The organism is Henriciella mobilis, assembly GCF_003576285.1.
Taxonomy (GTDB): domain Bacteria; phylum Pseudomonadota; class Alphaproteobacteria; order Caulobacterales; family Hyphomonadaceae; genus Henriciella; species Henriciella mobilis.
Genome location: NZ_QWFX01000016.1, coordinates 292,137 through 347,118 on the forward strand (window position 1 = coordinate 292,137; position 54,982 = coordinate 347,118).

Annotated in this window: 58 protein-coding genes (2 of these 58 only partly in view); 34 read left to right on the top strand and 24 right to left on the bottom strand. The window is 62.7% G+C overall.

Annotated features, from left to right (window positions below; all coding sequences use genetic code 11):
- On the bottom strand, positions 1-710 hold the 5' portion of the coding sequence (locus D1223_RS16775; RefSeq protein WP_119377506.1) for a cytochrome ubiquinol oxidase subunit I. It extends 706 nt beyond the left edge of the window; only the first 710 of its 1,416 coding nucleotides appear in the window; it begins with the start codon at positions 708-710; the stop codon falls past the left edge of the window.
- A 144-nt stretch (positions 711-854) separates the two neighbouring features.
- On the opposite strand from D1223_RS16775, the gene D1223_RS16780 reads away from it, so the two are divergent.
- The 11 genes from D1223_RS16780 to ctrA all read left to right on the top strand — a co-directional run bounded on the left by D1223_RS16780 (position 855) and on the right by ctrA (position 9,400).
- The gene (locus D1223_RS16780) at positions 855-1,481 is read left to right on the top strand and encodes an HAD-IA family hydrolase (protein ID WP_233353214.1); all 627 of its coding nucleotides are present in this window, start codon (positions 855-857) and stop codon (positions 1,479-1,481) included.
- Positions 1,482-1,629: 148 nt separating this feature from the next.
- On the top strand, positions 1,630-2,310 hold the full coding sequence (locus D1223_RS16785) for a LuxR family transcriptional regulator (RefSeq protein ID WP_119377508.1): 681 nt from the start codon (positions 1,630-1,632) through the stop codon (positions 2,308-2,310).
- A gap of 126 nt (positions 2,311-2,436) precedes the next feature.
- Positions 2,437-3,615 (top strand): tRNA 2-thiouridine(34) synthase MnmA, encoded by a 1,179-nt coding sequence (mnmA, locus tag D1223_RS16790; protein WP_119377509.1) that lies wholly within the window; start codon positions 2,437-2,439, stop codon positions 3,613-3,615.
- A gap of 208 nt (positions 3,616-3,823) precedes the next feature.
- Entirely contained in the window at positions 3,824-4,099 is a 276-nt protein-coding gene (gene sciP, locus D1223_RS16795; RefSeq protein WP_119377861.1) for a CtrA inhibitor SciP, read from the top strand.
- Positions 4,100-4,233: 134 nt separating this feature from the next.
- A complete protein-coding gene (locus tag D1223_RS16800; RefSeq protein ID WP_119377510.1) occupies positions 4,234-4,920 on the top strand; it encodes a hypothetical protein in 687 nt (228 codons plus the stop codon).
- Entirely contained in the window at positions 4,917-5,852 is a 936-nt protein-coding gene (locus tag D1223_RS16805; RefSeq protein ID WP_119377511.1) for a flagellar motor switch protein FliG, read from the top strand. Before D1223_RS16800 ends, D1223_RS16805 begins: the two co-directional genes overlap by 4 nt.
- A complete protein-coding gene (locus D1223_RS16810; RefSeq protein ID WP_119377512.1) occupies positions 5,849-6,202 on the top strand; it encodes a hypothetical protein in 354 nt (117 codons plus the stop codon). Before D1223_RS16805 ends, D1223_RS16810 begins: the two co-directional genes overlap by 4 nt.
- A gap of 92 nt (positions 6,203-6,294) precedes the next feature.
- Entirely contained in the window at positions 6,295-6,555 is a 261-nt protein-coding gene (gene fliN, locus D1223_RS16815) for a flagellar motor switch protein FliN (protein ID WP_119377862.1), read from the top strand.
- Between the two features lie 141 nt (positions 6,556-6,696).
- Complete coding sequence (locus D1223_RS16820) at positions 6,697-7,704, top strand: flagellar biosynthesis protein FlhF (RefSeq protein WP_233350055.1); 1,008 nt, start codon at positions 6,697-6,699, stop codon at positions 7,702-7,704.
- 1 nt (position 7,705) lies between these two features.
- Positions 7,706-8,557, top strand: a complete 852-nt coding sequence (locus tag D1223_RS16825) for a nucleotide-binding protein (RefSeq protein ID WP_199288227.1) — start codon at positions 7,706-7,708, stop codon at positions 8,555-8,557.
- Between the two features lie 123 nt (positions 8,558-8,680).
- Positions 8,681-9,400 (top strand): response regulator transcription factor CtrA, encoded by a 720-nt coding sequence (gene ctrA, locus D1223_RS16830; RefSeq protein WP_119377513.1) that lies wholly within the window; start codon positions 8,681-8,683, stop codon positions 9,398-9,400.
- A gap of 23 nt (positions 9,401-9,423) precedes the next feature.
- Here ctrA and D1223_RS16835 read toward each other — a convergent pair whose 3' ends face one another.
- The 3 genes from D1223_RS16835 to dnaK all read right to left on the bottom strand — a co-directional run bounded on the left by D1223_RS16835 (position 9,424) and on the right by dnaK (position 13,381).
- A complete protein-coding gene (locus D1223_RS16835) occupies positions 9,424-9,969 on the bottom strand; it encodes a hypothetical protein (RefSeq protein WP_119377514.1) in 546 nt (181 codons plus the stop codon).
- A gap of 54 nt (positions 9,970-10,023) precedes the next feature.
- A complete protein-coding gene (locus tag D1223_RS16840) occupies positions 10,024-11,361 on the bottom strand; it encodes a mechanosensitive ion channel family protein (RefSeq protein ID WP_119377515.1) in 1,338 nt (445 codons plus the stop codon).
- Positions 11,362-11,467: 106 nt separating this feature from the next.
- Positions 11,468-13,381, bottom strand: a complete 1,914-nt coding sequence (dnaK, locus tag D1223_RS16845) for a molecular chaperone DnaK (RefSeq protein ID WP_119377516.1) — start codon at positions 13,379-13,381, stop codon at positions 11,468-11,470.
- Positions 13,382-13,736: 355 nt separating this feature from the next.
- On the opposite strand from dnaK, the gene D1223_RS16850 reads away from it, so the two are divergent.
- Together D1223_RS16850 and D1223_RS16855 are read left to right on the top strand one after the other, a co-directional pair.
- Complete coding sequence (locus D1223_RS16850) at positions 13,737-14,030, top strand: DUF2061 domain-containing protein (protein ID WP_119377517.1); 294 nt, start codon at positions 13,737-13,739, stop codon at positions 14,028-14,030.
- 132 nt (positions 14,031-14,162) lie between these two features.
- On the top strand, positions 14,163-15,149 hold the full coding sequence (locus tag D1223_RS16855) for an OmpA family protein (protein WP_119377518.1): 987 nt from the start codon (positions 14,163-14,165) through the stop codon (positions 15,147-15,149).
- Between the two features lie 8 nt (positions 15,150-15,157).
- Here the strand turns inward: D1223_RS16855 and D1223_RS16860 are convergent, their stop codons facing one another.
- Both D1223_RS16860 and hrcA read right to left on the bottom strand, forming a co-directional pair.
- Entirely contained in the window at positions 15,158-15,757 is a 600-nt protein-coding gene (locus D1223_RS16860; RefSeq protein WP_119377519.1) for a nucleotide exchange factor GrpE, read from the bottom strand.
- 13 nt (positions 15,758-15,770) lie between these two features.
- Entirely contained in the window at positions 15,771-16,850 is a 1,080-nt protein-coding gene (gene hrcA, locus D1223_RS16865) for a heat-inducible transcriptional repressor HrcA (RefSeq protein ID WP_119377520.1), read from the bottom strand.
- A gap of 87 nt (positions 16,851-16,937) precedes the next feature.
- On the opposite strand from hrcA, the gene D1223_RS16870 reads away from it, so the two are divergent.
- Together D1223_RS16870 and rph are read left to right on the top strand one after the other, a co-directional pair.
- The gene (locus D1223_RS16870; RefSeq protein ID WP_158588522.1) at positions 16,938-18,338 is read left to right on the top strand and encodes an MFS transporter; all 1,401 of its coding nucleotides are present in this window, start codon (positions 16,938-16,940) and stop codon (positions 18,336-18,338) included.
- The gene (gene rph, locus D1223_RS16875) at positions 18,335-19,060 is read left to right on the top strand and encodes a ribonuclease PH (RefSeq protein ID WP_119377522.1); all 726 of its coding nucleotides are present in this window, start codon (positions 18,335-18,337) and stop codon (positions 19,058-19,060) included. The genes D1223_RS16870 and rph overlap by 4 nt, the downstream gene beginning before the upstream one ends.
- On the opposite strand, the gene D1223_RS16880 is transcribed toward rph, so the two are convergent.
- From D1223_RS16880 to D1223_RS16890, 3 genes are all read right to left on the bottom strand, one after another.
- On the bottom strand, positions 19,061-19,498 hold the full coding sequence (locus D1223_RS16880; RefSeq protein ID WP_119377523.1) for a group III truncated hemoglobin: 438 nt from the start codon (positions 19,496-19,498) through the stop codon (positions 19,061-19,063).
- A gap of 212 nt (positions 19,499-19,710) precedes the next feature.
- Positions 19,711-19,956 (bottom strand): helix-turn-helix domain-containing protein, encoded by a 246-nt coding sequence (locus D1223_RS16885; RefSeq protein WP_119377524.1) that lies wholly within the window; start codon positions 19,954-19,956, stop codon positions 19,711-19,713.
- Positions 19,957-19,970: 14 nt separating this feature from the next.
- Entirely contained in the window at positions 19,971-20,477 is a 507-nt protein-coding gene (locus D1223_RS16890; RefSeq protein WP_233353216.1) for a DUF2975 domain-containing protein, read from the bottom strand.
- 139 nt (positions 20,478-20,616) lie between these two features.
- Between D1223_RS16890 and rdgB the strand changes: the two genes are divergently transcribed.
- Positions 20,617-21,216 carry an RdgB/HAM1 family non-canonical purine NTP pyrophosphatase gene (gene rdgB, locus D1223_RS16895; protein ID WP_119377526.1) on the top strand — a complete coding sequence of 200 codons (600 nt, stop codon included), beginning with the start codon at positions 20,617-20,619 and terminating at the stop codon, positions 21,214-21,216.
- On the top strand, positions 21,216-22,382 hold the full coding sequence (hemW, locus tag D1223_RS16900; RefSeq protein ID WP_119377527.1) for a radical SAM family heme chaperone HemW: 1,167 nt from the start codon (positions 21,216-21,218) through the stop codon (positions 22,380-22,382). Before rdgB ends, hemW begins: the two co-directional genes overlap by 1 nt.
- A gap of 17 nt (positions 22,383-22,399) precedes the next feature.
- On the opposite strand, the gene D1223_RS16905 is transcribed toward hemW, so the two are convergent.
- Positions 22,400-23,215: an SDR family NAD(P)-dependent oxidoreductase gene (locus tag D1223_RS16905; protein WP_119377528.1), complete on the bottom strand. Its 816-nt coding sequence runs from the start codon at positions 23,213-23,215 to the stop codon at positions 22,400-22,402.
- Positions 23,216-23,390: 175 nt separating this feature from the next.
- Here D1223_RS16905 and D1223_RS16910 point away from each other — a divergent pair, with 175 nt between their 5' ends.
- Positions 23,391-25,838: a TonB-dependent receptor plug domain-containing protein gene (locus D1223_RS16910; RefSeq protein ID WP_119377529.1), complete on the top strand. Its 2,448-nt coding sequence runs from the start codon at positions 23,391-23,393 to the stop codon at positions 25,836-25,838.
- A 63-nt stretch (positions 25,839-25,901) separates the two neighbouring features.
- Here the strand turns inward: D1223_RS16910 and D1223_RS16915 are convergent, their stop codons facing one another.
- Positions 25,902-26,966: a class I SAM-dependent methyltransferase gene (locus D1223_RS16915; protein ID WP_119377530.1), complete on the bottom strand. Its 1,065-nt coding sequence runs from the start codon at positions 26,964-26,966 to the stop codon at positions 25,902-25,904.
- 164 nt (positions 26,967-27,130) lie between these two features.
- Here D1223_RS16915 and D1223_RS18965 point away from each other — a divergent pair, with 164 nt between their 5' ends.
- Entirely contained in the window at positions 27,131-27,928 is a 798-nt protein-coding gene (locus D1223_RS18965) for a hypothetical protein (RefSeq protein WP_199288228.1), read from the top strand.
- Between the two features lie 224 nt (positions 27,929-28,152).
- On the opposite strand, the gene D1223_RS16925 is transcribed toward D1223_RS18965, so the two are convergent.
- The 3 genes from D1223_RS16925 to D1223_RS16935 form a co-directional block, all read right to left on the bottom strand.
- Complete coding sequence (locus D1223_RS16925) at positions 28,153-29,697, bottom strand: acetolactate synthase large subunit (protein WP_119377865.1); 1,545 nt, start codon at positions 29,695-29,697, stop codon at positions 28,153-28,155.
- Between the two features lie 65 nt (positions 29,698-29,762).
- Positions 29,763-31,628 (bottom strand): feruloyl-CoA synthase, encoded by a 1,866-nt coding sequence (locus D1223_RS16930; RefSeq protein WP_119377531.1) that lies wholly within the window; start codon positions 31,626-31,628, stop codon positions 29,763-29,765.
- A complete protein-coding gene (locus tag D1223_RS16935; protein WP_119377532.1) occupies positions 31,625-32,407 on the bottom strand; it encodes an ion transporter in 783 nt (260 codons plus the stop codon). Before D1223_RS16935 ends, D1223_RS16930 begins: the two co-directional genes overlap by 4 nt.
- Before the next feature lie 177 nt (positions 32,408-32,584).
- Here D1223_RS16935 and D1223_RS16940 point away from each other — a divergent pair, with 177 nt between their 5' ends.
- Together D1223_RS16940 and D1223_RS16945 are read left to right on the top strand one after the other, a co-directional pair.
- On the top strand, positions 32,585-34,249 hold the full coding sequence (locus D1223_RS16940) for a S41 family peptidase (protein WP_119377533.1): 1,665 nt from the start codon (positions 32,585-32,587) through the stop codon (positions 34,247-34,249).
- On the top strand, positions 34,246-34,614 hold the full coding sequence (locus tag D1223_RS16945; protein ID WP_119377534.1) for a hypothetical protein: 369 nt from the start codon (positions 34,246-34,248) through the stop codon (positions 34,612-34,614). Before D1223_RS16940 ends, D1223_RS16945 begins: the two co-directional genes overlap by 4 nt.
- On the opposite strand, the gene D1223_RS16950 is transcribed toward D1223_RS16945, so the two are convergent.
- The 5 genes from D1223_RS16950 to D1223_RS16970 all read right to left on the bottom strand — a co-directional run bounded on the left by D1223_RS16950 (position 34,611) and on the right by D1223_RS16970 (position 39,901).
- Positions 34,611-36,035, bottom strand: a complete 1,425-nt coding sequence (locus D1223_RS16950; protein WP_119377535.1) for a M20/M25/M40 family metallo-hydrolase — start codon at positions 36,033-36,035, stop codon at positions 34,611-34,613. The genes D1223_RS16945 and D1223_RS16950 overlap by 4 nt on opposite strands.
- Positions 36,036-36,197: 162 nt before the next feature.
- The gene (locus D1223_RS16955) at positions 36,198-37,409 is read right to left on the bottom strand and encodes a tetratricopeptide repeat protein (RefSeq protein ID WP_119377536.1); all 1,212 of its coding nucleotides are present in this window, start codon (positions 37,407-37,409) and stop codon (positions 36,198-36,200) included.
- A 106-nt stretch (positions 37,410-37,515) separates the two neighbouring features.
- Entirely contained in the window at positions 37,516-38,004 is a 489-nt protein-coding gene (locus tag D1223_RS16960) for a hypothetical protein (protein ID WP_119377537.1), read from the bottom strand.
- Positions 38,001-38,492: a hypothetical protein gene (locus tag D1223_RS16965; RefSeq protein WP_119377538.1), complete on the bottom strand. Its 492-nt coding sequence runs from the start codon at positions 38,490-38,492 to the stop codon at positions 38,001-38,003. Before D1223_RS16965 ends, D1223_RS16960 begins: the two co-directional genes overlap by 4 nt.
- 65 nt (positions 38,493-38,557) lie before the next feature.
- A complete protein-coding gene (locus D1223_RS16970; protein ID WP_119377539.1) occupies positions 38,558-39,901 on the bottom strand; it encodes a dihydroorotase in 1,344 nt (447 codons plus the stop codon).
- Positions 39,902-40,083: 182 nt separating this feature from the next.
- Between D1223_RS16970 and D1223_RS16975 the strand changes: the two genes are divergently transcribed.
- A complete protein-coding gene (locus tag D1223_RS16975; protein WP_119377540.1) occupies positions 40,084-40,827 on the top strand; it encodes an outer membrane protein in 744 nt (247 codons plus the stop codon).
- A 7-nt stretch (positions 40,828-40,834) separates the two neighbouring features.
- On the opposite strand, the gene D1223_RS16980 is transcribed toward D1223_RS16975, so the two are convergent.
- A complete protein-coding gene (locus tag D1223_RS16980) occupies positions 40,835-41,284 on the bottom strand; it encodes a hypothetical protein (protein ID WP_119377541.1) in 450 nt (149 codons plus the stop codon).
- Between the two features lie 244 nt (positions 41,285-41,528).
- Here D1223_RS16980 and ygfZ point away from each other — a divergent pair, with 244 nt between their 5' ends.
- From ygfZ to D1223_RS17005, 5 genes are all read left to right on the top strand, one after another.
- Entirely contained in the window at positions 41,529-42,353 is an 825-nt protein-coding gene (gene ygfZ, locus D1223_RS16985; protein WP_119377542.1) for a CAF17-like 4Fe-4S cluster assembly/insertion protein YgfZ, read from the top strand.
- The gene (locus tag D1223_RS16990) at positions 42,331-42,933 is read left to right on the top strand and encodes a DNA-3-methyladenine glycosylase I (protein WP_119377543.1); all 603 of its coding nucleotides are present in this window, start codon (positions 42,331-42,333) and stop codon (positions 42,931-42,933) included. The genes ygfZ and D1223_RS16990 overlap by 23 nt, the downstream gene beginning before the upstream one ends.
- Positions 42,930-43,151 (top strand): hypothetical protein, encoded by a 222-nt coding sequence (locus D1223_RS16995; protein WP_119377544.1) that lies wholly within the window; start codon positions 42,930-42,932, stop codon positions 43,149-43,151. Before D1223_RS16990 ends, D1223_RS16995 begins: the two co-directional genes overlap by 4 nt.
- A 108-nt stretch (positions 43,152-43,259) precedes the next feature.
- Positions 43,260-44,378, top strand: coding sequence for a beta-ketoacyl-ACP synthase III (locus D1223_RS17000; protein ID WP_119377545.1), 1,119 nt, complete (start codon positions 43,260-43,262; stop codon positions 44,376-44,378).
- Between the two features lie 19 nt (positions 44,379-44,397).
- Positions 44,398-45,261 carry a pirin family protein gene (locus D1223_RS17005; protein ID WP_119377546.1) on the top strand — a complete coding sequence of 288 codons (864 nt, stop codon included), beginning with the start codon at positions 44,398-44,400 and terminating at the stop codon, positions 45,259-45,261.
- 6 nt (positions 45,262-45,267) lie between these two features.
- Here D1223_RS17005 and D1223_RS17010 read toward each other — a convergent pair whose 3' ends face one another.
- Positions 45,268-47,502: a TonB-dependent receptor domain-containing protein gene (locus D1223_RS17010; RefSeq protein ID WP_233353218.1), complete on the bottom strand. Its 2,235-nt coding sequence runs from the start codon at positions 47,500-47,502 to the stop codon at positions 45,268-45,270.
- A gap of 130 nt (positions 47,503-47,632) precedes the next feature.
- Here D1223_RS17010 and D1223_RS17015 point away from each other — a divergent pair, with 130 nt between their 5' ends.
- Entirely contained in the window at positions 47,633-48,643 is a 1,011-nt protein-coding gene (locus D1223_RS17015) for a DUF6607 family protein (RefSeq protein WP_119377547.1), read from the top strand.
- 52 nt (positions 48,644-48,695) lie between these two features.
- On the opposite strand, the gene D1223_RS19185 is transcribed toward D1223_RS17015, so the two are convergent.
- Entirely contained in the window at positions 48,696-48,830 is a 135-nt protein-coding gene (locus D1223_RS19185; protein ID WP_267896325.1) for a hypothetical protein, read from the bottom strand.
- Positions 48,831-49,001: 171 nt separating this feature from the next.
- Here D1223_RS19185 and D1223_RS17020 point away from each other — a divergent pair, with 171 nt between their 5' ends.
- Positions 49,002-49,628: an HD family hydrolase gene (locus D1223_RS17020; RefSeq protein ID WP_233353219.1), complete on the top strand. Its 627-nt coding sequence runs from the start codon at positions 49,002-49,004 to the stop codon at positions 49,626-49,628.
- Positions 49,625-50,572, top strand: a complete 948-nt coding sequence (locus tag D1223_RS17025) for an NUDIX hydrolase (RefSeq protein WP_119377549.1) — start codon at positions 49,625-49,627, stop codon at positions 50,570-50,572. Before D1223_RS17020 ends, D1223_RS17025 begins: the two co-directional genes overlap by 4 nt.
- On the opposite strand, the gene D1223_RS17030 is transcribed toward D1223_RS17025, so the two are convergent.
- Positions 50,569-51,288, bottom strand: a complete 720-nt coding sequence (locus tag D1223_RS17030; RefSeq protein ID WP_158588523.1) for a rhomboid family intramembrane serine protease — start codon at positions 51,286-51,288, stop codon at positions 50,569-50,571. The genes D1223_RS17025 and D1223_RS17030 overlap by 4 nt on opposite strands.
- Before the next feature lie 74 nt (positions 51,289-51,362).
- On the opposite strand from D1223_RS17030, the gene D1223_RS17035 reads away from it, so the two are divergent.
- The gene (locus D1223_RS17035; protein ID WP_119377551.1) at positions 51,363-52,544 is read left to right on the top strand and encodes an acyl-CoA dehydrogenase family protein; all 1,182 of its coding nucleotides are present in this window, start codon (positions 51,363-51,365) and stop codon (positions 52,542-52,544) included.
- Positions 52,545-52,664: 120 nt separating this feature from the next.
- On the opposite strand, the gene D1223_RS17040 is transcribed toward D1223_RS17035, so the two are convergent.
- A complete protein-coding gene (locus D1223_RS17040; protein ID WP_119377552.1) occupies positions 52,665-53,363 on the bottom strand; it encodes an OmpW/AlkL family protein in 699 nt (232 codons plus the stop codon).
- A gap of 243 nt (positions 53,364-53,606) precedes the next feature.
- On the opposite strand from D1223_RS17040, the gene D1223_RS17045 reads away from it, so the two are divergent.
- From D1223_RS17045 to D1223_RS17055, 3 genes are all read left to right on the top strand, one after another.
- Complete coding sequence (locus D1223_RS17045) at positions 53,607-54,092, top strand: transcriptional repressor (RefSeq protein WP_119377553.1); 486 nt, start codon at positions 53,607-53,609, stop codon at positions 54,090-54,092.
- Complete coding sequence (locus D1223_RS17050; RefSeq protein WP_119377554.1) at positions 54,089-54,514, top strand: hypothetical protein; 426 nt, start codon at positions 54,089-54,091, stop codon at positions 54,512-54,514. The genes D1223_RS17045 and D1223_RS17050 overlap by 4 nt, the downstream gene beginning before the upstream one ends.
- 129 nt (positions 54,515-54,643) lie before the next feature.
- A protein-coding gene (locus tag D1223_RS17055) for a thioesterase family protein (RefSeq protein WP_119377555.1) crosses the window boundary here: on the top strand, positions 54,644-54,982 show its 5' end (the start). The gene runs 585 nt beyond the window's last position; the window shows 339 of its 924 coding nt (coding positions 1-339); the start codon lies at positions 54,644-54,646; its stop codon lies beyond the right edge, outside the window.

A 54,982-nucleotide genomic window follows, 5' to 3' on the forward strand; every position in this document is an offset into this window, starting at 1 on the left:
CAGATCTGCAACGGCATGAGAACCGCCAGCGTGCCCGCCGCCATCCGGATCTGGAACCGGGTCGGCTCGGAGGAATGGCCGCGAATGACCTGCCAGGCGCCGGCCGCCATGATCACCGCTGCGGTGGTGATGAAGGCCGCCAGCATCATGTGGACATAGCGCGACGGGAAGCTCGGATTGAAGATCACGGCCAGCCAGTCGGTCGCATAGAAATTGCCGGTTTCAGGATCGGTGGCAAAGCCCGCCGGGGTCTGCATCCAGCTGTTTGCCGAGAGGATCCAGAAGGCCGAGATGGTCGTGCCAACAGCGACAGCGCAGGTTGCAATGAAGTGCAGGCGGTTGCCGACCCGCTTCCAGCCGAACAGCATCACGCCCAGGAAGGTCGCTTCCAGGAAGAAGGCGGTCAGCACTTCGTAGCCCAGCAACGGCCCGATCACACTGCCGGCCTTGTCGGAAAAGACAGACCAGTTGGTGCCGAACTGGTAGGACATGACGACGCCGGAGACGACGCCCATGGCGAAGGCCAGCGCGAAGATCTTCACCCAGTGAAGGTAGAGCCGCTTGAAGACATCCCGCTTTGTCCACAGCCACAGCCCTTCGCACACCGCAAGGAAGGCGGCGAGACCGATGGTAAAGGCGGGAAACAGGATGTGGAACGCGACCACAAACGCGAATTGCAGGCGGGACAAGATGAGGGCGTCAAGTTCCATCAGCCAAGCTCCAGATTTTCTAAGATCAGCTTATAGATTCTCTGCGAAACATTCAAAACCGCACTTTGCGCCGCGCGTCAGATTAGCGCGGACTGGATTTGCGCTGGCGCGCGCAATAGGTCAGATGCGCAAATGGAGAGCACATTGAGCACGCTGAAACACAAAGTCATCGCCTGGGATTTCGATGGGGTCCTCAATGCAAATGTCCAGAATGGCATCTTCCTCTGGATGACCACCTTCGAGCAGGATACCGGCCTGTCGATCCGCTCGCTCGCTTCCTACCTTTTCTCCGGGCGCTTTCAGCAGGCCATGGTCGGCCAGGCCGACCTGCACGAACTGGTTGGCGACTGGGCCGAGCAGGAAGGCGTGCCGCATCGCGCCTCGGAAGTCATCGATTACTGGTTCGACAAGGACCATATCCCGGATGAGAAGACGCTGGACCTCGTCCGCCGGGCCCGCGCCGCCGGTGCCGTCAACGTCATTGCGACCAACAATGAAGTCTACCGTGCCGACTGGATCGAGGAGATGGGTTTTGGCGAGCATATGCACGATGTCTTCGCCGCCGGCCGGATGCGCCTCGCCAAGCCGGACCTTGCCTATTTCAAGCATATCGAGGACGCGCTGGGCTATACGGGCAAGGACGTCATCCTGATCGATGACATGGAAGAGAATGTCGAAGCGGCGCGTCGGCATGGCTGGGACGCACACCTCTTTGCGCCAGACAATCACGCCGAGGTCGCCGCCGCCATCGGCCTGCCGGAAAAAGACTGAAAACCGTTTGCGCTCCCGCGCGCTCGCCGACCTGCCGTTAGGTCACCGTCCTTGCCAATTCAGACAGCATCGGCCTAACTAAATTTTTTGGCGTGGAAGAGGTGGGGCCAGCTTGCGAGGGGTGGATTTTGTTTGCGCGACTTACTCCATGTCGTCATTCGCGGAGCTGAGAGACGCCTGCGTGGCGCAGTACCAGTCACTTGGCGTCACGATGATCAGCTACCACCATCTGCCGCCCATAGGAGCTACCGATTTCCGCGAGACCCTTGACGTGTTGACAATCGGATTTCCAGACGACTGGGTTAGGAACTATCTCAAGAAGGAATACTACAAGTGCGATCCGATAACGCGCCTTGTCTATTCCAGGGCGAATCCGCTGCGCTGGTCGGATGTCTACGACATGCCTGGCCTTTCGGCGGAGGAGCGTGACTATCTGAATGTCCTCAGAGCAGCCGATTTCGGCGACGGCCTCGCCATTCCGCTTTACGGTCCCATGGGACGTAACGGCTATAATGGCTTTGGGTTCGGCAAGGGCGCGCCGCACTGCGATGATCACACCATGGCCGAATTGTGGATCAGCGCCCAGGCTGCGCATCTGCGATACTGCCACCTGCTGAGGGAACAGGCGGCCCACTCGATCAGCCTTTCGAAACGGGAAAAGCAGGTGCTGGAGAAGATCCTGCGCGGGCGCAGCAATCCCCAGATTGCTCAGGATACCGGTGTGACGCTGAACACGATCGATACATATGTCCGCCGCATCTTCGACAAGCTGGACGTCACAGACCGCACCACCGCGGCCCTGCGTGCGCTCGCGCTCGGCCTGATCTAGCCTGCCCCTTTCATGTCCGGGCAGCCGCCAGCGCAGGTTGCGCCCTGACAAGCGCGCCCAAATCCCCTATATCGCGCGCTTCACACAGTTTTCTGCTTCGGGCCTTGAACCCGCTGGAGGATGAGAATGACCGATCCGAAGACCGCCTGGACGGGCGGGCTGAACTCGCTTGGTTTTGCCAAGCCACCATCCGAAACCCGCGTTGTGGCTGCCATGTCCGGCGGCGTCGACAGCTCCGTCGTGGCCGCGATGCTGGCCGATGAGGGCTATGACGTGGTCGGTATCACGCTGCAGCTCTACGATCACGGCGCCGCCATCGAGAAGAAGGGTGCCTGCTGCGCCGGGCAGGACATCCACGATGCGCGCAATGTTGCCGACCGGATCGGCATCCCGCATTACGTCCTCGACTATGAAAGCCGCTTCAGGGAACAGGTGATGGAGGATTTCGCCGACACCTACCTGTCCGGCTCGACGCCCATCCCGTGCATCCGCTGCAACCAGACTGTGAAGTTTTCGGACCTTCTGGCGACAGCCAAGGAGCTCGGCGCCGACTGCCTTGCGACCGGCCATTATATCCGCCGCACCGACGGCGCGCACGGACCGGAGCTGCACCGCGCCGCCGACTCGTCACGCGACCAGTCCTACTTCCTGTTCGCTACCACACGCGAACAGCTTGGCTATCTGCGCTTCCCGCTGGGCGGCCTGCCAAAGACCGAGGTGCGGGAGCTGGCGGAAAAGTACGACCTGCCGGTTGCCGCGAAGCCTGACAGCCAGGACATCTGCTTCGTGCCGAGCGGGTCCTATGCCGATGTCGTCAAGAAGCTGCGCCCCGGTTCGGGACGCGGCGGCGAGATCGTGCACCTGGACGGCCGGGTGCTGGGCGAACATGACGGTGTGATCCATTATACGATCGGCCAGCGCCGCGGCCTCGGTATCGCGACGGGCGAGCCGCTGTTCGTGGTGAAGATCGATGCGCCGGCGCGCCGGGTCATTGTCGGCCCGCGCGAGGCCCTGCTGACCGCTGCCCTGACCATGGAAGAGCTGAACTGGCTCGGCGACGGCACACTCGAAGACGCCTGCAATGAAGAAAGACCGGTTCTGGCCCGCGTACGCTCGACCCGCGACCCGCTGCCGGCAAAGCTCGGCTGGTCCGGAAATCAACCTGCAGTTTTCTTCTCCGTGCCCGAAGAAGGTGTCGCGAAGGGCCAGGCCTGCGTCCTGTACGAAACTTCATGTGAAACTCGTGTAATGGGCGGCGGATTTATTTCGTCCACAATTGCCGCCGATCAGCGCGTTTCGGCCTGAAATCGGATAAAACTGTTCAGTTTCAGCACAAAGTGACCCAAGCCGGGACAGGTTCACAAACGCTCACTTAACGGGCTCGGCGAGAACGTTTTGAATTTTCATGAAAACTCACAGGCCTCGCTGAAACCTGATTTAATTTGGCTGCTGTAGAGAAGATGCATGGGCGCAGAAGCGTCTACGACATCAACCGCTAATAATGGTGGATCTCATGGCACAGCAGAATGCTAAGACATTGAGTGTGAAGGGCCCGGATGGCCAACCCCTCACCTGGGAAGACCTTCCGCCCCCGGGCATTAGCCGCTGGGTAACTCGCCGCAAGGCTGAAGTTGTCGCGGCTGTCCGGGGGGGCCTGCTCTCCCGCAAGGAAGCCTGCGACCGGTATTCGCTCTCTGAAGAAGAGCTGAATGGCTGGGACAAGCTCTATGACCGGCACGGCACCAAGGGCCTGCGTACGACCCGCCTGCAGCAATACCGCACCAACTGACCCGTTTCGGCATCTGGCACTCCATCACCGGCGCCCCTGACTGCCACCGTTAAAGCGCCGTTTACGCTGATACGCCTAGTTTTCTGACGAGTTCGCCGTGCATTTCACACGGAAGCCGTCAGCAGAGCGAAGCGATGTCAGCAACAAAGTCCAACATGCCAACAGGCACGCGGCAAGCGGCGCTGATAGCGTTGTGTCTCGCCGCGTGCCTTTTCGCATGGCGCGGCAACATCCTGCTGACCGGCGACACGCCAGGATCGTCGCAAGCCCCTCTGGAAGCTCAATCGCAAACCCTGCACGCCCTGCTCGAGCCCGTTCTCGGGCGCGACGCCTTCCGCACGGCCATCCATACCGGCGAGGACGGCCACCGCACCGTCCTTATCCTCGTCGACGCGCCGGCAGACCGGTTCGAACTGACCGCCGGCCTGCGTGAGCGCATCGAACTGATCCTCGCCGCGGCCACGGGCTTTGACACCGAGCGCGACAGCCTGCAGATCCAGCCTTTCGTTTTCGCCGAAAGCGCCCGCAGCGGCTTGACGCAGGCCGACCTTCTCGAACTTGGCGGGCTTGGCCTGATCACGGCCCTGCTCGGCTTTGTTGTGCTGGCCTCTGGCGAGCGCCGCGTGCAGCCGCACCAGCCGGCCGCCAATGATGCCGTCAGCCAGCCGGTGAACCTGCCGTCTGCGCCCACCCGAAGCATGCCGCAGGAGAGCGACACGGCGCATGACGCGTCTGGCGAGATCCAGCGTCTCGTCCGGGAAGACCCGAAACGGGCAGCGCGCATCATCAAGAACTGGATGAACGACGGGGGGGCCCAGTGAGCCTTCCGGCAACCACATCCCCAGCCTATCCCGCCCCGCCAGCCGGCACGCTGCGCGCGGCACGACTGATGCGGGCCCTTGGACCGGCTGCGAGCGCGGTCTGGTCAGAACTGGAGCCCGACGACGCCGACCGTCTCAGCCAGGCGATGACACAAACAGCCGGTGAGCCGCGTTCGCCCGCGTCGGACGCGGAAAAATTCCTCAGCGCCATTCGCCAGCACAACGAAGACACAGCAGGTACGCGCACGATCTGGTCCGCCCTTGGCGAGGTTGAACCCTCCGCCATTGCGTCCGTCCTAGGCTGTGAACACCCCCAGCTCATTGCTGTCGTCCTCTCCCGCCTGCCCGCCGGCAAGGCCGCCCAGACAGTCAGGATCCTGCCACGCGACCTCGCCACCGAGGCGCTGAAGCGGATCATGACGCTAGGCCGTGTGCGCCCCGAAACCATGGCGCTGATCGAGACCGCCATGCAGGACCTTCTGACCGCCCGCCGCAGCCAGGGGGCTGGCGACGGCGTCGAGAATGTCGCGCGCATCTTCGATCAGATGGATCCGCGCATCGAACAGGGCCTGATGGACTCGCTGGATGAAACCGAGCCCGGCAGCGCAGCCCGTATCCGGGCGCTGATGTTTACCTTTGAAGACCTCGCAGACCTCGATGCAGCCGCGATCCAGACCATCCTGTCGAGTATCGACCGGGCCGATCTCGCCATCGCGCTGAAGGGGGCCAAGCCCGCCGTGCGGCAGGCTTTCCTCGACAACATGACCAAGCGCGCGGGCGAGATGCTCACCGCCGAGATCGAAGCCGCCGGCCCGGTCCGCCGCTCAGAGATCGAGAGCGCCCGCCGCGAGATCATCGCGATTGCGCGCACGCTCGCCCGCCGCGGCGACATCCTGTCTGATGAGGACGAAATGGACGAGCTGATTGAATGAGCAGCCAGCCGGTCAAATCCGTCACCCCTTTCGACTTCCGCAGCGATTTCGAGCAGCAGAGCACCGAGCCGGACAAGATATCGCTGACCGTCGCCGAGCTTGCCGGCCTGCTAGAAGATGCCCGCCGCACGACCGCAGACATGCTCCGGAACGAGCAGGTCCAGCAGCAGGCCGACGCCATGCGCGCTTCATCCGAAGCGCTGAAGACGGCGCTTGCACAGATTGTTCAGTTGGCGGAACTTCTTGAAACCGCTTCATTTTCAGACGAAATCCGCGACGAAGCCCTGACCCGTGTGCGCGCGCTTGCTGCAGAACTGATTGACGGACAGGGCAATCTCTTCCACCCCTGAGCCCGGTTGCCCGCACAGGTGATCCGTTCATTTCTCGGAAACCAATGCGGGCCAGTTTGCTGATTCGCCCGACCAAGACTGAGGTAGATTCCATGGCAGATACGCCCGCCGCCAATTCCGGTCTTTTCGACGTCCCTGTCCGGGTCGATGTCGTGCTGGGCGAAGCGCGCATGCCGGTCGAAGACCTCTTGAATCTCAGCGAGGGCGAGATTGTCGAGCTGCAGAAGCGTACCAACGAGCCGATCGACATCTATGTCTCCGATCGCCTCATGGCGCGCGGACGCCTGGTCGTTGCCGACGGGCAGCTGGGCGTAAAGCTTTCAGAAATTGTCGACGAGAAACGCGCCGCCTGAGCCGGGTGCCTTCCGCTGCGGTTGCCGCAGCAGACAGCGAAGCGCTTTGTTCACAAGGGCTAAGCGCTTTCCTAACAAATTAACAGATTTCGTTAACCTTTTGGCGCGAGGGTGTGATTCCGGAAGTGGAGTGTATTGCCCATGCGCATGAAAATGTTCGCAGCAGAGACGCTGGAAGCCGCCAAGGCGATGATCTTCGCCGAGATGGGCGAAGATGCGATTATTCTGTCCGAGCGCGAAGTTCCCGGCGGTGTCGAGGTTCGCGCGGCAACTGACAAGCTTGGCGGCGGCATGGTGCCGAGCGAGCCGCGCTTCGTTGCGCGCCTGAACCGGAATGGCGCGCCCGGACGCCCGCAGGACAACCCGCTGCGCAACCGCGTACGCGATGCGCTGATCTGGCACGGCGCCCCGGAACGCTTTGCCGAACGCGTTGCCGATGCAGGCATGCCGATGAGCTCCAAGACGCAGGACCCGGCAGAGATCATGGCCTCCGGCCTCGATGCACTGATCACCTGCGACCCCATTCCCGCCATGCCGAACCGCGACGTGCTGCTGGTCGGCCCGCCCGGACATGGCCGCACGGCCACCGCCGCAAAGATGACACGCCGCGCCGCCGTCACGAATTCCCAGATCCTGCCCGTCGCTGCCGATCTCGACTCGACAGCCGGCGGCGCCCAGCTGGCGGCCTATCTAGAGCTGGAGCAGCGCCAGATCCGCGCGGCGACTTCGCCGGACGCCCTTTTCGATCTGCTTCGCACCTGCCGGTCGGACGGTTATCGCTGTGTCATTGACCTGCCGGCCATCGTCCCCTTCGACGAAGAGGACCTGGCCAGCCTGAAAGACCTGATCAACGTCATCGATGCCGAGCCCGTCCTCGTCATGTCGGCGGAAGGCCATCCTGACGATCAGGCCGAAGCTGCCCGCGCCTTCGCCTCGGTTGGCGTGCGCCGGGCCATTGTCACCAAACTTGATGTTACACGACGGCGTGGAGGCGTCGTTGCCGCCCTGTCCGGGGCCGGTATCGCCTTCGCCCACCTCGCTGTAACGCCTTTCATCGGCGGCGGCCTCGTACCGGCTGCGCCTGGAAGGCTTTCTAGGATCCTGCTGGAAGAAGCGCCGGCAGATATCGCCCTGAAAGGAGCTGCATGACATGAGCTTCATGCTTCCAAAATCCATGGACCGGCCCACCGGCTCGCAAGGGAAAATCCCGCCGCGCCGCGCCAAGCAGGGCCAGATCATCTCCGTCGCGTCCGGCAAGGGCGGCGTCGGCAAGACCTTCATGTCCATCACACTCGCCAGCGCCTTCGCACAGGCCGGACAACGCACGCTGCTCGTTGACGGCGACCTTGGCCTCGCCAATGTCGACGTCCAGCTCGGCATCGCGCCGGAGACCGACCTGGCGGCCGTCATTGCCGGCTGGATCGAACTTGAAGACGCCGTGATCAATGTCGACGGCGGCGCAGGACAGGGCGGCTTCGACGTCCTGCCCGGCCGATCCGGTTCAGGTGCGCTGGCAGAGCTTTCCTCGGAAGAAGTCGCCCGCCTCGCTGCGGGTCTTTCCGCGCTTGCGCTGCAATACGACAAGGTCGTGCTCGACCTCGGGGCGGGAATCGAGGCCAACTGCATGCGTCTCGCACGCGCATCCGACAGGGCCATGATGGTAATCACCGACGATCCTTCCTCGATGACCGACGGCTACGCCTTCATCAAGGTGCTGCGCGGCTATGCGCCCGATGTCGAACAGGGGATCATCATCAACCAGGCCAACACGCGCGCCATGGGTCAGCAGACCTATGAAGCCATCGCCCGTGCCTGCAAGCAGTTCCTCGGATTCCGTCCGCCGCTCGCCGGTATCGTCATGCGCGACGAAAAGGTGCGCGAGGCGATCCGCAGCCAGCGTACGCTGATCTCGACGGATCCGTCCGCCCAGCCAGTGCAGGATGCCATCGCCATCGCCCAGACCCTTATCGGGGCACCGCCGGGCGAAGACCTTCACTGTTAAGAGATATGAACAAAAATGGCCGCAGAGTTATCCACGTTAAACTCTTGGTAATTAACGGCCCGTAGATTCACATTGGTTAACGGGGCGGCTAGGGTGTCGCTAGAGTGATTCGGGAGCAATGACATGCGAGTTCTTCTAATCGAAGACGACAACTCGGTGGCCCGCAGCATAGAGCTGATGCTCAAAGCGGCAGGCTTCAATATCTATACGACTGACCTGGGCGAGGAAGGCGTCGATCTCGGCAAGGTGTACGAGTATGACATCATCATCCTCGACCTGTCGCTGCCCGATATCTCCGGCTACGAAGTGCTGAAGCAGCTGCGCATGGCACGCATCAACACCCCGGTGCTGATCCTGTCCGGCAATCCGGACATTGAAGCGAAAGTTAAGACGCTCGGCTACGGTGCAGACGATTACCTCACCAAGCCGTTTAACAAGGACGAGCTGATTGCACGGATCACGGCAATCGTTCGCCGGTCCAAGGGCCATGCCGAGAGCGTCATCCGCACCGGCGAGATCCTGGTCAACCTGGATGCCAAGACCGTCGAGGTCGAGGGCGAGCGCGTCCACCTGACCGGCAAGGAATACCAGATGTTCGAGCTGCTCTCCCTGCGCAAGGGCACGACGCTCACCAAGGAAATGTTCCTCAACCACCTTTATGGCGGCATGGACGAGCCGGAACTGAAGATCATCGACGTCTTCATCTGCAAGCTCCGCAAGAAGCTCGCCAAGGCGACCGCTACCGCCGACAATCCGGGCGGTGAACACTATATCGAAACCGTCTGGGGCCGCGGCTATGTCTTGCGCGACCCGAAGAAGAAGGAAGAGGCGATCGCCGCCTGACCGTCTTTTTGACAACCGAACACTCAGGAAGAGCCCTGGCCACCGTGCCGGGGTTTTTCTTTGCCCGCGACAGCACGCAGGCTCTTCAGGAAGCTGTCGAGATCGCGGTTCGATGCCCCCTTCATGAACTCCTTCAGCGTTTCGGGCGTCCAGCCCTCAGGCGGTAAGAGATCGTCCTCCAGCGCCTGCAGACGCTCGTGCTGCGAGGCCGTCAATGTCAGGCGCGACGCCGTGCGCAGCAGTGCCAGCATCTCATGAATGGTCCGCATGGCGCGGAAGGCCTCACTCATGGGCTCAAGAAGCGAGGGGTCGTCGCGCCAGCTGCGCCCGCCGAACAGGTCCTGGACAACGCGCTGACCGGCCCCCTGGCAGTCATACTGTACGCATCCGGCAAAGCCCGCTTCTTCGAGGTGGTCGTGGATCGTGCAGGTATGATCCTGTGCCAGGTGGCGACAAGGCACGCCGGCCGGCTTGTCAAAGGCGAACTTGTCGGACTTGTCGAATGACAGCGTGACACAGCACAGGGCGGCACATCGTGAGCAATCCGCGGTGAGGTCCGGTTTGCTCATGGCGCTGCCCCAAACAGGATTGCGTCCGGGCGATCAGAGGCATCGGCGAACGCCCTATTCGCCCTCATCACCCCCGTCCTTGTCGGCCGTCTCGTCTTCGACACCACGCCCATGCGGGTGAGGCCCGCGCCTGCGGGTCGCTCCGCGGCGCCTGGACGCCTGCACGCTGTTGCTTTCGTGTTTTTCCGGGATATCGCCTTCATCGACGTCTTCCGTGCTTTCTGCATCCTCATCGGCCGGTGGCTCGAACGGTTCCGGCGCGAAACCATCCGGCAGTTTCTCGAAATAGAGCGACCTGCTCGGGAAGGCAAAACTGGCGCCCGCTTCCTCGACTGTCTTCTTGATGAAGAAAGCAAGCTGCTCCTTGATCGCAAGCCATTCTCCCCACGCCGTCGTCTTGGTAAAGCAGTAGACCATGATGTTCACGGCACTGTCGGCGAACTCGTCGATGTGCACGAAGGTGGAAACATCAACCGCTGGCGCGAAGTCGTCGTTCGCCTCGATATAATTCTCGATCGCCTTGCGGATATTGGTCAGCTGCTCATCGGTCGTGCGGTATTCAAGGCCGATTTTCCAGTAGATCCGGCGATGCGTCATCCGCGAGAAATTGATCAGCGGATTGTCGGCAAGCTTTGCGTTCGGCACGTAGACGGGCGCCTTGTCGAACCGGCGCACTGTGGTCGAGCGGAAGCTGACATCCTCGACGATCCCTTCCACGACACCGTCGACCACGATCCAGTCGCCCTTGGACAGGCGCCGTTCACCGATGATGGTCATGCCGCCGATCAGGTTCTTGAACAGGTCCTGCGCGCCGAGCGCGACCGCAACGGACAGGAGCGACAGTGAGGCGAGGAAAGGCAGGACCGGTACGCCCCAGACGTCCAGGACTGCCGCGCCGCCCACAAAGAAGATGACGGCCTTCACGATCCGCTTCATCCAGTCGAGGAAGGTCTCCCCCATGATCCGCCGCGCACGCTTCAGCAGGTCCAGCACCGGATCGACCAGACGGAACAGCGTCCAGAAGACAACGACGACGATGATTGACCGGGTCACTTCGGCGACGATCTGGTCGACTTCGCCGCGTGCGCCCAGCGCCTGCGCCGCAAAATAGACGCCCGCCGCGATCGGCAGCAGCGCCAGCGGTTTCTTCAGGGCCTCGACCAGCTTGTCGTCGAAATCCGTTTTCGTGCGCCCGGCAATCTTGCCGATCGAGGCGGCGATGACGTGGGCAATCAGCCCGCGCAGCAGGAAGGCGAGGACCAGGATCACGATGGCAAGGACACCCTTGCCGACAGGCTGGCCGAGGAAGCCGGTCGTGAAGACCTCTTCCACATGCGACCAGAATTCCTGCAGCGATGCGATCACGCCGATCTCTTCAAGGGTCTCTTCCATGGCCGGTCCTGTCCTCGTGCCTGTATCCGCCTGCGCCGCGGACCTATAGCAAAGCGCCCCGCAAAAGCTCTTGCGGGGCGCCTGATTTTAGTCGCTTTCGAAGGGTTTAGGCCGACTTGCGGTCGTCGTCCACTTCCTCGAAGTCCGCATCGACGACGTCATCGTCACCATCGGCGCCCGCGTCGGTCTTTGCATCGGCTTCCGCCGTTTCAGCCTGCTGGCTGGCATAGATCGCCTCGCCGAGCTTCATGGCGGCTGTCATCAGGGCCTGATGCTTGGCCTGGATATCCTCGAGGTTCTCGCCTTCGGCAGCCTTCTTGAGCTCCTCGGCGGCAGCCTCGATCTCGGCCTTCACCTCGGTCGCGACCTTGTCGCCATGCTCTGCGAGCTGCTTCTCGGTCTGATGGACGAGGGCTTCTGCGCCGTTCTTGGCCTCGACCAGGTCGCGGCGCTTCTTGTCGGCCTCGGCATTGGATTCTGCATCCTTCATCATCTGGTTGATCTCGTCTTCCGAGAGACCGCCCGATGCCTGGATGGTGATCTTCTGCTCCTTGTTCGTCGCCTTGTCCTTGGCGGACACGTTGACGATGCCGTTGGCGTCGATGTCGAACGTCACCTCGATCTGCGGCACACCGCGCGGGGCGGCCGGAATACCTTCGAGATTGAACTGGCCGAGGATCTTGTTGTCGGCCGCCATCTCACGCTCGCCCTGGAAGACGCGGATCGTCACGGCCGGCTGGTTGTCTTCAGCCGTCGAGAAGGTTTGCGACTTCTTGGTCGGGATCGTGGTGTTGCGGTCGATCAGGCGCGTGAACACACCGCCCAGCGTTTCGATACCGAGCGAGAGCGGGGTCACGTCGAGAAGGACAACATCCTTCACGTCGCCCTGCAGAACGCCGCCCTGAATGGCCGCACCGATGGCAACCACCTCGTCCGGGTTCACACCTTTGTGCGGCTCCTTGCCGAAGAATTCCTTCACGGCAGCTTGCACGGCCGGCATGCGCGTCATGCCGCCGACGAGCACGACATCGTCGATCTCGGAGGTCGACTTGCCGGCATCGGCCAGCGCCTTCTTGCACGGCTCGATGGTGCGCTTGACGAGGTCGTCGACAAGGCTCTCGAACTTGGCGCGCGTCAGCTTGATGTTCAGGTGCTTCGGACCGGACTGGTCGGCCGTGATGAAGGGCAGGTTCACTTCGTATTGCGAAGCGGACGACAGCTCCTTCTTGGCCTTCTCGGCTTCTTCCTTCAGGCGTTGCAGGGCAAGCTTGTCCTTGGACAGGTCAATGCCCTGGTCCTTCTTGAACTCGCTGACGAGGAAATCGACGATACGAAGGTCGAAGTCCTCACCGCCGAGGAAGGTGTCGCCATTGGTCGACAGCACTTCGAAGACGCCATCGCCGATTTCGAGGATCGAGACGTCGAACGTACCACCGCCAAGGTCGTAGACGGCGATCGTCTTGCCGTCCTGCTTGTCGAGGCCATAGGCCAGCGCAGCAGCGGTCGGCTCGTTGATGATGCGGAGCACTTCGAGGCCCGCAATCTTGCCGGCATCCTTGGTGGCCTGACGCTGGGCGTCGTTGAAGTAGGCCGGGACCGTGATAACGGCCTGGGTGACTTCCTCACCGAGATAGGCCTCGGCGGTTTCCTTCATCTTGGTCAGGATGAAAGCGGAGATTTCCTGCGGGGCATAGTCCTTGTCGCGGCCTTTGACCCAAGCGTCACCATTGGAGCCCTTCACGATCTCGAAGGGGGAAATTTCCTTGTCCTTCTGCGCGGTCGGGTCGTCGAACTGACGGCCGATCAGGCGCTTGATCGCATAAAAGGTGAAATCCGGGTTGGTGACAGCCTGCCGGCGAGCCGGCATGCCGATGAGGCGTTCGCCGCCTTCGGTGAAGGCCACGACGGACGGGGTTGTCCGCGCACCTTCTGCGTTTTCGATGACCTTGGCTTCCTTGCCATCCATCACGGCGACACAGCTATTGGTGGTGCCGAGGTCGATACCGATGATCTTTCCCATTTTCGTTCACTCTCTCTTTCTCTAGCCGCCACCGTTTCGTTTCATTGGCCTGTCCGGCAGCGCCCGAAACAGCAGCTCTATGGATTGTGAATGATGCGCCCTGTCTGATGAGCACATCCTCAGGCTGCGATATGGGAAGGCCTTTCGCTGGCTCAAGAGGTTGCCTCACATTTGAGTGATAAGGCAGCCCTGAAGGCCTCATATTCCCGCATGCAATACGCAATGACACTTACCGGAACGGAAATACGCAAAGGCCCCTTATCAATCCAGTCTATAGAGCCAAGCAGAACGATTGATTTGAAAACCATTCTCAATCGCACAATTTCTTCTGGACTAGACCAGACGAGGATGAGCGATGTCACGCGGCTTGCTGAAAACCCTGACCTACAGCCTGATGCACCTGACGGTCGCGATTGCGGTCGCTTATGCGCTGACCGGCAACTGGACCATCGCACTCAGCATCGGCTTGATTGAGCCCTTCATTCAAACCATCGCCTACTCAGTACACGAGCGCCTTTGGGACAGGTGGATTCCCGGACGCAGCTCGCCGGTTCAATCGATTCATGCCTGCGCAATCACGCTGGAGAGGATTGAGATGCACGCCCGCACGCACGACGCCTCGGGCAGGCGGGGCGCGGCGCCGGCCTGACCGATCGCAGCCTTGTGCTTCGATACAGCAAAAAAAAGCGCCCCAGGCCAAAGCGTCCATAAGTAGAAGACTGGCCAAACCGGATTAACCATAATTATATGCGTCCCAGCAGTTCTGTGGGAGGGACGCACCATGTTGAAACTGATCCGTGCCGCGATGGTCGCTGGCACACTCATGACCGCACCGTACATCGCTCTGGCCCAGGATATTGATGGCGCCATCGAACATCCGATGATCGAGCGCTATCCAGGTCAGGTCATCGCCTGGCAGCACATCGAAAACTATCAGCCCTTCAAAGTGCCCGTCGGTCCCGTCACAGGCTATCGCTACATCGACGACGTGATCGAGACCGAAGGCCGGGTCACGCGCACCTTCTACAAGTATGAAGGCACCGACCGCACCTTCTCGGAAGTCTATTCCAATTATCTCGACGCGCTTGAGGCCGAAGACTTCGAGATTCTCGGAAAAGGCATGTCAGCAGACAGGCGCGGCGCCGGTGTGGGATCGCGCAGCTGGAGCGAAGTCTACTTCATCCAGAACCCGATTTCGAAAGGCGGCGAGGCCAATACGATGACCGCCGGCACAGCCACAGCGGGCGGCGCGGGGACCATCGTGGCGAAAAAGGAGCGCGCGGGCGGGACCGCCTATGTCACGATCCATGTGGAGCAGCATGCAGAGGACTATATCGGCGCGCTGATCGATATCGTCGAAGTGGAAGCGGCCGAAACAGGCCTGGTCGTCGTCGATGCTGAAGCCATGGGATCAGACATGGAAGACTACGGCCGTGTGGTTCTGGATGGCATTGTCTTCGACTTCGACAAGGCGACGCTCAAGCCGGAATCGAAAGCCGCGCTGGATGCCATAGCCGAATTCCTCGACGCCAATCCGGACAAGACCTTCTATGTCGTCGGCCACACCGACTCCAAAGGCACATTCGCCTATAATCGCAAGCTCTCATCGGACCGCGCCCTGGCCGTCGCCGATGCGCTGAAACAGGATTACGACATCGCTTCGGACCGCCTTGAGCCGCACGGCGTCGGCCCGCTTTCGCCGGTCTTCTCGAACGCCGGCGATGCCGGGCGCGAGAAGAACCGGCGGGTGGAGCTGGTGGAGCGGTAGGGCGGCGCCTAGCTCGGCTTCCCTGCGCTTACCGCGACCATGGCGGCGCGCAGGACGCGTTCGCCGATCTTCCAGCCAGTCTGGAAGGTCTCGGCGATGGCGCCGGAGGGCTGGTCGGAGGGGATCTGGCTGACGGCCTGGTGCTGGTTCGGGTCGAAGGCCGCGCCAGGCGCCGCATCGATCGCCGTCACGCCATGGCGTGCGAGCACGGTATGCAGTTCCTTCTGAGTCATCTCGATCCCGCCAAGCAGGTTCTTGCCAGCCTCGGTCAGCGCGTCGCGTTCCTCATCGGGCAGCGCACCGAGCGCGCGGGCGAGATTGTCCGACACGTTCAGGAGGTCGCCGGCAAACTTCTCAACCGCATAGACGCGCGCATCGACGACTTCCTTGGCCGTGCGCTTGCGGACATTATCCATCTCCGCATGCGCGCGCAGCACCTGGTCCTTCAAGGCCTGCACCTCGCCTTCAAGCTCGGCGATGCGGATTTCGGGATCGGGGTCCTGATTGTCCGCCACGGCAGCCTCTTCCAGCTTTTCGGACTCCGGCGATCCGGCGTCCAGCGTTTCGGTTTCAACGGCCTCTTCCGGCCTCTTCTGGTCTTCGTTCATGCCCTCAATACTCTCACGTCTTGTGGCGTTCGGCGAGAATCTGACCGACAATACGCGCGGTATAATCCACCATCGGGATTACCCTTGCATAGTTGAGCCGCGTCGGACCGATCACGCCGAGTGCGCCGATTACCTGTCTCGTGGCGTTCATATAGGGAGCGACAATCAGGCTTGAACCAGACAACGGAAAAAGCCTGTTCTCCGAGCCGATAAAAAGCCGCACGCCTTCGGCTTCCCGCGTTGAATCCAGAACGTCCAGCAGGCCCTGCTGGCGCTCAAGGATATCGAAAAGCTGACGCACCTGCTCCATGTTTTCCGCTGCGCCGGGATCGTTCAACAGGTTGGCGCGGCCATGCACGATCAGCGCACGCTCCTCGCCCGGCACCTCCCCGCCCCATTCGGCCAGCCCCTGCTCCACCAGCGATGCGGCGGCCTGGTCGAGCTGTGCGCGGCGTTCCTGGATTTCCTCGCGTACGGCCTGGGACGCTTCACGCAGCGTGCGGCCTTTCATGCGTGCGGCAAGATAGTTGCCTGCCTCCATCAGCGTTGTCGCCGGCAGGCCAGGCGGGACTTTCACCAGCCGGTTTTCGACGTCTCCCATCTCATCAACGAGGATGCAGAGCGCTTCGCCTGTCGCCAGCGGGACGAATTCGACGTGCCGAACGGGGCGTTCGCGCGTCGGCGAGCTGACCAGACCCGCGCCGCCTGCGAGGCCCGACAGGATGGAGGACGCCTCTTTAAGAAGGCCCTGCAGATCGCGTCCGCCAGAACGCAGCCGGTCCTCGATTTCGGCCCGGTCATCCTCCGATGGCTGGCCGATCTCGAGGAAACCATCGACGAACAGGCGCAGGCCGACATGCGTCGGCATACGGCCGGCGGAAATATGCGGACTGTCGAGCAGGCCCATATCTGTCAGGTCCGCCATGACGTTGCGGATCGAGGCGGGCGAGAGGCTGATGCCGCTCTTCGACAGGGTACGCGAGCCAACCGGCTCACCGGTTTCGAGATACGTCTCGACGATCTCGCGAAAGATGGTGCGCGAGCGCTCATCGAGGCTCTGGAGCAGGCCGCTAAGGGGTTTGTCTTCACTCATTCCGTTGAATTTCCCGGAATTGCAATCACCAGTTTCAATAAGACTTTTTGCTTTCACACCGTCAACAAATCGGGTTCCATGGCGCCCATGACAAGCGTGCCAGCAAAGCTGCCCCTTCCGCAAGTTGTCGCATACGGTTCGGTCGGCATCCCTTTCGGTGCCGTGGGTCTTCCCATGGCTGTGTTCATCGCCCCATTCTATGCCGAGCAGATGGGCCTGGGAACGGCCCTGGTGGGCCTGATCTTCATGGTCCTGCGCTTCTGGGACCTGTTCTCCGACCCGGTCATGGGATGGCTGGTCGATACCAAGCCGTCCCGCCTGGGCAAGATTCGCCATTGGCTGCTGATTGCCGTGCCGATCCTGCTGCCGGCTGTCTGGTTCCTCTACAATCCGGTCGGCCCACCGGTCTCGCCGCTCTTTCTCGCGGTCATCCTGTTCATCTTCTACATCGGCACGACGATGATCGTCACGCCGCACCAGGCCTGGGCGCCATCGATTGCAAAGACCTATGACGAACGCTCGCGGCTTTTCATGTGGCGCGAGCTGTTCACCATCTCCACCATGCTTGTGATGCTTGCCCTGCCATCCCTGCTTGAGCAGTTCGGCGGCATAAGCTTCGCCGAGCAGATCTCGATCATGGGCTGGTTCCTGATCATCGCCCTGCCCGTGACGGTCGGCGCGGCGGTCTGGCTGGTGCCCGACCCTAAGCCGGACGCCAGTGCGCCTCGCGCCAGCTTCCATCCAAAGGCCATTCTTGCCGCGCTGAAGCAGCAGACACTGTGGCGCCTTCTCGCGACCGAAATCTTTATCGGGATCGCGATTGCCGGCACGGCGGGCACCTTCCTGTTTGCGTCCCTCTGGGGCTTCGGCGTCGGCCACGGCACCGCCTCGCTCATCCTGATGGCGCACTTCATCGCCGGCTTCGCCGCCATGCCGGTCTGGGTCTGGATCTCCAAACGCACAGAGAAATACATCGCCATGCGATCGGTCTGCCTGTGGTCGGCCTTGACCTATGTCTGCTACATGCCGCTCGCTTTGATGGGCGGCGGGGCGGTGTCGCTCCTCATCGCTGCGATCGTGTCCGGCTTCGGCTATGGCTCGCCTTTCATCCTTGTCCGTTCGATGATGGCAGACCTTGTCGAGGCGGAAGAAGCCCGCGGCGGCGGCAACCGCGCCGGCCTGTTCTATTCGCTGATGTCCGGGGCCTACAAGACCGGCGCCAGCTTCGCCATCGGCATCCCATACATCCTTCTCGGCGTGCTGGTCGGCTTCAATCCGGCGACAGACAACTCGCCGGAAACCGTGCGCGGGCTGATGCTGGTCTTTGTCGGCGTACCGGTCGTTTCCTACGCCCTCGCTGCGCTGCTCATCTGGCGCTATCCGATCACGCGGGCCGATCAGGAGAAAGCAGCTGAGGCCATCAATGCGGGTGGACAAGCCAACCTTGAATCGCTTCACCCCCCGGTGAACAAAGGAGACGCTCCATGACCAACCTTGTGCGCCCCTCAGGCCGGGCTGCCGACCAGCTTCGCGATATCGTGCTCGAGACGAATGTGACCCGCTATGCCGAAGGCTCGTGCCTTGCAAAGTTCGGCCACACCCACGTGCTGTGCACCGCCAGCTGGTCCGACAGCGTCCCGCCATGGCTGCGCGGACAGGGCAAGGGCTGGGTCACCGGCGAATACGGCATGCTGCCCCGCGCCACTCACACCCGCGGCAATCGCGAAGCCGCCCGCGGCAAGCAATCCGGCCGCACGCAGGAAATCCAACGCCTGATCGGCCGCTCCCTGCGCTCTGTGGTCGACCTGACGGCGCTCGGCGAAAACCAGCTCACCATCGATTGCGACGTCCTGCAGGCCGATGGCGGCACGCGCACCGCGTCAATCACGGGCGGCTTCGTCGCCATGGCGCTGGCGCTGAAATACCTGCGCGAGGAAGGCGTGATCAGCGCCGACCCGATCCAGAAACAGGCCGCCGCCATCTCCGTCGGCCTGTTCCAGGACACGCCCGTGCTCGACCTCGACTACCCCGAAGACTCCGGCGGCGAGGGCGACATGAATGTCGTGATGAGCTCAGACGGCGGCTTCATCGAGATCCAGGGCACCGGCGAGGAACGCCCGATGACGCGGGCCGAAGTCGAGGAATTGATGCGGCTGGCCGAAAAGGGCTGCAATGAACTCTTCGAAGCGCAGAAAGCGGCGATCGGGTAGCTAGATTTTCTGAAAGACGTCCCGGCCGAAATACGCATATTGCAGGCTCTGCGCGATGCGTTCGGCGCGTTCCATGAAATAGTCGGCCGTTTCCTGCGACGGTGAGATCTCCTCAAGCGTCAGGTAAAACAGGCCGAGCCATTGTCCGAAATGTTCCGGCCGCACGCCGTCCAGCTTCATATGGGCGGGCATGGGCTTGCCGGAATAGCGCCCGGCATTCAGGGCGACCGACGCCCAGAAATCCTTGAGCTTGGCGAGATGGGCTGGCCAGTCATCGACAACGCGCTCGAAGATAGGCCCCAGATTCCTGTCGGCGCGCACCCGCGCATAGAAGGTCTCGACGAGCCGCGAAATGAAAGCGTCGTCGATACCGAGACGGGCAGCGTTGTCTTGAATGTCCTGCCGGCGTTCGGCAGCGGAGCGGACAGTGTAAGCCATGCTCGCAGCATTGCCGACACGGCAGCCTGAAATCCATAAGTAGAATTACGCAGGAACTGCAAGACAAGGCGGACAACCCGGGACCTGTTGCAGGGCCAGTAGAAATCGTCTCGATACCCAAGCCGGCGGCGTTAACATACACCACCCTCTAGGTTGCACGGATTGTGATTGAAACTCATTCGGCGGCGGGGCTCCGCCTTGCAATGCCGCGCCTAGGCGGCTTCCTCGTCATCGGCGGCTGCGCTGCCATCGTCTTCTTCGTCGAAGACCAGGATGTCGCCGGGCTGGCAATCAAGCTCCCGGCAAAGCGATTCCAGGGTCGAGAAGCGCACGGCCTTGGCCTTCCCGGTCTTCAGGATGGAAAGGTTGGCGAGGGTCACGCCGACACGGTCCGAGAGTTCTGTCAGGGACATGCGGCGCTCAAGAAGAACGCGGTCGAGGGTTACGCGAATGGCCATGTTTTACCGGCCTCCTAAATCGTCATCTTCTCTTCCTCACGCAACCGGGAGCCTTCCCGGAAGACTTGCGCAAGGATGAAAAGTGCTACCACCGCTGCCCAGGCGGCAAGATTGATACTGAGCCTGACGGGCTGTTCTGTCCCGAGGTCCACAAGAGCATTGAGAAGGATAACGGTCAGATAGCGCGCAAGCTCCACCAGACCGATTGCAAGCGCAATCCGGGTGAGGCGCGGACCGTTTTCCGGCACGAACGGATCGCCCGCTGCCAGCGTCGACAGGATGCGGCGCAGCTGCAGGCAGACATAGATGATACCGGGTGCAAAAACGGCGAGGCTCGCCAGCCCTGCGACGAAATGGCCGGGCGTCACCCCTTCGACATAAGCCTGCATGCCGGGCGCTTCCATCACCCCGCCATTGAGGCTGCCGAGCAGGCCGATCGCCAGCAGCAGGAAGGCGATGACGCCTGCAATTACAGCCAACCAGATGATGGCGAGCATGAGCAGCGACAGAAACGCAGCCATGGAGTTTTGCTGGCGGATCGTCATATGAGTGTCTTCGAAGTTTCGTTCATGAGCGGGCTATTATGGGTTCGAACCGGTAATTTACCGTTAAACGATAATACTATTCAGCAAGAAAGCAAGATTGGAGCCACATACATCCATGACTCGCAAGCTTGGAAAAGGCCGACTCGTCGCCGCAACCCACAACAAGGGAAAAGTGAGAGAGCTCAAGGACCTGTTCGAACCGGCCGGCCTTGAAGTGGTTTCCGCCATCGAGCTGGGCCTGCCCGAACCTGAAGAGACCGAACAGACCTTCGCCGGCAATGCCCTGATCAAGGCCCGCGCCGCCGCCGAAGCGACCGGTCAGCCGGCCCTGTCGGACGATAGCGGGCTGGAGGTAACGGCCCTCGGCGGCATGCCGGGCGTGCACACCGCGATCTGGGCCGGTGAGCCGCGCGACTTCTACAAGGCGATGGAGAAGGTCGAGAACCTGCTCCGGGAGATCGACGCAAAAGACCGCAGCGCACGCTTCGTCTCGACCCTCGCCGTGGTCTGGCCCGACGGGCATGAAGAAGTGTTCGAGGGCGAAGTGCATGGCACACTGGTCTGGCCGCCACGCGGCGAGAAGGGCTTCGGCTTCGATCCGGTCTTCGTCGCGGACGGGGAAACCGAGACCTTCGGCGAGATGGACCCGGCGAAGAAGCATGCGATGAGCCACCGCGCCGACGCCTTCCGCAAGCTGAAGGCCGCCCTGCTCTGATGGCCGCCGGCGCCCTGCCCGCCGGGCCGGCTTATGGCTTCGGCCTCTATGTCCACTGGCCGTACTGCACGCGCATCTGTCCCTATTGCGACTTCAACGTCTATGCCGCGAAGGACCGGGACAATGGCGCGCTGGTCCAGGCGCTGCGCGACGACCTTGCCCGGCATGCGCGCTGGCTCCCGGAGCATCCGAAACTCGGCTCGATCTATTTCGGCGGCGGTACGCCCTCGCTGATGGCTGCGACGGACCTGGCCGCGCTTCTGGAGGACGCCGAAAAACTGTTCGGGATCGAAACCGGGGCGGAGATCACCCTCGAAGCCAATCCGAACGATGTGCTGAGTGCTGACCTCGAAGGCTGGGCGGCGGCGGGGATCAACCGGCTCTCCATCGGCATCCAGTCGCTCGACGAGGCGGCGCTCACCTTTCTCGGGCGCGACCATGATGTATCCGGCGCCCGCGAGGCGGTCGTGCGCGCAGGCCGGCATTTCCCCAACCATTCGGTCGACCTGATCTATGCCCGCCCCGGACAGTCCCCAGCCGAATGGGAGACAGAACTGTCAGAGGCGCTCGCCCTCGGCGCCCCGCACCTGTCGCTGTATGAACTCACCATTGCCGAGCGCACCGCCTTCGGAAAACGCGCGGGACGCGGCGAGCTGGTCCCGATGCCGGATGACGACCAGGCTGACCTTTACGAGCTGACCCAGCAGGTGGCCGATGCGCACGGTCTGCCCGCCTATGAAGTCTCGAACCATGCCCGCTCGGCAGACGTGCAGTCGCGCCATAACCTCACTTATTGGCGCGGCGGCGACTGGATCGGCCTCGGCCCCGGCGCGCATGGCCGGCTGACCATCGGCGGTCAGCGCATCGCCACGCACGCGGCCCTGAAACCGGCGGACTATCAGGCCAGCGTGGTGGAAACCGAAAAGCCGGTGGGCGAGACGCTCTCGCCCATCGGCAATGCCCGCGAGCTACTGGCCCTCGGCCTCAGGCCCGATGAAGGCTTTGATGCCGCACGGATCGAAGCCCTGACGGGCACACCCTTGCTTAATGACGCCCTGGAGACCTTCATGGAACAGGGCCTTGTCCTGCGTGAGGGAACACGCATCGCGCTCACACCAGAGGGTCGCCTGCTGGCCGACCGGATCGCCGCGGAGCTGTCGCCCTAGGACACCTCTGCCGGTGGTCAGTCGTTTTCCATCTTCCGGAAGCGCTTTGACTGGCGTTTCATCAGCTCGCGGCCGAGCGGCTCGGGCAGGATGCGGGTCAGTGTCGCCACGCCCTTGTTCACAGCCCCCGGCACAACAACCGGATGGCCCCGTGTGACGCCGTCAATCCCGGCTTCGACGACCGGCCCGGCCTCCATCCACATCCATTTCGGCGACTCATTGGCCATGTCGCGCGTGCCGTTCACATCGTGGAATTCGGTGAAGGTGAAGCCCGGACAGAGCGCGGTGCAGTGAATGTCGAGCTCGGCATCCTTCGCCTCGGCATGGATGCTCTCGGAAAACTTGATCAGGCCCGCCTTTACGCTGGCATAGAGCGTGTGGCCGCCCGTGCCCGGCGCATAACCGGCGAGCGAGGCGACATTGATGATCCGCCCGAAATTGCGCTCGGCCATACCGGGCAGCAGCTTGTGCACCAGCTCGATCGGCGCGGTATAGAGCACGCGGATGAACTGTGCCTGCTCCTTCCAGCTGGTGTTGAAGAAAGTCCCGGGCAGGCCGTAACCGGCATTGTTGACCAGCGCGTCGACATGCCGGCCCGCCTCTTTCAGTTCGTGCAGGATGGAATCGACGCTTTTCTGCAGCGCGAGGTCCTGTGTGATCACCAGCGTGGCGACCTTGTATTTCTCCTCGATCTCGCGTGCGAGCTTGTCGAGGCGGTCGGCCCGGCGGGCGGTCAGCGCGACATCCCAGCCCTTTTCGGCATATTGGCGCGCAAATTCTGCCCCCAAACCGGCCGATGCGCCTGTTATCAGTGCAAGTCTGTTGTTTGTCATGCCCAATATCCGATTAAATCGTGCCTGAACTCGCGGCACACCTGTCACATAAACGACACGCTTCCGAGCGCGTTTCTCCTGCCATCTTGTTTCGCCCGACAACCTACTCGATTTCAAGCCCACAGATTTGGACGAGGAATCTGTACCCAACTGTATCGAGTTGAGAGGCAAAACAGTGAAAAACTTCAAAAAACAGCTTCTGGCAGCCGCACCCCTGGCGCTGCTACTGGCGTCCCCGGCGCTGGCCCAGGAAGAAACGAGCGGCGGCGACGAACTCCGCCAGTCACAGATCGTCGTGACCGGTACGCGCTCAGCAGACCGTACCGCCCTTGAAACCGCCGTGCCGGTCGACGTGTTCCCGGTCGAGGAACTCACCGACACCGGCCGTGTCGAGCTGAACCAGATCCTGACGACGACGGTTCCGAGCTTCAACTTCAACCAGACCGCCATCAATGACGGCACGGACATTGTCCGCCCCGCCACGCTGCGCGGCCTCGCACCCGACCAGACGCTGGTCCTGGTCAATGGCAAGCGCCGCCACAGCGCCGCGCTGGTCAACATCAACGGGTCGGTTGGCCGCGGTTCGGCCGCCGTCGACCTCAACACCATCCCGACCACGGCCATCGGCAGCGTCCAGGTCCTGCGGGACGGCGCTTCGGCCCAGTATGGCTCCGACGCCATTGCCGGCGTGATCAACGTCCTGCTGCGTGAGGACAGCTCCGGCGGCGGCGTTAACGTGCGCTACGGCGCGCACGTCACCGATCCGGAAGGCCTGAACCGCAGCGAGATCGATGGCCAGACGACGACGGTCGGCGGCTGGGCCGGCTTCGGCCTCGGTGAAGACGGCTTCCTGACCGTCTCGGCCGAATACTCCCTGCGCAAGCGCACCAACCGCGCTGGCCTGGACCCGCGCCAGCAATTCCCGGACCTGCCGGAATTCGATGAGGCGGAGCGCACGTTCAACCGCCTCAACCACAATTACGGCAATGGCCGCGCGGAGAACATCAACGGCTTCTTCAATGCCGGCTACACGCTCGACAATGGCGCCGAGCTCTATGCCTTTGGCGGTGTGCAGGACCGTGAAGGCGAAAGCCCCGGCTTCTACCGCCGCGCCATCGACGCGCGCAACATTGCCGAGATCTATCCCGCCGGCTTCCTGCCGGTCATCGGCGGCGACGTGCTCGACTACAGCCTCGGCGGCGGTATCCGTGGCACGGCCAATGAGTGGGATTATGATTTCTCCGTCGTGAAGGGCTCCAACGAGCTCGACTATTCGGTGAACAACTCGCTCAACGCCTCGCTTGGCCCGACGAGCCAGACGAGCTTCGATGCCGGTTCGCTGAAATTCGACCAGCTGACCTTCAACGCCGATATCGTGCGCACCTTCGACACCCTCCTGCCGGGCACGACGACGCTCGCCTTCGGGGCCGAATACCGCGACGAGAACTTCGAGATCGAAGCCGGCGAGGAAGCGTCCTGGATCCAGGGGCCGTTCCCGGCCACCGACTATTTCGGCAACCCGATCTCGCCGACGGCCGCAGCCGGCAGCCAGGTCTTCCCGGGCTTCACGCCGGAATCGGCTGTTGATGAAGGCCGCGATGCAAGCAGCATCTATGGCGAAGTCGAATGGGAACCGAATGACAGGACGCTGCTGTCAGCCGCCCTGCGCTATGAGGACTATTCCGACTTCGGTGACACGACGACCGGCAAGATCGCCGGCCGGTACGACTTTACCGACCAGGTTGCCATTCGCGGTGCCATCTCGACCGGCTTCCGCGCCCCGAGCCTGCAACAGCAATACTTCACGGCCATCTCGACCAACTTCATCGACGGTGTGCCCTTTGAAGTCGGCACCTTCCCGGCAACCTCCCCGGCAGCCATCGCTCTCGGCGGCGGTCAGCTGCAGGCGGAAGAGTCCGTGAGCTACTCGCTCGGTACGGTCATAACGCCGACCCCGGACTGGTTCGTCACCATCGACGCCTACCGCATCGACATCGACGACCAGATCTTCCTGACGGAAAACCTGGGCGGTGCTGAAGTGCAGCAAGTGCTGGCCGATGCCGGCGTGAACGCGCAGCTGGTCCGCTTCTTCCAGAACGGCATCAAGACGGGAACAACCGGCATCGACATCGTCACCAAGTATGACTTCGATTTTGGCGACATGGGCGATCTCGGCGTGTCCGCGGCGTTCAACTACTCCAAGACCGAAGTGACCGACGTTCCGCAGAACCAGGTCATTCCGAGCCTGACCCTGTTCGGGCGTGACCGGACACTGACGCTTGAGGAATCGGCACCGGAAACGAAGCTGATCCTGTCGGCCGACTACGGCTACAAGATAGCCGACTTCAATGTCCGCGCGACCCGCTTCGGCGACGTGGTCGACCCGTCGAACAATCCGGACAACGACTTCACGCTTGAAGCCGACTGGATCATCGACGCCTCTGTCGACTTCCAGGTGTCCGAGCGTGTTTCGCTGGGCCTTGGTGCTGACAACGTCCTCGACGAATACCCGACGATGACGCCGAGCAACCAGAGCTTCAACGGCATCTTCCCGTATTCGAGCCGCAGCCCCTACGGCTTCTCGGGCCGCTATGTCTACGCCCGTGCGAGCTATAGCTGGTAAGCAACCGGGACATCACCTGACAGGAAATGCCGCTCCCCCGGGGGCGGCATTTTCATATCAGGCTCAGGCTTTGCGCCAGACATTCACCTTGGTGAGGAAGGCGTTCTCAGTCTTCTCCAGTGAAAAGCCCGCCTTTTCCATCGGCGGGGTGAAGTCCCAACCGAGATAGGCCTTGTAGTAAGGCTCATGGAAGCCTTCCGGGAAGTATTCGAGGATGCCGTCGAGGCCCTCATTGTCCCCGAATTGCAGGCTGTCGGCGATGATGAAGGCCCCGCCCGGCTTCAGCACACGGGCGGCTTCGCGCATCACTTCGCGGCGGGTCTTCTCCGGCAGCTCGTGGAACAGGTAGATGCTGACGATCACATCCTGCGAGGCGTCTTCCAGGGGCAGGATTTCGGCCTGGCCCTCGAGGATCTCGACATGCGGCCAGGGGGCAACCTGCTGGCGCGCGCGTTCAGCATAGTTCGGCGAGAGGTCCAGCCCGCGGGCATCGAGGCGCGGGAAGGCCCGCATCGTCTCACGCAGGAAACGCCCGGTCCCGCAGGCGAGGTCGAGCAGCGCCACCTCGCGCTGGTCGCGGCCCTTCACTTCGCGGGCAATCTCCGCCAGCGCCTGGCGCCGCATCGCATCGGCCGAGCCGGTGAACAGCGCCTCGACCTGGTGGTCGTAGAGTTTCGCGCTCTCATCCGAGAGCCAGCCATCGGTCTGATAGTGGAAGTTCTGGCGGTAATAGGCCGGATAGCGGTTGGAGCCCTCCAGCGTCTCACGCACCTCGACCCCATCGCGCGCAACGCGGCGGCGGTCGACTTCGGCGACATCCTTCAGGAAATACCCGGCCCGGCGCACGGCCTTGCCGAGATCGGCGACGCGGACATCCTCCGGCGCGGGATAAAGCCCGGCCTCGATATTCGCCCGGTCCTGCGCGAACAGGCGGAAATAGGCCGCGCGCAGCTCTTTCGTGTCGACCGGGTTCTGCGGCTTGAAAGGCGGCTCACCGGGCCGGTTGAACCCGGCCGAACGCCGCTTGGCAATCATGTATTGCGCGCCATACCAGGCAGACCGTAGCCCTTGGGCAGCGGTATACCGCGCCCGCCCGATCCGCTTTCCTGTCTCGTCAAGAACACTCATACCCCCAATATTGGCCACAGGGCATCATCCGTCCAGTGGCACGGATAATGCTCGACTGGCCTCATGCAGTGCCTTCAGCCTGCGTTCAGGTTGATCTGATAGGGTGCAGCCTGGAGGTGAAGGGCCTGATCTGGCCCGACGCCCGCGAAAGGAGTTTTTGATCCATGATCCGCATGGCATGTCTCGGTAGCGCCGCCGCGCTGGCTTTCAGCCTTCCGGCTGCTGCCCAAAACTATTCCTATTCCGGCTATGGCTATGATGGCTACGGCTATGAGAACCAGGGCTACTACCAGTCCAATTGCGACCGCGAGCGCAGCAGCAATCAGGCCGCCGGCACGATTGTCGGCGCGATTGCGGGCGGCCTGATCGGCGCAGCCATTGCCGATGATGGTGACGGCCGTCACCACCGGCGCGGTCATCACCGCTACAAGCGCGGCTACGGTTACGGGTATCGCGGCTATGGCCATGGCTACCGCCACAATGACGATGGCGACAAGGTTGCCGGCGCGCTGATTGGCGGCGTGGTCGGTGCCATTGCCGGCAATGCCATCGCCGGGAGTGCCTCGAATGACTGCGTCGAGCGGGTCTATAACAGCCCGCAGGGCAATGCGCGCTATGGCGGCATGAACGTCCCTGCCCCGACGCGCCAGCCCTATGGCCAGAACTGGGATAATGACGCCCAGCCGGTCCGCCTGAACAATGGTTATGGCGGCCAGGGCGAGTACGGCCTGCGCCCGGGCGAGGAACTCTATGGCGGCGGATCGTCCTACAACGACAATCCGGCCTGGAGCGATCCGGAATATGGCGCGACCACCCAGGGCTACAATGCCGGCTACAGCGCGCCCCGCGACACCGGCGAATGCCGCACCGTCTATCGCGACCGCTATATCAACGGCGAACGCGTCAGCGAACCCGCCACCGCCTGCAATGTCGGCGGCGACCGGTGGGAGTTTGTAGAGTAGTGTAAATTGGCCGGAGACATCCCTGTCTGGGCCTGTCCCGGGACAAGGGCCGCGAGCAATCGCGGCCCTTTTTTATTGGCGCTGGGTCCCCACCCCGACGCTCCCCTGAGGGGAGGGGGTAGCGTTGTGTTTTGGTTGGATGTCAGTGCATAAGGCCGCGTGGTTCTGAACGGTGAAGCGTGCGCCCCCTCCCCTCTGGGGAGGGTCGGGGTGGGGCTTCAGGCCTAACCCGGCACAATCGCCGCGATCAGCCTCGGCCCGGTCTGCTTCATCGCGTCTTCGAAGGCGGCGTCGAAGTCTTCCGCCGTCGTCACCGCCGTTGCCGGCACGCCCATGGATTCCGAGAGGCTCACCCAGTCGATGTCCGGGCCGCCAATCTCCAGCATGTCCTTCGCCGTCGGGCCGGGATTGCCGGCGCCGGTGCGGGCAAGTTCGATATTCAGGATGCGGTAGGTGTGGTTGACGAAGACCACGGTCGTGACATCGGTCTGCTCGCGCGCCATGCTCCACAGTGCCTGCACGGTGTACATGCCCGCGCCATCGCCCGTCAGCGCGATCACCTTGCGGTCGGGTGCCGCCACAGCCGCGCCCAGCGCCAGCGGCAGGCCCTGTCCGATCGCGCCGCCTGTCAGCCCCATCCAGTCATGCGGCTCGGCCTTGATGGTCGAAAGGAAGACCGGCATCGAATTCGACACGCCATCATCCGACACAATCGCATTCTCCGGCATGTGACGCGCCACGCTCTTGCCGACCGCGCGGGCGTCAAGCGCACCCGTTGGTGCGTCGGGCTTGTCGAGCGGCGCGGACGGGGCGGCCTCATGGGCGCCCATCGCATCGGCCAGCGCAGCCAGCGTTTTCGCACTGTCTGTATCGGCCCCGCCAAGATCGAGCACCGTGCAGCCCTCCGGCACCAGCAGGCTGGGCTTGCCCGGATAGGCGAAGAAGGCGGCCGGCTTGTGCGTGCCCGCGAGGATCATCACGTCACTGCCTTCCAGGTCGTCCATCGCACCTTCGGCGAAATACTGCATCCGGTCCGGCGCAAACACGCCCGCCCCGCGCCGCATCTTGGCGTAAAAGGTGTCGGTGATGATCCGTATACCCGCCTTTTTCAGCCGGGCCGCATGGCCAAGGCCCTCTTCGCTGAGCGCGGTGCCGTTGATCAGGATCACCGGCTGGCTGGCCCGGCCGATGGCAGCGGCGGCCGCCTCGATCTTTTCCGGCGGTGTCTGGCGCAGGGACGGACGCCGGGCAGCGCCGCCCTTTACGCCGCCCTCGGTCCAGGCCGAGTCGGCGGGCAGGATCAGCGAGACCGGCCCCGGCTCAGGCCCGAAGCTCGCCGCCCAGGCTTCAGCCGCCAGCTTGCCCGTCGCGCCAACACTGTCGGCGGACTTGATCCAGATCGAGTTCGGCCCGGCGAGCCCCATGATGTCGGAATTCAGCGGCGCATCATATTTGCGGTGATCGACGGCATGATCCCCGATGACATTGACCATCGGCGTCTTGGCGCGCTTGGCATTGTGGATGTTCGCCCCGCCATTGAGATAGCCCGCGCCGAGGTGCAGCAGCGTCATCGCCGGCTCGCCCTTGACCCGGCCATAGCCGTCCGCCGCGCCCGTCGCCACACCTTCGAAAAGACAGAGGACGGAGTTTATCCGCGTCTCCCGGTCCAGCGCGGTAACGAGGTGCATCTCCGAGGTGCCGGGATTGGCAAAGCAGGCCGTCACGCCATGATCGGCCAGGGTGGACACCAGCGCATCGGCGCCGGTCATTGTTGTTGTCTCGCTATCGGCCATGAATAATGCTCCCTGTACGGACGGTGCTGATTGGCCCGTCGCTATTTGATCTCGATGATATCCGCGTCATAAGGCTTGGCATAAAGCCGCTTCACGTCGCCCTCGCGAAGCGCCTGCACGCGGCCCTGATTGATATAGCCCTTCTCGGTGATCTCCCCGGCATCGGGTTTGGGCTGGTCCTTCTCGAGCAGGATGCGGGCAATGCGCTTGGCAGAGTTCGGATTGGCGCGGTTATAGGCCATCAGGCCATCCTTCACCGCGCCGCGCACCGTCTCGTCTTCGGCGAGTTCCGCCAGCCCGACATTGCGGCCCGTCTTGCGCCGGCACCAGCCCTCATTGAGGAAGCCGAGCAGCGCGATCTCATCCTGGTTCAGCCCGCAGACCACCACGTCCGACAGCGCGCCATTGACGGCCTCGACCGCCTTCACGCGAACCGTCCCGGCCGACACCCATGTGCCGCTGGCGAGCTTGAACTCCTCGGCGATCCGCCCGTCAAAGGCGAGGCCCTTGTCGGGATTTTCCGGGTCCTTGAACTTCACCGCATCGCCGAGCTTGTAGAAGCCTTCCTCGTCGAAGGCGTCAGCGGTCTTTTCCGGATCGCGGAAATAGCCCTGCGTTATGCCCTCGCCGCGCACCCGGCACTCCATCTTCTCGCCGACCGGCGCCAGCTTGAATTCGCAGCCGGGCAGCGGCAGGCCAATCAGGCCCATCGTATCGCTGGGCCAATGGACATTGGAGATGGTGGGCGAGGTCTCGGTCGCGCCATAGCCGGCGCTCAGGCTGATCCGCTCGCCGGTCACCTCGACGGCGACCTTCTGGATCCGCTCATAAATGTCCTGGCCCATCGAGGCCCCGCCATAGGCCATGACCAGGATGCGCGAGAAGAAGGTTTTCGCCAGATCGCGGTCCTGCTCGAGTTCCGTCGCAATCGCCGCCCACGCCGCCGGAACGGTGGTGTGCTGGGTCGGCGCGATTTCCTTGAGGTTTCGCAGCATTTCCGGCAGCCGCGCGGGCGTCGGGCCGCCCCAGTCGATATAAAGTGTGCCGCCCCAGTCCAGCATCGAGTGCAGGATGGAGTGGGCGCCATAAGTGTGGCTCCAGGGCAGGAACGAGATCATCACCTGCGGCCCCTGGCTGATCTCCTCGAGCCGCTCCACATCCCAGACCGAGCGGATCATCTTCACCATCGATGCGACGTTGAGGTGGGTATTGATGACCGCCTTCGGCTCGCCGGTGGAGCCGGATGTCAGCATGTATTTCGCGACCATGTCCGGCGCGAGCCGGTCATAGGCGAGGTCCACCGCACTGGTCGGCGGGGACGCGAAGTCGTCCAGCGACTGGCTGGTCACGCCCTCGGGCCGGTTCTTGCGGTAGAGAACGAGCCGGTCGCCCACCCCCATGCCATCGAGGCCGCGCTGGTATTCTTCGCCATCCTCGACATAGATGATCGCCGGCGTGGTAAGCCTGTCGATATGTTTCAGCCGGGCGAAATCCTCGCTGAGCGTGGCATAGGCCGGCGTGACGGGGACAACCGGGCTGCCCGCCCACATCGCGGCATACATGACGAGCGCATTCTCGATCGCATTGCGCGACAGGATCATGACCGGCCTGTCCGGCCCGGCGCCCGCATCGAGGAAGCCCTGCGCCAGGGCGCGAACGCGGGCCAGCGCCTCGCTATAGGTGATCGTCGCCCAGCCCGGCTTTGACGGCGTGTCCGGATCACGCTGGGCGAGGAAGACCTGGTCCGGCCGGGCGCTCGCCCAGTAGACCAGCGGCGCCAGCATGTGCGGCGGGTGCCGGCGCTTGGGCTGTCCGTTGCGCAGCAGGATGCAGCCATCGTCGCGATGCTCCACGACCAGTCTCTGGGGAAGATAGGGAACTTCGCGAAACGGAATCTCTGAACTCATGAAAGTCCTTCTGTCTCGATCTTAATGGGCTCACCGCAATGCTTGCAGTGGATGGCATCACGGTCATGGCGAACGAGCCCGCAGGTCTGGCATTCGCAGTCCACCTTATTGTCGGGCTCGACGATGGCACGCAAGAGCTGGAAGAAAAGCGACAGGCCTAGCACCATGGTGATCACAGCCAGCCAGCGCCCGAAATCGTCCGTCATCAGGATATCGCCGAAGCCGGTCGTCGTGAGCACCGTTACGGTAAAGTAGACCGCGTCCGTATAGCTGTTGATGTCCGGATTGCGCCCGACCTGGGTGGCGTAGGTAATCGCCGCCATGATGAAGACGAATACGACCAGATTGGTGACCTTGTCGATGATGCGCTCGTGGCGCCGGAACCAGGGTGTAAGGCCTTTCACGCGGCGAATGAAGGTAAAGGCCCGGACAGCCCGGACCGCCCGCAATACACGCAGAAAGGCGAAATTCGACACCAGCAGCGGCGCGAACATGGTTATCACGACAACAATATCGGCCCAGTTGATCCAGCTGGCAAAAAAGCGGTGGCGGTGCTTTTCGATGTAGAAGCGCGCGGCGAGGTCGAGCGCGATTACGCCGCCGATGACATAATCGATTGTATAATGCCCGCGCTCACGCGTACCGAACGGCGCCCAGAGAAAATAGCCAATCGTCAGGAGGTCGAAGGTAAGGAGCGCCCAGCGAAACCAGAAAGACGCCTTGCCTGTGCCCTCATAGAGCCAGAACAATTGCCTGTTCAGACCTTTGCGGTCACTCATCTGAGCCAGCCTCCAGCCGCTTTCCCGGGCCTGTTCCGGCTGTTCGGAACAGGTGCGTCCACATCTAGACTGCTCCGGCGCCGGCTGACAAATCGTCTGGCGCGTGTCTCTGCAGCTTGACCCGTCATCGCACCATGGGCCCTATAGCGCAGAAGTTTAATTCTCAGGGTCATTCGCATGTCACGTCAATCCGTCTCCATCCTTCCGCTTCTTGCGTCTGCCGCCTTCATGACGCTTGCCGCCTGCGGCGGCGGTGGTGGTGGCGGCGGATCGGCCGGCGCGGCTCCATCGCCCCCTCCTCCGCCGCCCCCGCCACCCAGCGGGACGACCTACCAGCCCGGCGTCTATCCGGCTTCCAGCCAGTTCGAGGCGCAGTGCCAGAACCCGAGGTCCGGCGTCGATATCGAGGGCAATCCCTTCCCGGACGAGCAGGGCACGCTTGCAGACGAGCTGTTCTGGCTGCGCTCCTGGACCAATGAGACCTATCTCTGGAATGACGAGGTCACCGACCGCAATCCGAACGACTACAATGACCGGCTGGTCTTCTTCGGCCTGCTGAAGACCAATGCGACGACGCCATCGGGCGCCCCGAAGGACGACTTCCATTTCAGCGAACCGACCGAGGACTATCTCGCCTCCCGCAACTCCGCGCCGCAGCCGGGCTATGGCGCGAACTTCGCCATCCTGCAGAGCACGCCGCCGCGCGATGTCCGCGTCGTCTATACCGAACCGGGCTCACCGGCCGCCGAGCTCGACGCCGGTCAGCCCAAGCTCATCCGCGGCAGCAAGGTGCTCTCCGTCGATGGCGTCGACATGATCAATTCGAACAATGTCGATGCGCTGAACAATGGCCTGTTCCCGGACACGGCCGGCGAGGTCCATGAGTTCGTCGTTCAGGATCCGGGCGCCTCTTCCTCGCGCACCGTGCAGCTGACAGCCGCGCAGGTCGTGCGCCAGCCCGTGCAGTCGACCGCCGTCATCCCGACCCCGACAGGCGATGTCGGCTACATCCATTTCACGACATTCAGCCCCTTCTCCTCGGAAGAGCAGATCATCGACGCCATACAGCAGATGGCCGATGCCGGGGTCAGCGACCTTGTGCTGGACCTGCGCTACAATGGCGGCGGCCTGCTCGCTGTTGCCAGCCAACTGAGCTACATGATCGCGGGCAGCGCGCAGACTAGCGGCGCGACCTTCGAGGCGCTGGAGTTCAATAGCGGCACGGGCGGCATCAACCCGGTCACAGGGGCGGTCAACAACCCGATCCCGTTCTATTCGCAGACGCTCGGCTTCTCGACCGTTGAAGGCCAGTCGCTGCCATCGCTCAACCTCGACACGGTCTATGTCCTGTCGACCGGCAATACCTGCTCGGCCAGTGAAGCGGTGATCAACGGGCTGCGCGGGGTGGATGTGAATGTCGTGCTGATCGGCAACATCACCTGCGGCAAGCCCTATGGCTTTTACCCGACCGACAATTGCGGCCAGACCTATTACACGATCCAGTTCCAGGGCGTGAACGACAAGGGCTTCGGCGACTATGCCGACGGCTTCGTGCCGGAGAATTCGAGCTTCACCTTCGGCGCCCGCGCGCCCGGCTGTGTGGCGTCCGACGATTTCGGCCACCAGCTTGGCGATCCAGCCGAGAACCTGCTCGCCACCGCGCTCGGCTATCGCGAGACCGGCAGCTGCCCGAGCACGACCACGTCCGAGAGTACCGAGAAGGCCCCGGCCAGTGCGAAGAGCGAGCCCGAAGGCCCGGCCCTCACGAAGCCGGAAACCCCGATTTTCGAGCGCAACCGTGACATGTCGATGCCGGGCGACTACAGAGGGCGCACGAAATGACCGGAAAAACGCTCTCTCTCGCGCTCGCCTGCTGCGCCAGCCTTCTGACCGGCGCCTGCCAGACCAGCGGCGCCACGCGGCCAGCCACGCTGGAAACCGCTGACGAGGCCACGCTTGCGCGCGTGAAGGCCGTCGCCGCTGAAGCCGTCGGGCGCGCGCAGATCCGGCTCGGCGAAGGCGACCTTACCGAAACGTCGACGCTGACCGTCCTGCCGCCGCCGCTCGGGCCGAACGAGACGGCGAGCCCGGCCATGCCGACCGTGTTCGACATCGTCACCCATGGCAGCGACTGCCTGCTCGTGAACCGCTCGACCGGCGAGCAGTTCATGATTGAGGGTGTGAGCTGCGTGGCGGTCGAGGGCTAGGCGTCCGGACCGGCCAGGGTTTTCAGCATCACATACCAGTGGTCGAGACCGCCATAGAAGCTGTCGACCGGCACGCGCTCATTCAGGCCGTGGGCATACGTATCGTTCGGCTTGGAGGCTGAGGCACTGACGCCATAGGTGTCATAGCCGAGATTGCGATAATGCATGCCATCCGTGCCGCCCGCCGACATGTGCGGGATGATCGGCACATCGACGCCGCGTTCGGCGAGGGCAGCTTTCACCGCTGCCAGGACATCCTCGCGCATGCCGGATTCCGGGCTGTCCGGGAAGTCCGAGATCAGGTTGAACTGGACCTCTTCATTGCCGACCACGTCGCGCAGCGTGGCCTCGGTCTCCTCGATCGTCACGCCCGGGAAGATGCGGCAGTTGACGGTCGCCGTGGCCGATTGAGGCAGCGCATTCTCGGCATGGCCCGCGCGCAGCATGGTGGCGATGCAGGTCGTCCCGATCTGGCCGATGGTCGACGGGTCGGCGCGCAGGATTTCAATCGCCAACTCGTTTGTCGGGTCTTCGGCGAAAGTGCGCATCGCATTGCCGAGCTTGTCGAGCCGGCGGCGCCCCGACGCATCGAGCGAGGCCCGTGTCAGATCGCTGTAACGGACCGGGAACTGATAGGCTTCGATCGCCTTCAGCGCGCTTGCCAGCTCGTAGATTGCATTGTCCTTGCGCGGCGCCGAAGAGTGCCCGCCAGGATTGGTGACGGTGATTTCCCAGGTCGCATAGGTCTTCTCGGCGCCTTGCACGCCATAGATGAGCGGCTCGCCATTCGTCCCGAGCGTCAGGCCGCCCGCATCGGAGTTCAGGATGAAGGCCGGGTCGATGGTCTCCGCGACATATGTTGCCTGGGCGCGGGTCGAGACCATGTCGGTCTCCTCATCGCCCGAGAGCACCATGACGAGGTCGCGCGTCGGCTCGAAGCCCTCTTCTTTCAGGCGGATGAAGGTCTGCACCAGATTGGTCAGGCCATATTTGTTGTCAGCCGTGCCGCGCCCGAAGAAATAGCCTTCTTCCTCGGTCAGGGTAAACGGGTCGCGCACCCAGTCCTCGGCCAGCGCGTCGACAACATCCATATGGGCGAGCAGCACGATCGGCTTCTCGGCCGGATCGCCCTCGGCGCGGTACCAGACCACCAGGCCCTGGGTGGGCTCGCCTTTGGAGTCATAGTCAGTGACCACCAGGTCGTCGTCACTGAAACCGGCCGCTTTCAGCTCGCCCACCAGATAGTCGACAACTTCAGGGACCTTTGCCTGCCCGCGCGCCGAACGGATGGCGACGACGTTTGCATAGATGTCGCGCGCCTGCTGCTCATGCGCCGAGCGCTCCTGGGCAAACGAAGCGGGCGTCAGGCTGCTGGCGGCGAGAAAAGCGGAGGCGGCAAACAGCGAATGGCGGGCAAGCATGGTCTATCCTTCTGGCAAGGCGCGGGGATGCCCGCGCGGCAATACGAAGGACCATACCCATAACTGGCAAAGAGTCAGCGGGGATATTTTCCCCGACGGCCAGCGTGCCGATCGCCGATGTCAGTTCGAAACGTCGGGCGCCACAAACGCGATGGCCCGGATTCAATAGTCCCGGATGTCGTTGCCATCGATGACCCAGTTCACGGCATCGACATAGTCCGCTTCATCCTGCTCGAACTCTTCCAGCACGAAGTACGCGCTGCAATCGAAGCCGCCGCGCCGGTGGGATGACTTGAAATCGTAGTAGATACCGTTCTCGACCTTCGCCTCCGACTCCATGATGTCTGCGCCGATCAGGTTCGTGAAGTCGTGACCGCCCAGATAGTCCGGCTCGGTGCCGAAGAAGGATTTCAGGGGGGACGCGATCGCATCGTGAATTGGGCCGGGCGATGGCGACGTCGTCTCATATTGCGGGGCTGGATTCTTGACCGCAACACGGCCATCGGCCTGCCCGCTACGCATCGTCCCCGCGGACCTCGGGCCCCAGCGCGCACCTGTGCTCGGGACTGCCTTCTTTCCCGCCAGCATGGAGCCGTAGAACACGGCAACATCGACGGCATTACTGCCATTATCGACTTCCCACATCATCACGCTGAGCGTGAAGGGTTCCAGCCCGATCGCATTGAAAACGCGCAAACCCTGGCCGCGATGGACATGGCCGTTCCGGACACCTTTATAGGACGCCGAATTTTGCGGAAAATGCGTCGCCTTCGCGTAGGTCGCGTCGGCGGCCACAACATGGACGGCAATCTCGGCATCGGGGTTCAGAAAACTGTCTGCTCCAACCGCGCGGCAGGCAAACCCCGTATAATAGACATCGAACAGCCTTGCCGCGTCGAGGGCATAGTCGAGCACGACCGCGTCCTCGAGATAGGTCCGGTCACCCGAAGCCTGGTAGGCCGCGTCGAAATCGGCATAGGCCTCTTCCCATCTGCCCAGCTGTTCGTAGACATAGCCGCGGTTGCCATGGCCAAGGCCCGGCTCGCCTGCATCGATGGCATCGGAATAGACGCGTTCGGCATCCAGCCACCGCGCCTGCTCGAAATAGAGATTACCGGCTGAAACAAGGACAAAACCATAGTCCGGATGGCCGGGCGCCTCACGCTCGATCCATTTGATCGCCAGTTCGCAGTGCCGCAGTTTCCGGACGGCGTCGTTCTCATTGCCCTCGCACTCGTCGATCCACTGTTCGGCCTGTTCGGGCGTGGTATTGAGGTAGGCATATTCGCTCGGCAGAAGCCCGCCGCCTGCACAGCCCCCAAGCACCGTGATTGCGCCAGCGGCCAGCCATATCGTCCGCGCCGTCATCTGCATCCCCTTCACCTGATCGGGCGCAAGAATAACACAGCTTTCGCCTGTCGGGAGAAAAAGCCGCGCCGGGCTAAACCACCACCGGCTCCAGCGTCATGGCGTTCGTGCCCTATTCAATGGCGTGCAGCCTGTCCCAGAGATCGATGGGCGGGACATCCGTCATCATGCCGTCCACCATCTCGACGAAACCAGGATTGAAATAGCCTTGGCAGGCCTGCCAGAGCGCCCGGCCGCGTTCAGTGCCAAGCACGAAATAGATCACGCCGCGATAGGTCTCCCACGACTCCTTCGTGATGGCGCCATTCTGGTATTGCAGCCACTCATATTCGCGCGCCCGCATCTGGCCGATCATCCAGAAGAAGAGCTTGGTCTTCTCCTCGAAACTCGGCGTTTCCGATTGCGAGAAGATGCGCCCCAGTTCCGGGAAGTCGACGAATTTGTAGACGCCTGTCTGGTCATAGGTAAGCTGCGCCTGCCGGGCTTCGGACCGCATTTGCTGCGCGCCCTGATGCACCTGCAGGGCAAGATAGATCAGCGTCGCCGCGACAACCACGACGCCGACAATCTGCGCAATGAGAGCTGCCTGTTCGAGGGTCATGACGACATCTCCAGAAGCGGCGCCGTTGGTCCGGCCGCGATCAGCGCATCGACAAGCTCCCGGAAGGCCGGCGGGAAGTGGTGCTTCCGGGCCGCCCAGAAACCCTGATAATACTTCGAGGCGAGATGGTCGCGAAAATGGTTCTGGGTGTGGCGCCAGAAATCCTCCTCGAAGACTTTCTTCCCGGCCTGGTAGTGCAGGACCTGATAGCCCCGCGTGACCATGGTATAGAACACATTCAGCCGGGTCCTGTCCGCGGCCTCGAAGGCATCGGGAGCGGTCTCAAGCCCGCGCAGGAAGAGGTCGACCATGCCGGCCTCGCTGAGAATTTTCATATGGTCGCGGAAGATGTCGTAATAGCCGCTGGCCGTTTCGATTCTTTGCTGGTTGGCCGCATGGCGCAGCTGGAAGCCGACAAAGATCAGGGACGCAATGACGGCCACCGACGACACAATTCCAGCGATGAAGTAAAACTGCTCAAGCGTCATGGCTGTCCCCCCGGAACGGCCAGACTAACCAAAGAAATTCAGATGTGTACTGAAATCTTGAGGGGCTAAACCGCCTCCGGCTCCAGCGTTTCGTTGAACCGCACCGGCTTGCCGCCGCCCTTCTGGGTGATCTCGCCGTCGCGCATCACGAAGGCGCCGCGGATGATCGTCGCCACCGGCCAGCCCTGGGCTTCGAAGCCGGCATAGGGGGTCCAGCCGCACTTGGCCTTCGACCATTCTTCCGTGATCGTCTCTTTCCGCTTCAGGTCGACAATGGTGAAGTCCGCGTCATAGCCCTCGGCGATCCGCCCCTTGGTGGCGATGCCGAAGACGCGCTGCGGGCCTGCGCTCGTCAGCTCGACGAAGCGGCGCAGGCTCAGCTTGCCATTGTTCACATGGGTCAGCATCACCGGCACGAAGGTCTGCACGCCGGGCATGCCGGACGGCGAGGCCGGATAGGGCCGCTCCTTCTCTTCGCGGGTGTGCGGGGCGTGGTCGGTCGCGACGACATCCACAATCCCGGCATTGAGCGCGCGCCAGAGCGCATCCTGATGGCGCTGCTCGCGCACCGGCGGGTTCTGCTGAGCAAAGCCCTTGAGGCGGTCATAGCAGTCGGGCGCGGCCAGCGTCAGATGGTTCGGCAGCACCTCGACCGAGGCGACATCCTTGGCATCGCGCAACAGCTCCATCTCCTCGGCCGTCGAGATATGCAGCACGTGGATACGCTTGCCCGTCTTGCGGGCGAGGCGCAGGAGGCGGCGGGTCGAGCTGACGGCAGCCTCGACGTCGCGTACCTCGATATGGCTGTGCCAGTCGCCCTGGCGGGCAAGATGGCGGCGCTCTTCCAGGCGGTATTCGTCTTCGGAGTGGAAGGCCGCCCGGCGCTTGATCGCGCGCAGCACGGCTTCGACGCCTTCATCATCCTTGACTAGCAGGTCGCCCGTCGAGGCGCCCATGAACACCTTCACCCCGCAGCAGCCCTGCATCTGTTCCATCTCTGCCAGCAGGTGCGGGTTCTCATTCGTCGCGCCGGCATAGAAGGCATGGTCGACATCCATGCGGCCCTTCGCCCGGTTCAGCTTGTCGGTCAGCATCTCCGGCGTCGTGGTCGACGGGTTGGTGTTCGGCATCTCGAACACTGCCGTCACCCCGCCAAGCGCCGCCGAGCGCGCTTCGGTTTCGAGGTCGGCCTTGTGGGTAAGGCCCGGCTCACGGAAGTGGACCTGGCTGTCGATCACGCCCGGCAGGATGTGCAGGCCGGTCGCGTCATAGGTCTCGCCCGCCTGGCTTTCATCGAACTTGCCGATGGCGACGATCTTCTCGCCGCGCACCGCGACATCCACTTGGTCTTCCCCGCCCGGTGTCACCAGCGTGCCATTCTTCAGGATCAGGTCATAGGTCTGGCTCATGGCGCTTATATGCGCCCGGAGGGCTTCAATGTCATCCCGCCTAACAGCATTGCCTTGCCTGAGTCCTGATCCGGCCGCCAGCTGGTCGCTGACACAAGCGTGATCAATAACACCTGCTTGTGTAATGAGCGTGAGCGGCCGCGTGGCTAGATCCCTGAGGGCACAACCTGAAGGGACACCCAATGATCCGACTATCCGCACTCGCCGCCGCCGCACTCGGCCTGCCACAACTGGCCTCAGCGCAGGGCCTGTTCGATTTCGATGCCGCCGAATCCGGCTTCTATGCCGGCCTCTTCGCGGGCGGGGCGTTTCCAGGCGACGCCGACTTCAACGGGCAGCTGGCCTCTGCCGGCTCCGCCCCGATTCTCGGCGCCCGCAATGACTTCGCCTTCGAAGACACCGGCACCTACGGCGTTTTCGCCGGTTACCAGCTGCCCTTCCGGTACTGGACCTACTTCCATCCGCGCCTCGAGTTTGAAATCTCGGGGTTCGACAGCGACCTCGAGTCTGCGCGCGTGTTCGGGGCGCCGCAATCGGCCAGCGGCAGCCAGTCGGTTACCTTTTTCCTGATCAACACCTATTCCGACATTGTCTGGCGCGACGACCAGGCACTCGTGCCCTACCTCGGCGGCGGTATCGGCCTGGCCGAGGTCGATGTTTCCACCGGCACGGTGCCGGCGAGCGATCCTTCGAGCGCCTATCGCATCAATGACGAGGCCTCTGCCCTGGCCAGCACATTCGCGGGTGGCGTGAGCTATCGGTTCAACAGCCGCTTCGAGGTCTACACTGAAGCACGCTATTACACCGTCTACGATGTGGACCTCGACCAGACCTTCACGACCTCCGGTACGCCCGCCTTCAGCGGCCGTGTCACCGACGATCTCGACGGCAGCACGCTGACAGCCGGGCTGCGGGTCCGGTTCTGAGCCGCCCCTAGTTCACCAGCCGGTTGAACTTGCTGATCAGCTCGTCAATCTGCTGGCCGGTCTCCTCATAGCTGTAGAAGTAGCCATTATAGGTCGACGGTTCGGGCGGGTTGAGGCGATAGCCCTGCGCATAGGGCACGCAGGCATCGGGGCGCCAGAGATCGATGGCGCGGTTGAAGTCGGCGCGCCGGTAGATGTGCTCCTGGCGCAGCGCCTCCATCTCGGCGAGCCAGGCTTCGGCATGGCACTCACCGGTGATCCGGCCGCAATCGTCGAAGGCGAGGAAGCCCGCCTTCAGGCGCGGGCGAAGGTCTTCGAGATAGCCGCCGGTGTCCCGAATCGACTGTTTCAGGCGCTCGACATCGCTCTCGCAGGCTGCGCGCGACTTCTGCGTCGTGTTGCAGCCGGCGGGTACGAGCAGCAGCGCGATGGCTGCCAGACTTGCCAGATGTCTCAATTTTTTGCGTCTCCCGGCCCTCGAAGGTGCCGCGCGAATCAGCGCGCGGATCGAGGCGATTGTTCGGGGACGTCCGGCATTAGGCAAGGCCGACTGTCGGGCGCGATTTCGGTGTCAGACCCCGATCAGACTGTAAATGGACCGGAATCATACTGGAATTGTACGGAAATCGTACTGTCTTCGTACCCTCGGCTTTCGTGGAATTTTGCTGGAGATTCCGGGGAGCAATTCCTAAATCCCCTCCATGCAGACACGCCTCGTTCCCAACCGCTCCATCCTCGTCCTCGACGGGCCGGACACGATCGCCCTGCTCGAACGGCTGGTGACCAACAATACCGGCAACTGGCAGCCCGGCGAGGCCCGCTATGGCGCGCTGCTGACGCCGCAGGGCAAGGTGATCGCCGACTTCGTGGCCCATCGCATCGACACTGGCGCGCTGCTCGACGTTGCCACCAATGCCGTTGGCGATCTTTCCAAGCGGCTGAAAATGTTCCGCCTGCGCGCCAAGGTCGAGATCGATGTCGATGGCAAACTCGCCGCCGCCATTACAGATGACGGCGTGCCCGACCCGCGTTCTGCCGCCTTGCCCCAGCACCGTATCGTCGAGGCCGGCTCGGTGCCGGAGATGAGCCAGGCCGAATGGGATGCGATCCGCATTCCAGCGGGCGTCGCCGAATGGGGCTCGGACTTTGTCGGCGCCGAGGTGTTTCCATGGGAAATCAACATGGACAGGCAAGGCGGGGTCGATCTCAAGAAGGGCTGTTTTGTCGGCCAGGAAGTTGTCTCCCGCACCCATCGGCGCGGCAAGCTGCGCAAGCGGACGGTCGTGATCGAAGGCAAAAACCTGAAGTCAGGACAAGAGGTTACAGCAGGCGCCCCCGTCGGCGAGATCACCAGCGCAACAGACACGCACGCACTCGCGCGTCTGCGGACGGATCGTCTCGCCAAGGCGCTGCAGGCGGGGGAAACCCTGTCGGTTGATGGGCAGCCCGTCCAACACATCAAAACCGATTGGCTTGAAGAAGAATTGGCGGCATCCTTGGGTGATGGGACTGAATCTCTCGCCTGACGAAACGCTGCATTGCCGCTGGGCACCGGCCAACGACCCGCTCTACCGCGCCTATCATGACGAGGAATGGGGCGTGCCGGAATACGACCCCCGCGCGCTCTGGGAGAAGCTGCAGCTCGACGGCATGCAGGCCGGTCTGTCCTGGGTGACCATCCTCAGGAAGCGCGAAGCGATCCGGGAGGAGTTTGACGGGTTCGTGCCCGAGCGCGTTGCACGCTGGGACCAGGAACGCATCGAGAAAGCGCTGCAGAATCCGGGGATTATCCGCAGCCCCAAGAAGATCCAGGCGACGATTGGCAACGCGCAGGCCTATCTCGACATGATGGACGCCGGTGAGGATTTTTCCGACTGGCTATGGTCGTTCACGGGCGGCGCGCCGATCGTCAACCAGCTCGACGACGTCTCCAACGTCCCCGCCAAGACGCCGCTTTCCGAAGAGCTGTCGAAGGCGCTGAAGAAGAAGGGCTTCAAGTTCTGCGGCCCGGTTATCGTCTATGCGTTCATGCAGGCGGTCGGTATGGTCAACGATCATGAGACGCGCTGTCCGCGCCACAAGGAAGTACAGGAGTTCTACAAATGAAAACAATGACGTGCCTTGTGTTGGCCAGCGCCTTCCTCGCCGCAGGCTGCTCGACCATGGGCCGGCCCTATATCGGCGGCAATGACTGCGATGAAATCGTCGATGCACGTGCCCGCCTCGACTGCCTGGAACGGGCCGACCGGGCCGAATCCGAATGGCGCGAGGAGCTGCGCCGCGAGCAGGAAGAGAAAGAGAAGGAAAAGACCGACAAGGACTGACAAGGCGCAGTCCCCGGTCTCGACGCCGCAGTCGGCTTGTGTCTAATTGCGCGCCAAATCAGGTCACTGGCCACCCTAGAGGCCAGGCATCGGGAGGGCGTATAGTCAATGAAACCCGTTATTTCCGCGACCGGTCTTTGGACCCCGCCAGAATCTGTCACCAATGCTGAGCTGGTTGAAAGCTTCAATGCCTGGGCTGACCGGTGGAATGCCGAGCACGAAGCCGATATCGCTGCCGGCCTGGTCGAGGCCAAGACGCATTCGTCGGTCGAGTTCATCGAGAAGGCGTCAGGCATCAAGTCGCGCTATGTTGTCGACAAGTCCGGCGTCACCGATCCGGCCCTGATGCGGCCGGTCATCCCCGAGCGATCCAATGAGGAGATATCCATCCTCGCCGAGATCGCAGTGAAAGCCGCCCGCCAGGCGCTTGAGCGCGCAGGCCGAGACCCGAAAGACGTCGATGCCGTGATCTGCGCGGCCTCCAACATGCAGCGCGCCTATCCGGCGATGGCGATCGAGGTTCAGGAAGCGCTCGGCATCGAGGGCTTCTCCTTCGACATGAATGTCGCCTGCTCGTCGGCGACCTTCGGGATCCAGACAGCCGCTGATTTCGTGCGTGCGGGCCATGCAAAGTCCGTCCTCATGGTCAATCCGGAGATCACGTCCGGCCACCTCAACTGGACCGACCGCGACAGCCATTTCATCTTTGGTGATGTTGCCACAGCCGTGCTGGTGGAGGATGAATCGATTGCGCCCAAGGATCACTGGAAGATCCTCGGCACGCAGCTCAAGACCAAATTCTCCAATAATATCAGGAACAATTTCGGCTTCCTGAACCGCGCCGACCCTTCCGGCGAAGGGGCGCCGGACAAGCTGTTCGTGCAGGAAGGCCGCAAGGTCTTCAAGGAAGTCGTGCCGATGGTGTCGGAGATGATCATCACCGAACTCGACCGGCTTTCGCTGAAGCCCGAGCAGCTGCGCCGCCTCTGGCTGCACCAGGCCAATGCCAACATGAACCGGCTGATCTCGTCCAAGGTTCTCGGCCATGAGGCGAGCGACGACGAGAGCCCGACCGTGCTGGATGAGTACGCCAACACCTCGTCGGCCGGATCGATCATCGCCTTTCACAAGCATTCAGCCGACTTCAAGCCCGGCGAGAGGGGCCTGATCTGCTCGTTCGGTGCAGGTTATTCGGTCGGTGCCGTCTTCGTGGAAAAGGCCGGCTGAGCGACCTATCTGTCTTCCCATGACCGACAGAACCATCAAGGCGGTGCACGCCGCCTATCGCGACGATATTGCCGACCTCATCACGCGCCGCCCCGTGCCAGGGCCCGCTGTGGACCAGGTCGATCCGTTCCTGTTCCTCAACCATCATGGGCCGCAGACCTACAGGCCCGGCAATAGCGGCCTGCCCTTCGGCCCGCATCCGCACCGCGGCTTCGAGACGGTGACCTTCATCCTCGAAGGCAGTCTCGCGCATATGGATACGGGCGGGCATGAGAGCATCATCCATGCGGGCGGTGTCCAGTGGATGACCGCAGGCTCCGGCCTCATCCATGCCGAGCTGTCACCCCCCGAATTCAAACGTGATGGCGGCGACATGGAAATCCTTCAGCTGTGGGTAAACCTGCCCTCGACGCTGAAGATGACAACGCCTCGCTATACCGGCGTGCAGGCCGACGGCATCCCCTCAATTCCGGCGGGCGAGGGCGCGATCCTGCATCTCGTTTCCGGCGAATATGAAGGCAAGACCGGGCCGGTCGATTCCCTGACCGGGGTCTTCATGTCGATGGTCTCCCTGCCCGCTGGCGCCGACGCGACGCTGCCGGCCCCGAAGGATCGCAGCGTGTTCTTCTATGTCGTGCGCGGCCATGTCTCGATGGGCGAGGCGAGCGCGAAGTCCTTCGACCTGGTCGAGTTCGCGCATGATGGCGAGACCATCACCGTTTCCTCCAGCGACGGTGCCTTCCTGCTCTTTGGCCATGCCGACCCGATCGGCGAACCGGTCGTGGCGCACGGCCCGTTCGTGATGAATACCGAGCAGGAAATCCGGGACGCGATTGCCGACTATCAAGCCGGCAAGTTCAACCGCGCCCCGGAAAATGTCTGACCCGGCCTATCCGCCGAACTGCCAGCTGGCGGCGATCTTGTAGTTGCGGCCGGGCTGGTAGACGCCTTCGAAGACACGCTCGAAACGCTCATCGAAAACATTGTCGATACCGGCATCGATGCGCGCGCCATTGGCGAAACCCGGCGTCCAGCTCGCATAGACATCGGCGACCGTATAGGCATCACGCGTCTCCGCGACGGTGAAGCCGCCGGCGCCGTCGCTCTCGCGGCGCGTGAAGTCTGAGGCATGCTGGATGCGGAGTCCGAAAATCGCATCCCATTCATGGGCTTTCAGGCCAAGGTCGAGGGCAACCCGGTCTGGCGTCAGCGTACCAAGATCGGACCCGGTCACGAGGTCCGTGCCCTCAATCGAGGTGTAACTGGCGCGGACATAAGACCGGTCGCTGTCATAGCGCAGTTCCCCCTCGACGCCCTCCAGCTCGGCGCTGGCGACATTGGCCGACCGGGTCGTGCCCGCCGTGCAGGGAAAGAAAGGCGGCGCAAAGCAGGTCCCGTCATAGGCAAAGTCGACAGACAGGTTGATCAGGTCCTCAACATCGCTCTGATACCAGGACAGCTTGGCCTGCAGGCGGTCACCGGAGGCGACCAGATCCTGGAAATCGAGGCCCGCGCCAAATTCGACCGTCTCTGTTTTCTCGGGCTTCACGCCGGCATTCGGAATGAATTCATTGGTGACGAAGACGAAGGAGCCCATTCCTGGATTGAAAAGCACCGGGTGCGGCACCTCGAAATGGGTGCCGTCCAGGTAAAGCTCGTTGACAGACTGCGCGCGGAAACCTTCGGCATAGCTGCCGAATATGCGGAACCAGCCCACCGGACCATAGCTCGCCGCGATGCGCGGTGAGAACGCATCATCTTCATTCTTCCCGGTGACACTGCTGGATTCGGAGCTGAATTCATCATGGCGCAGGCCGGGAATGACGATCAGTTCGCCGGGCAGTCCGAGCGGGTGCTCCGTCACCAGTTCCAGCTGCGCGAAGAGACCCATGAATTCCGATTCCGCATCCGGCACACCGCCGCGCACACCGTCAGCAGCCGCGCTGTCAAAGCCGGACTGTTCATCGCGATACCAGTCGGCGCCGATCGTGATTGTCGTCTGCACTGGGCCGAGATCGAAGCGCGAGGCATTGCGCGCGCTGAGACCGGTCGTCTCGATCTCGCGGGAAATGGATCGCGGGACCGTCGCGTCGAACTCCTCGACTTCGGTAATGGTCTGATAGGCCGTGAGGTGGGCATCGATCATGTCGCTCACAGGATTGAACCCGGCGCCGAGACGGTAGGTGTCCGTCGTGATGTCCTTGTCGACATTCCGGTCGAGCACCGAGTCGCCCGTCCCGAGCGTGCCCTGGCCATTGTTCGGCTCGAACGCGGAATTGTCGAAACGCTGCCAGGACGCCTCCAGCGACAACGCGTCTGTAACATCGTACCGCCCCTTGATCAGGCCGGTCATGATCTCGTCGTCCGACGGCAGGGTGGAGCCGTCGCCGAGCTTGATATCGCCGGACTGGCGCAGGCCAATCGAAGCGAGGCCGTCAAATGCGCCTGTATTGGTGTAGGCCGTGAAACTGGTCAGCGTTTCCTCGTTCACCGACTGGTAGCCTGCCCGGAGCCGCGCGCCCCAACTTTCTCCATCGCGCAGCAGGTCTTCGGCGTCGGCACTTTCCAAGGCCAGCACGCCGCCGACCGCGCCCGAACCGTAAAGTGCCGAGGCCGGTCCGCGCACAACTTCCACCGAGCCCAGCAGGGCCGGGTCGACAAAAAAGCGGCCATCATGCGCAGACGTGAAGGACTGGCGCGCCCCATCGAGCAGGATCAGGACGTTCTGGCCGCTAAAGCCGCGCAGGCTCGGCACCTCGCCCGTTCGCCTCGGACCGCCGGAGAATGCCAAACCCGGAACATCCCGCAGCAGGTCCGACACGGTCGACGGCGCCCGAAGCTCAATGTCGTCGTTTGTGATGACACTGACCTGGCCCGGATACTCGAAGGCCGGAAGCGGGTTTGACGTGCCATAAACCGTGACGATCTCCTGGCGTTGCTCAGCTTCGAAGGCCTCACCGGCCGGATCGCCAGCCTGCGCGGAGGCGACACCCGACAGGGCCATCGCGCCGGCCGACGCGGCTGCCAAGCATATCCCGCGCGATCGCCCTGCCCACCCGGTGCGCTGTTCAGCGTCGCTAGCCTCCTGTTCGCCATCAGCCGCGCGCCCCTCACATTTCATCATTCGCTCATTCCTTCCATAACTATTGAGAATTATTCGCATTCTCATGACATGGTGGATTTTATATTGCAAATGATTCTTAGTTTCATTATCAATCAGGGCTTATTTGAAGCCTGAAAATCGAGGAACCCGCATGCCCGAAATCACCCGTTCTGCAGCCGCCATTACACTTCTCGGCGTCCTCTCCATGACCGCCATGGCACAGTCGCCCAACCCGGATGCCACTTTTGAGCAGGACCGCGAGGCGATCCTCGCCATGGCCGGCGACTACAAGGTGACGTTTGACTTTCGTGAGACGGTTCCGCTGACAGAGGGCTACACGCTGAAAGACCCGAAGCTGTCAGGCGGCTATGAAATCGTCCGCGTCATCGAAGATCTTGGCGACTTCATCAGCCTGCAGCACATCCTCGTCGTCGGCGAGGAAGGCGAGGAATTCCCGATCAAGCACTGGCGCCAGGACTGGACCTATGAGCCTGCCGAGGTGCTGAGCTTTGTCGGCGGCAATGCGTGGGAGATGCGCCCTGTCAGTGAAGCTGATGCCGATGGAGCCTGGGCGCAGGAGGTCTATCAGGTCGACGATTCCCCGCGCTATGGCGCCGTGGGTGACTGGACGCATGATAACCACGTTTCGCAGTGGACGCCGCCCGCCGAATGGCGCCCGCTGCCGCGCCGTGACATGACCACCCGTGACGACTATGACGCCGTCCTTGCCGTCAACCGTCACACCATTACGCCGGATGGCTGGGTGCATGAGCAGACCAATTCAAAGCTGGTGCTCGACGAGGATCCGAATGTCCTGGTACGCGAAATCGGCGTGAACACCTACATCAAGGACAACGCCTTCCCGGTCGAGGTCGGCGACGCTTACTGGGCAGCCACGCAGGATTACTGGGCGGGCGTCCGCGAGGATTGGGAGGCGCTTGAGGCGGCCGGCGCGCCCTTCGGCCTGACCATGCAGGGTGAACCGGAAGCGCTTTATCAGCCGCTGCTCGCGCTCGCCGGAGAGGTCGAGGACGGCGCCAAGACAGTCGAGGACGCGATTGCCGAAGCGGGCAATGTCATCGCTGAATACACCACGACGGATATCGGCACGCTTGAAGAACGCGTCGATCGCACGTCCGAAAAGCAGGACCGGGCCTATTAGGCCCCGTTGCAATCGCAGTCTTTGAGCAAGCTTGGCGCCAGTCGCGCGAGGCCTAGTCCTCGAACTCGTCCTCGCCAATGTCCCCCCAGAGGACCTTGCGGCTGGAACGGGCGGCCTCGATTACAACGATCAGGGCCGCCCCAGCCAGTACCCACCATGCCGTTGCAGGATTGGCTGCAACGTCCATCACCATTTCCACCATCGTCTTTACGCCTCGGGCTTGTTGTTCGTCCGTTGATCCGGTTATCGCTGTCACGTCTTAACGGGAGCTGAGCAAACCCCATGCCGAGCAGTCGGAATGGTAAGCGAAATGCGGGCTTTTCTTTACCCGGCTTGCCAATGGATTAAAGAGGGCGCCATGAGTACGCGCCCCAAACCCGTCCCGCGAAATGCCCCCGCACGCGTCTGGCAGCGCATGCTGTCGGGCCGGCGCCTCGACCTGCTTGATCCGTCGCCGGTCGACGTGGAGGTCGACGATATCGCCCATGGTCTGGCGCGTGTTGCGCGCTGGAATGGGCAGACGATTGGTGACCACGCCTTCTCGGTGGCCCAGCACAGTGTCATTGTCGAACAGGTCTGTGCCCGGCTCGAGCCTGGCCTGCGCCCCTCCGAACGCCTGATGGCACTGCATCATGATGCGGCCGAATATGTCATCGGCGACATGATCTCTCCCTTCAAGGCAGTGCTTGGCGATGGCTACAAGGAAATCGAGAACCGGCTGTCCGAGGCGATCCATATCCGCTTCGGCCTGCCCGCGCGCCTGCCCGCCAGCCTGAAGCGGCTGATCAAGCGGGCTGACAACATCTGTGCCTGGTATGAAGCGACGCAGCTCGCCGGATTCGGCACGACCGAGGCTGACCGCTTCTTCGGCTCACCGCCGCGTACGATCCAACTCGACCTGAAGCCCGAAGCGCCCAACACGGCCCAGGCCAGTTTCACCGCCCGCCACGAGGCCCTGCTGAAAGAGATGGAGGCCCGCCGGTGACAACTGCGCTGATCATTGGCCTGTCGGTCGTGATTGTTGCTGCAGACGGCGAGACGCCATGCGTTCTCGTCACGCGCCGCGACGGCGGGCTGGCTGGCCTGCCCTTCGGTACGTTCGATCCCGCGCGCCATCGCACCTTCGAACTGGCGCTGCGCGGCTGGGTACGTGAGCAGACCGGCTTCGATCTCGGTTATGTCGAACAGCTCTACACCTTTGGTGATCGGGACCGTGAAACACCGGAAGCAACCCTGGCTGATGCGCCGGCGAATGCGCGCGTCGTTTCAGTCGGCTATCTCGGTCTGACACCGGACCCGACCAAGCCGCCAGAGGCCCTCGATGCGCGCTGGCGCGGCTGGTACAGCCTCTTCCCGTGGGAGGATCACCGCAATGGCCGTCCGGCTATCATCGATGAGGTCATTGCCCCGCGCCTGTCGACCTGGGCGGCGGGCAATGAGCCGCGCCAGCTGCGCGCCAATCTCGCCTTCGGTCTCGACGGGCAGGACTGGATCGATGACCGAGTGCTGGAACGCTATGAACTGCTGTATGAGGCTGGGCTCGTCACGGAATGCGCGCGCGATGCGGGCCTGCCGCTGCCGGATGTGAAGCTCGGCGAGCCAATGGCGTCCGACCACCGGCGCATCCTCGCAACGGCCATGGGCCGCCTGCGCGGCAAGATCCGCTACCGCCCCGTGATCTTTGAGCTGATGCCGGAGCGTTTCACCCTCTCGGCGCTGCAGATGACCTGCGAGGGCATACTCGGACTGAAACTGCACAAGCAGAATTTCCGCCGGGCGCTTGACCGGACGGACCTCGTCGAAGGCACCGGCGAGATGATGGACCGCACTGGCGGTCGGCCGGCCGAACTTTACCGCTTCCGGCGCGAGAAGCTGCGCCGCAGCGCGGCCCTCGGCATCACGACACCGGCCATCCGGCGCGACAGCTAGCGCAGCCGATCAGCCACAGCTGGATTGAAGATACGAAGCAGGATCGGGAACAGGATAAACCCGCCCGCCAGGCCGCCAAGGTGCGCGGCCCAGGCGATGCCTATCCCGAAGATCGAGCCGATGACGGCTGTCCCTGCAAAAGCGATCACAAGGTTGATGATCAGCCAAGGAATGGAGATCCTCACCGCCTGCCTGAACCCACCCATCAGCCAGCCAACCGCCGGCAGGAAGCCTGACAGGCCCGAAGACGCGCCGATCATCATTTGCGATTGGCCGCTGGAGACGGCCCAGACCGTTTCCGCGAGCGCGCCAGCAATCGAAGCGCCGACAAAGAAGATGAGGAAGCCGGCAGCCCCCTTGGTGCCTCGCCCGAACGCCATGGCAATCGGGGGGCCGAAGGCGATCATGGCCGTCATGTTCATTGCCAGGTGAAAGAAATTACCGTGCAGCAGGACGTGGAGGATGTATGGCGCCAGCGGCCCGAACGGCCGGGGCAGACCGTCATATTGCGGCCCGGCGACCACGGCACCCGCCCTCAGCATCCAGTCTTCCAGATAGGGCTGCGCCATGAACAGGACGGTGCTGGTCCCGATGATCACGGCGCTGAGAATCAGCACCACGGCCGGGAAGCGATTGAATATTGGTTCGCGCGGACGAAGGTCCTCAGAAGGGTCGTATCGGTACACCCGGGAGATATGGGGCCACCGGGCCTGCATTAAAGCCTGTGCCTGATGCGCCATCCCCCGACGTCACGAATTGATTTCGCCGCCCGCGCCGACATTCTCGGCGTATGAGCAAATATCGTGACATCACTTTCGACAGTCTCCGCCCGCCCGCGCCCTGGATGGACGAGACACATTCCATCTGGCGCAACTCCGTCCGCGCGTTCGTGGACAAGGAACTGGTCCCCCATATCGAGGAGTGGGAGGCCGCAGGCGAAATCCCGCGCGATGTCTATCCCAAGGCGGCCGAGGCCGGCCTCATCGGCATGGGCTATCCTGAGAAGTATGGCGGTGCCGGCACAGACTTCGACCGCTTCCACGGCACCGTCACGTCAGAGGAACTGGCGCGCATGGGCGCTGGCGGCGTGTCCTCGGCGCTGATGATCCACGGCATCGGCCTGCCGCCCGTCATGGCGCTCGGCACGGAGGAGATGAAGCAGGAGATCGCGCCGCAGGTCCTCTCCGGCAAGAAGCAGATCAGCCTCGGCATTACCGAACCGGGCGGCGGGTCCGACGTCGCACAGCTCAAGACGAATGCGAAACGTTCGGGCAATGGCTGGGTGGTGAACGGCTCGAAGACCTACATCACCGGCGGCTGCACCTCGAAGTGGCTGACGACAGCTGTGCGCACGGGTGGGCCAGGCATGGGCGGAATCTCGCTGATGCTGATCGACCTGGAAGCCGAAGGCGTCTCGCGCACATCCCTGCCCAAGATGGGCTGGTGGGCCTCCGACACCGCAACCATCCACTTTGACGACGTCTTCGTGCCCCCGGAAAACCTGATCGGCGAAGTCGACAGGGGCTTCTATGGCATCATGGCCAATTTCAATGGCGAACGCCTCGGCATGGCGGCGCAAGCCACGGCCTGTGCCCGCGTCTGCATCGAGGAGGCTGCGGCTTGGGCGCAGCAGCGCGAGACGTTCGGCAAACGCCTCGCCGACCACCAGGTCATCCGTCACAAGATATCCAGCATGTGCCAGCGCGTTTGGGCATCCACCGCGATGCTCGACCAGCTGACCTGGCGCGTCCAGAATGGCGAACAGCCCGTGGCAGAGCTCGCCATGCTGAAGGTGCAGGCCACAGAGACGATGGAGTACTGCGCGCGAGAAGCCATGCAGATCCTTGGCGGTGCCGGTTTTATCCGTGGCCACCGGGTCGAGCGCATCTACCGCGAGGTCCGGGTCATGGCGATTGGCGGCGGCTCGGAAGAAATCATGCGGGACCTGACAGCCAGGCAGCTGGGGCTTTAACGCCCTTGAATTCAGGTGCGGCGCCGACCACTACACGGCCTTCCCTTCCGCAAAAGAATAAGGCGGGGGCCCCCAGCAACAAGGGCTCCCCGCCATCTCCAGCCTGTAGGGAGTGACAGGCTAGAATCTGTATCCGAGACCAACCCCGACAATCACCGGGTTGATATCGACGTCGGCCTGGACCTTCACGGTATCGACACCGAGCGACGGGCCAAGCGCGCTGGACAGGTTCACTGTCACATCGGGCTCGATCCAGACTTTCTTGACGTCGGCATTGATCGCCCAGCCGCCGAATTCGCCGTCAAGGTCATAGTCGAAGCCAGCCTGCAGAGCGAAGCCGACCGTCGGGTCGTATTCGATCCCGTCCGCAACCGGGCCTTCATCCTCGTTGAAGAAGAAGGTCGCGTTCACGCCAGCCCCGACATAGGGCTTGAAGGACGAGCCGGTATCGAAGTGGTATTGCAGGGTGAGCGTCGGCGGCAGGAGCCAGACATCGCCCAGGTCCACGGTCGCATCATCCAGCACACCCGGCACCGTAACGCCGGTTGCCTTCACATCGTGCGGTGTCACGCCGAGGATCAGCTCGGCAGCGATGTTCTTCGTGAAGAAGTAGGTGATATCGAGTTCCGGCACATACTGGTCGGAAATGTCGACAGTGCCCGGCAGGGCGCCACCACCAACCCTTAGCGATGCGCCTTCATCCGGCAAGACGCCGATGACACGGCCACGGACCATCCAGTCGCCTGGCTCAGCCACGGCCGTCGATGCTCCCCAGACAGCAGATGCCGCCATCAGAGCCGCTAGCAGACCACGTTTCATAAAAAGCCTCCTCAACAAGTGCTGAGGCGAGCTAACCTGCTGGAATAAAAAGCGATATTGGCCTGTTTGCCGCGCGCCTAAGCACCGCGCGACATGTGCGCTCAACTAGGGATTAGCCCTTATCGACATGCCGCACCGCAGGCGCAATTGTGAGCACATGGCCGTCTCGTTTCTGGCCCCGTCCATGCCCCTTTCAACTGAAGGGGGCTGGAAATCCCGGCGAAATCGTCCGACATTGGCCTGATGGCGCACGCTCATCCTGATACGCACGCACACGTCAACACGCCCTGCAGCCCGCAGGACGTCGAAGCGTTCCTTGAACAGGCAGAGCTGCTCGCCGAGCGAAAAGGCCAGCGGCTGACAAAGATCCGGCGCAAGGTCCTGCGCCTGCTGCTGGAAAGTACCGAACCGTCGAAAGCCTATGACCTTCTGGCCAATCTCGACGGGGAAGGATCGGCCAAGCCGCCGACGGTCTATCGCGCGCTCGACTTTCTCCAGGAGGTCGGCCTTGCCCACAAGATCGAAAGCCTCAACGCCTATGTCGCCTGCGGACATGCCAGCCACAAGCACTCGGCGGTCTTCCTGATCTGCGATGAATGCGGCGCGGCTGAGGAACTTCACGCCGTTGCGACGACCGAAGCGTTGCGCTCGGAGACCGAAGGCGCCGGCTTTCGCATGCATCATGCCGTGATCGAGGTTCGCGGCATCTGCCGGGCCTGCACGTCATGAAACGGCTTTTCCTCGCCGGCCTTCTCTGGCTTGGCGGGTTGTCGGCCGCAGCGAGCGAGTCGGCCTTCGATGCCGCGGTCCAGGCCGGAAGCTGGCAGGGCTGTGTCTATGAAGAAGGCTATACGCCCTATCCCATCCGCCTGACGGCACGCGGTGAGGATTTTTTCGTGTCCTACCCAGAGCTGGACTGCATTGGCGGCCACAATGCCGGACTGAAACCCGACGGGTTCGACGCAATGGAGGTGATCGTCGTGAACACCGCCCAGCGCTGCGCGACGAACCTGCCGCTTCGCTACACGCTGCGCCCTGACGGTCTTCGGATCGACTACTTTGCCGGTGCGAGGGGAACTTATGCCTTGCTGCACCCTTCCCTGCCCGGAACGCCGGCGCCGGATTGTGACCAGCAGCACGCGGTCTCCTGAGCCCTGCCTGCCCCGCGCAAAGCTTTCGATTCGACTTGCCGGCATCATCCGCTATGACGGGCGCAAAGTGGGCGGACCCCGATTCGCCCGACAGACATCTGGACCGAAGCAGGAAAAGCAGCGGCTGACATGATCGATCTTTGGAAGGGAATCGCCAACACCTGGGACTGTGACGAGATGGGGCACATGAATGTGCGCGTCTATGTCGAGAAGGCCTTCGAAGGGCTGGGAACGCTGGCGGGCCATTGCCATCTCTCGCATGCCTACCAGGAGAACGCGCCCTCCACCCTGGTCCCGCTGGAACAGCACATCCGGTTCATGCGCGAAGTCCACCCGGGGCGCCCGCTGTCCATGACAGGCTGCGTCCTGGACGTGGATGAGACCACGGTGACCATCTACCAGCAACTGAACCACGGCGACGGCTCGGTCGCGGCGGCCTTCCGCACCCGCCTGCAACACGCCGCCAGC

Excerpts from the sequence above, each read along its gene's own strand:
- D1223_RS16785 (WP_119377508.1), top strand. The coding sequence starts at position 1,630 with ATGTCGTCATTCGCGGAGCTGAGAGACGCCTGCGTGGCGCAGTACCAG.
- mnmA (WP_119377509.1), top strand. The coding sequence starts at position 2,437 with ATGACCGATCCGAAGACCGCCTGGACGGGCGGGCTGAACTCGCTTGGT.
- sciP (WP_119377861.1), top strand. The coding sequence starts at position 3,824 with ATGGCACAGCAGAATGCTAAGACATTGAGTGTGAAGGGCCCGGATGGC.
- D1223_RS16800 (WP_119377510.1), top strand. The coding sequence starts at position 4,234 with ATGTCAGCAACAAAGTCCAACATGCCAACAGGCACGCGGCAAGCGGCG.
- D1223_RS16810 (WP_119377512.1), top strand. The coding sequence starts at position 5,849 with ATGAGCAGCCAGCCGGTCAAATCCGTCACCCCTTTCGACTTCCGCAGC.
- fliN (WP_119377862.1), top strand. The coding sequence starts at position 6,295 with ATGGCAGATACGCCCGCCGCCAATTCCGGTCTTTTCGACGTCCCTGTC.
- D1223_RS16820 (WP_233350055.1), top strand. The coding sequence starts at position 6,697 with ATGCGCATGAAAATGTTCGCAGCAGAGACGCTGGAAGCCGCCAAGGCG.
- D1223_RS16825 (WP_199288227.1), top strand. The coding sequence starts at position 7,706 with ATGAGCTTCATGCTTCCAAAATCCATGGACCGGCCCACCGGCTCGCAA.
- ctrA (WP_119377513.1), top strand. The coding sequence starts at position 8,681 with ATGCGAGTTCTTCTAATCGAAGACGACAACTCGGTGGCCCGCAGCATA.
- D1223_RS16835 (WP_119377514.1), bottom strand. The coding sequence starts at position 9,969 with ATGAGCAAACCGGACCTCACCGCGGATTGCTCACGATGTGCCGCCCTG.
- D1223_RS16840 (WP_119377515.1), bottom strand. The coding sequence starts at position 11,361 with ATGGAAGAGACCCTTGAAGAGATCGGCGTGATCGCATCGCTGCAGGAA.
- dnaK (WP_119377516.1), bottom strand. The coding sequence starts at position 13,381 with ATGGGAAAGATCATCGGTATCGACCTCGGCACCACCAATAGCTGTGTC.
- D1223_RS16850 (WP_119377517.1), top strand. The coding sequence starts at position 13,737 with ATGTCACGCGGCTTGCTGAAAACCCTGACCTACAGCCTGATGCACCTG.
- D1223_RS16855 (WP_119377518.1), top strand. The coding sequence starts at position 14,163 with ATGTTGAAACTGATCCGTGCCGCGATGGTCGCTGGCACACTCATGACC.
- D1223_RS16860 (WP_119377519.1), bottom strand. The coding sequence starts at position 15,757 with ATGAACGAAGACCAGAAGAGGCCGGAAGAGGCCGTTGAAACCGAAACG.
- hrcA (WP_119377520.1), bottom strand. The coding sequence starts at position 16,850 with ATGAGTGAAGACAAACCCCTTAGCGGCCTGCTCCAGAGCCTCGATGAG.
- D1223_RS16870 (WP_158588522.1), top strand. The coding sequence starts at position 16,938 with ATGACAAGCGTGCCAGCAAAGCTGCCCCTTCCGCAAGTTGTCGCATAC.
- rph (WP_119377522.1), top strand. The coding sequence starts at position 18,335 with ATGACCAACCTTGTGCGCCCCTCAGGCCGGGCTGCCGACCAGCTTCGC.
- D1223_RS16880 (WP_119377523.1), bottom strand. The coding sequence starts at position 19,498 with ATGGCTTACACTGTCCGCTCCGCTGCCGAACGCCGGCAGGACATTCAA.
- D1223_RS16885 (WP_119377524.1), bottom strand. The coding sequence starts at position 19,956 with ATGGCCATTCGCGTAACCCTCGACCGCGTTCTTCTTGAGCGCCGCATG.
- D1223_RS16890 (WP_233353216.1), bottom strand. The coding sequence starts at position 20,477 with ATGGCTGCGTTTCTGTCGCTGCTCATGCTCGCCATCATCTGGTTGGCT.
- rdgB (WP_119377526.1), top strand. The coding sequence starts at position 20,617 with ATGACTCGCAAGCTTGGAAAAGGCCGACTCGTCGCCGCAACCCACAAC.
- hemW (WP_119377527.1), top strand. The coding sequence starts at position 21,216 with ATGGCCGCCGGCGCCCTGCCCGCCGGGCCGGCTTATGGCTTCGGCCTC.
- D1223_RS16905 (WP_119377528.1), bottom strand. The coding sequence starts at position 23,215 with ATGACAAACAACAGACTTGCACTGATAACAGGCGCATCGGCCGGTTTG.
- D1223_RS16915 (WP_119377530.1), bottom strand. The coding sequence starts at position 26,966 with ATGAGTGTTCTTGACGAGACAGGAAAGCGGATCGGGCGGGCGCGGTAT.
- D1223_RS18965 (WP_199288228.1), top strand. The coding sequence starts at position 27,131 with ATGATCCGCATGGCATGTCTCGGTAGCGCCGCCGCGCTGGCTTTCAGC.
- D1223_RS16925 (WP_119377865.1), bottom strand. The coding sequence starts at position 29,697 with ATGACCGGCGCCGATGCGCTGGTGTCCACCCTGGCCGATCATGGCGTG.
- D1223_RS16930 (WP_119377531.1), bottom strand. The coding sequence starts at position 31,628 with ATGAGTTCAGAGATTCCGTTTCGCGAAGTTCCCTATCTTCCCCAGAGA.
- D1223_RS16935 (WP_119377532.1), bottom strand. The coding sequence starts at position 32,407 with ATGAGTGACCGCAAAGGTCTGAACAGGCAATTGTTCTGGCTCTATGAG.
- D1223_RS16940 (WP_119377533.1), top strand. The coding sequence starts at position 32,585 with ATGTCACGTCAATCCGTCTCCATCCTTCCGCTTCTTGCGTCTGCCGCC.
- D1223_RS16945 (WP_119377534.1), top strand. The coding sequence starts at position 34,246 with ATGACCGGAAAAACGCTCTCTCTCGCGCTCGCCTGCTGCGCCAGCCTT.
- D1223_RS16950 (WP_119377535.1), bottom strand. The coding sequence starts at position 36,035 with ATGCTTGCCCGCCATTCGCTGTTTGCCGCCTCCGCTTTTCTCGCCGCC.
- D1223_RS16955 (WP_119377536.1), bottom strand. The coding sequence starts at position 37,409 with ATGCAGATGACGGCGCGGACGATATGGCTGGCCGCTGGCGCAATCACG.
- D1223_RS16960 (WP_119377537.1), bottom strand. The coding sequence starts at position 38,004 with ATGACCCTCGAACAGGCAGCTCTCATTGCGCAGATTGTCGGCGTCGTG.
- D1223_RS16965 (WP_119377538.1), bottom strand. The coding sequence starts at position 38,492 with ATGACGCTTGAGCAGTTTTACTTCATCGCTGGAATTGTGTCGTCGGTG.
- D1223_RS16970 (WP_119377539.1), bottom strand. The coding sequence starts at position 39,901 with ATGAGCCAGACCTATGACCTGATCCTGAAGAATGGCACGCTGGTGACA.
- D1223_RS16975 (WP_119377540.1), top strand. The coding sequence starts at position 40,084 with ATGATCCGACTATCCGCACTCGCCGCCGCCGCACTCGGCCTGCCACAA.
- ygfZ (WP_119377542.1), top strand. The coding sequence starts at position 41,529 with ATGCAGACACGCCTCGTTCCCAACCGCTCCATCCTCGTCCTCGACGGG.
- D1223_RS16990 (WP_119377543.1), top strand. The coding sequence starts at position 42,331 with ATGGGACTGAATCTCTCGCCTGACGAAACGCTGCATTGCCGCTGGGCA.
- D1223_RS16995 (WP_119377544.1), top strand. The coding sequence starts at position 42,930 with ATGAAAACAATGACGTGCCTTGTGTTGGCCAGCGCCTTCCTCGCCGCA.
- D1223_RS17000 (WP_119377545.1), top strand. The coding sequence starts at position 43,260 with ATGAAACCCGTTATTTCCGCGACCGGTCTTTGGACCCCGCCAGAATCT.
- D1223_RS17005 (WP_119377546.1), top strand. The coding sequence starts at position 44,398 with ATGACCGACAGAACCATCAAGGCGGTGCACGCCGCCTATCGCGACGAT.
- D1223_RS17010 (WP_233353218.1), bottom strand. The coding sequence starts at position 47,502 with ATGATGAAATGTGAGGGGCGCGCGGCTGATGGCGAACAGGAGGCTAGC.
- D1223_RS17015 (WP_119377547.1), top strand. The coding sequence starts at position 47,633 with ATGCCCGAAATCACCCGTTCTGCAGCCGCCATTACACTTCTCGGCGTC.
- D1223_RS19185 (WP_267896325.1), bottom strand. The coding sequence starts at position 48,830 with ATGGACGTTGCAGCCAATCCTGCAACGGCATGGTGGGTACTGGCTGGG.
- D1223_RS17020 (WP_233353219.1), top strand. The coding sequence starts at position 49,002 with ATGAGTACGCGCCCCAAACCCGTCCCGCGAAATGCCCCCGCACGCGTC.
- D1223_RS17030 (WP_158588523.1), bottom strand. The coding sequence starts at position 51,288 with ATGCAGGCCCGGTGGCCCCATATCTCCCGGGTGTACCGATACGACCCT.
- D1223_RS17035 (WP_119377551.1), top strand. The coding sequence starts at position 51,363 with ATGAGCAAATATCGTGACATCACTTTCGACAGTCTCCGCCCGCCCGCG.
- D1223_RS17040 (WP_119377552.1), bottom strand. The coding sequence starts at position 53,363 with ATGAAACGTGGTCTGCTAGCGGCTCTGATGGCGGCATCTGCTGTCTGG.
- D1223_RS17045 (WP_119377553.1), top strand. The coding sequence starts at position 53,607 with ATGGCGCACGCTCATCCTGATACGCACGCACACGTCAACACGCCCTGC.
- D1223_RS17050 (WP_119377554.1), top strand. The coding sequence starts at position 54,089 with ATGAAACGGCTTTTCCTCGCCGGCCTTCTCTGGCTTGGCGGGTTGTCG.